This window comes from Amycolatopsis panacis (genome assembly GCF_003600245.1).
Lineage (GTDB): Bacteria > Actinomycetota > Actinomycetes > Mycobacteriales > Pseudonocardiaceae > Amycolatopsis > Amycolatopsis sulphurea.
The window spans coordinates 1-42,520 of the sequence record NZ_QZFV01000108.1; the positions used below are offsets into that span (position 1 = coordinate 1).

Sequence of the window (42,520 nt, forward strand, 5' to 3'; positions counted from 1 at the left end):
CGGCGCATCGGGCAACAACGGATACGCCAGCAGCCACAACGGCTCCGGACACCACTTCTCCACATCGCTCATCGTTGATCAACGATATCGCCTACTTGGCAACACAACCAAATGAGACACGGTCTAAGCGGATCGCATGAGGTGCAGGCAGCGGACGGACCGCTCGCGTGTCGCCCGGTCTTCGCCGTTCTGGCCCAGGAATGCGCCCGCATGGCGCCGGACATCGCAGAGCCCATCACGGGCGTGCCCGCGGCGCAGGCCGAGGCCGCGGCCCGGACCCTGTGGGAGTCGCGCCCGGTCGCCTTTTACACCTGGAGCGGGCTGGAGCAGCACAGCAACGCAACCCAGGCCGTGCGCGCGATCGACGTGCTGTACGCACTGACAGGCTGCCTCGACGCGCCGGGCGGCAACGTCCTGTTCGCGTCCGTGCCAGCCAATCCGGCAGCACCGATGGTCGCTCCAGAGGGCGACGCCGGCACCATCGGAGCCGCCGACCGCCCGTTGGGGCCGGCCCGATTCGGCTTCGTGACCGGCTCGGATCTCTACCGCGCAGCACTCGCCGGGCAGGTTCACGCCCTGGTGACGTTCGGCGCGAACCTCGTGATGGCGCACGGTGACAGCGCCCGTGGCCGGGACGCCCTGGCCGCCATCGACTTCGTCGTCCACGCGGACCTGTTCATGAACCCGACCGCCGAACTCGCCGACATCGTCCTACCGGTGACCAGCGCGTTCGAGGCCGAAGCACTGCGGATCGGGTTCGAGACCAGCCAGGACGCCCAGTCGCTGGTCCAGTTGCGCACCCCGGTCGCGGCACCACGCGGCGAAGCCCGGTCCGATCTGCAGATCATCTTCGCGCTGGCCGAACGCCTCGGACTCGGCGAGCAGTTCTTCGGCGGCGACATCGACGCCGCGTTCCGCCACCAGCTCGAACCGAGCGGTATCACCCTGGAGCAGCTGCGCGACAACCCGGCAGGGGTCCGTGTCCCGCTGATCACCGGCTACCGCAAGTACCGCGAAACCGGTGGGTTCCGGGCCCCGACCCGCAAAATCGAGTTGTACTCCGAAACCCTCCACGCCGCCGGCCAGCCACCGTTGCCGGCCTTCGCCGAGCCGGAGACCAGCCCGCGATCCCGTCCCGACCTCGCCGGGCGATTCCCGCTCATTCTCACCTGCGCGAAGTCGCTGTGGTTCTGCGAGTCCCAGGATCGCGGCATCGCCGGCCTCCGCAAATCCGCCCCGGACCCACAGGTCGAGATCCATCCGGACACCGCACTCGCCCGCAGCATCGCCGCAGGCGAGTGGGTCAGCATCGCGACGCCGACCGGCGCCGTCCGCGCCCGGGCCAAACTCAACGCCAACCTGGACCCGTCGGTGGTATGCGGCCAGCACGGCTGGTGGCAGGCCTGCCCCGAACTCGGCCTGGCCGGATACCCGCCCTACGGGCCCGGCAGCGCCAACCTCAACCTCGTCCTGCCCCAGGAACCCAGCGACCCGATCAGCGGTAGCTCGCCGCTGCGGGCGTCAGTCTGCGAAGTAACGCTCCTGCATGGTGAGTAAGTGAAGGGGGCGCGGCCATGGCACCACCGAAGGCAGCCGGCACGCACACCACGCCCACGGAAACGCATCCCTGGAGCGTGTTCGTCGCCGATCATCCCCAACGCGCGGACTCACGGTGGTTCACCGCCGCCAAGCGCACCGCGAAGAAGATCCTCGCCACGTTCCCCGCCGACGGACTCCCGTACGGTCCGGCGCCGTGGGAGATGCACCACGGCGGCAGCCTGTGGGTGCGCGGCCACGACGGCTGGCGGATATTCCTGGCGCGCGCCGGAATCGAGTGGAGCATGCAATTCTGCGCGGATCCGGTGAAGGTCGACCGTCTCCGGCAGGACGCCGCGACGTTGGTGCGGGCGTTCCCTGACACGCTGCCCGCGCTGGAGAAACTGGGCTACGCCGACGCGCCGGACATCCTGTCCACCCCGATCAAGACCGCCGACGATGTCGCCCGGTACACCGACTCACTGTTCAACAGCTGCGTGCCGTTGAGCCGGACCGACCACCAAGGCATCCTGCCCGCGGCCGCGGGCGAGCATCACTACCCGCTACCGGTCAAGGCCGGCGACTTCATCCGCTACGACGACTTTCCGTTGTGGGTCACGCTCGATGACGGCACGCACGTCGCGGTGACGCCCGTTTCACCCCGGGGGCAGGGAGACGGCCGCGTTCGGATGGTCTTCGCGCGGCACGGCACCTCGGCCGGCGACGCCGTCGCACTCGCCCAAGAGGAACACAAAGCGGTCATCCTCCCGGACGACCACCCGGTTGCCCGCGAAGCCTTCAAGCAGCAGACGACGCAGGCGCCTGACGCTGCACCGCGCTGAAGCCCGAGGCCCGGATCAAGTGGTGGGTATGGAGATTCGGCAGATCCGGTGCACGGAGTCGCGTCCTGCGCACGCACTGATGCCCGGGTGGCACCGCCACCCGGGCATCAGTGTCGAGACTCCTCAGGACCAGAGGATGAGCCGGTTCTCCGCAGTAACCCCCATGAAGAAGCCGAGCGCGACGCGGCGGCCGGCGGTGTTGGCGCCGATGCGGTGGTAGTTGCGGGAGTCGAAGAAGATGCCCTCCCCCACCTCCGGGTGCAGGGTGACGTGTGGTTCGCCGGCGACCACGCGTGGCGCCCAGCCATAGCCGTCGCGGTGGTCTTCGTCGCGGGGGAGCCAGCGCCGGCGGTGCACCGTGAGTTCGCCGCCGGATTCGGGCACCGCGAGGTAGCAGTTGAAGCCGAACTGCACGATCGGCGGGGTGTCGAACAGGTAGGGGTAATCGCGGGCGATCTCGTCGTAGTGGATGCGGGAACCGCCGGTCAGCTGGCGGACGACGCCGACGAAACACTCCTGTCCGTCGATCGTGGCGCGGCTGACCGGGCCGTCCCAGCTCCGGGCGAGCTGGTCGAGGACGGCCTGCACCGGATCGTCGTCAGTGAACAGGGCCTGCCAGTTCTTGGCGGCCTGTTCGGCCTCGGCCCAGTATTCCTGGCGCAGCCCGTCCGCGCTGTAGAAATCCGAGATGCCGATGCCGAACTTGGCCACCGGCGGGAAGACCTGGGCGGGGTCGTAATGGTCGAACTCGCAGTTGGCCAGCTCGACCATCACCTCGGTGCATCGCTGCGGGCTCAGCATGCCGGGGATCCGGATCGCGGCGAGCGTGCCCGCGGCGAGCCGGAGGATGTCCGAACGGGGCGGGGCGGGCGAGGACACGATGTCGAACATGACCTCGTCCTCGCCCGCAGCGGACCGGTCGAGCGTGGAAGTGACGTCTTGCATGAAAAAAAGCTCCTGTAATCGGGGAAAACGACTGAGGGCAGGTAGTGGCCGCAGGGGCAGGCCGGCCGTCGCCGGATACGGTCTTGCACGGCCGGAATCGCGGTTCGCGGAAGGTCGTTCCTAGCGCCCGCTCACAACTCGACGATCACTTTGCCACGGCTGCCGGATCTGTCCGTGTAGAGGCTGCGGTACGCGGCGGGGAAGCTGTCGATGCCGTGGTGCACGGTCTGGTCGTAGGCGATCTCGCCGGCTCGGACCAGACCGCCGACCTCACGATGCAACGCTGCCCAGTTCTCTTCGCTGAACCACTCCAGCGAGAAGATGCCGCGGATCGTGGTGCGCGGGAACATGATGTAGGGCAGCAGCCGCGGGCCGGCGTAGTCCTGGCCGACCTGGGTCGCCAGCTGCCAGCACACCGCGACCTGGCTGTCGATGTTGAGCAGGGTGAACACTGCGTCGGTGATGTTGCCGCCCAGGTGATCCAGGTACCGGTCGACGCCCTCGGGCGCGGCCTTGCGCAGGGCATCGCCGATCGTCTCCGCGTCATCGCCGTGGCGGTAGTGCACGACTTCGTCGAAACCCAGCTCGCGCAGGCGATCGGCCTTCTCCGGGGAACCGGTCGTGCCGATCACCCGCGCGCCCGCGCGCTTGGCCAGCTGGCCGGCCAAGGTGCCCACGATGCCGGTCGCCCCGCTGATCACCATGGTGTGCCCGGGTTCCACGGTCATGAACCTGTTCAGTACGCCCCAAGCCGTCAGGCCGGGTCCGCCCATGATGCTCAGGGCCGTGGACACCGGCAGCTTCTCGTCGTAGTCGCCGGGATCGAGCCGGTGAAAAGCCGGGAACACCATCGGGAACGTGCCGGTCTGCCAGAGTTCGGCCGCCCCGGTGCCGACCAGGTGGCTGCGCCAGCCGCCGAAGCCGTGCACGAGGTCACCCGGCCGGAAGGCGGCCCGCGGCCCGGCCTCCAGCACCTCCATGACCGAAGCGCCGCCGACGTGGTCGCCGAGCGGGGTGTCCAGCGAGATCCCGTGGAGGTACATGTCGGCCGCCACATACCGGGTGCGCAGCAGCATCTGGTCATCGGCGAGATCGGTGTCGATGTCCTCGGCGACCTTCTCGTACATCCGGTCGATGTCGGGAACGCCTTCGATGTGCTCGCGCACGACCCACTTCTCGATTTTCACGATTTGTTTCCCATTTCTGCCTGAGCGTGGCTTCCGGTCAAAGCGATTCGAACGTCCTGCTGTGCTCGGGCTCGTGCCCCGGCACCGGCGCTGTGCCCACTGGGATGACGACGTGCGTGGGCGGTGGTGCCGTCTCGTCGATGCTCGCGGTGAATTCCTTGCCGTCGTCGCGGCAGACGAACTGCATGACCTGACGGCCGGAGGCGGCGGCGCGGATCAGGCCGCCGGTGGTCGCCCACACCCCGGACTGGTAGAAACCGGCCAGCCCCGGCAGCCCGGGCCCGTGTTTCTTGACCAGTTCCTCCAGCTTTTCCCCGCTTTCCACGAACGGCTGCCAGCCCAGCACGGTGCCGTCGTGGTTGCCGGTGTAGCGGACCTGGGTCAGCGGGGTGGAGGTGTCGCGGACCACCACGGCGTCCCGCAGGCCGGGGAACCGTTGTTCCAGGAAGTTCAGCATCGCCTCCCGCACCTGGCGTTTGCCCTGGGAATAGGCCCGGCCGTGCCGCACCGGCAGCGTGTGCAGCTTCTCGCCGGCGCGGACCCGGGTGACCTGCTCCGGGCCTTCGTCCAGCTCCCGCCACGGCGCGATGTCGCAGAAGTAGGTGGCGTAGACGATCGTGGTGCCCTCCGGCGACAGCTCCGGATAGTGCAGGCTGCGGAACTGCACGTTGATGCTCGGGTGCCGGATGCCGATCATCTCGGCGGCCTCGTCTTCGGTCAGCAGGTAGGTGGTGCAGGGGTCGACGCCGGGAAAGGTCTTTTTCAGGGCGAGGAAAAGGATGAAGTAGCCGGGGAACACCATGCCCGGCTCCCCGATCGTCTCGGTGTAGAGCCGTCGGTAGTCTTCGTTGAGGTAGCGGCCCTTGAGGAACTTCATCACCGTGGTCGGGCCGTCGGCCGCGGAGACCACGATGTCCGAGCGGAGCTCCTGCCCGTCGCTCAACCGCACCCCGACCGCGCGATCGTCCTCGACCAGGATCTCCTCGACCTTGGTGTTGTAGTCGATCTGCCCGCCGAGGCGCAGATAGCGTTGTTCGATCGAGCGGGACAGGCCGAGCGAACCGCCCTCCGGCACGCCCGCGGACAGGTTGGCGTGCGAGGCGAGCTGGAAGTAGAACGGCAGCACCGGGAAGTTCTTGTGCTTCTCGTACAGCACGAAGTTGAACGCCTCCCGCAGCAGTGGGTGGGTGAACCGCGCCGAATAGTCGGTCATCAGGGTGGTGATCGACTTGCGGATGACGTTGAAGTACGGCGCGAAGGAGGCCAGCATCCGCCAGCGTTCCCACCGGCCCATGAGCCCGACCGGCTTGAGGAACGGGTAAACGGCGAGCAGCTTGCGGAATTTGCGCAGCCCGTTGCAGAAGTCCCGGATCAGTTTCGCGTCGGCGGGCGAGATCTCCAGCAGGTGGGCCTGCAACCGGTCGGGATCGGAGTAGAAATAGACCGCCCGGCCGTCGCGGCCGCGCACGACGTTGAACACGTCGAAGTGCCGCATCTGCTTGCCCTGCAAGGCACCCAGCTCCAGCCAGATCTGATGCATCTCGTTGCCGGGGCCGTTGCCCAGCAGCCAGCTGATGCAGCAGTCCAGGGTGTAGTCGCCCTTGTCCCAGGCGGTGCAGCAGCCGCCCGGGATCTCGTGCATCTCCAGGATTCGGGTCCGGTACCCGTTCATCCGCGCGTAGCAGCCGGTGGACAGCCCGCCCAGCCCGCCGCCGATGATGATCATCGACTTCCGGTCGTCGTTCATTCGGCACTCCCCAGGCGCACGGGCCGCGCGTCCAGCTGGGGCAGGTAGCCCAGCCGGTCGCGATGCCAGGGCTCGGTTCCCCCGCTCTCCCACGCCCGGAACCGCACGCCCAGCTCCTGGCACAGGAACTGGGCGAGAAACCGGCCGGAGGAGGCGGCCCGGATCAGCCCGCCCATCGACACCCATTGCCCGGCCATGGAGAAGCCGGAGAGGCCGGGCAGCTGCATCCGGTCCTTGTTGGTCAGTTTGGTCACCACGTCTTCGGCGTCGGAGAACGCTTTCCAGGCCAGGATGCTGCCGTTGAAGTTGCCGGTGTAGCGCTTCGTCGTCGCCGGGGTGGCCACGTCCACCAGTTCGATCCGCTCGCCGATTCCCGGGTAGCGCCGCTCCAGGAACCTCCGCACGAACTCGCCCGCCGCGTGTTTGCGGCTCCGGTAATCCTTGCGATCGGCGGCCCGCAGCTTCTGCCAGTACTCGAAATCGCTGAAGTACGTGCAGTGCAACACCGATTTGCCCGGCGGGGCGAACCCGTCGGAGTACTGCGAGCGCAGCTGCACCACCAGGCTGTTCTGCAAGGCGCCCGGCAGCTCGGCGGCCTCGTCGGAGCCGAGCAGGTAGGTGGTGCTGTGCGCGCCGTCCGAGTCCAGGTCGCCGTCGATACCCACGAAGACGGAGAACACGGCGGGAAACAGATTGCCCGGCTTGGTCAGCAGATCGTCGTAGAGCTTGTCGATCGTCGGGTTGGTGTACTTCCCTTCGAGCAGCCCGTAGATCGTGGTGTAGCCGTCGCAAGCGGACACGACATGGTCGGCATAGTGCCGCTCCCCGTTGCGCATCTCGACGCCGACGGCGCGGCCGTTTTCGACCAGTACGCGTTCGGCTCGCGCCCGGTAGTTGATCACGCCGCCGAGTGAGGTGTACCGCTCTTCGATGGAGCGGGCCAGCCCGAGCGAACCGCCCTGCGGGAATCCCGCGTTGCCGTGGTAGGCGCCGGCCATGTTGAACAGGAACGGCAGCATCGGAAAGCCCTGCGGGTCCTGGAAGAAGATGTTGCGGAACGCCTTGCGCAGCAACGGATCGGTGAACCGGTCGGCGAAGGTGTGCATTTGCGTCGCGGCCGTGCGCCAGAACAGGCGGAACGCCGGCAACACGGTCCGCAGCGTGCGCAGCTTCTCCCGCAGCGGCTGCAGCGGCGGTGGCGTGAGAAACGGGTAGAGCTCGATCGCGATGAACCGCCGCAGGTCCCGGCAGAACGCCTTGATCAGCTTCGCATCCGCCGGGGAGATCTCCAGCAGGTGCCGCTGCAGCCGGTCGGGGTCGTTGTAGAAGGTCACCGACCGGCCGTCGGTGCCGACGACCTTGTTGAACATCTCGAAGTCCCGGACGGTCTTGCCGTCCAGCGCGCCCAGTTCCCGCCAGACCTGGTTGGCGTCGTTGCCGGGCGCGGTCCCGATCAGCCACTCGATGCAGTAGTCGAAAATGTAGCCTTCGCGCGACCACGCCGTGCAGCAGCCGCCGGGCAGCACGTGCTTTTCGAAGATGCGGGTGTCCATGCCGCTCATCTGCGCGTAGCAGCCGGTGGACATCCCGGACACGCCACCGCCGATGATGATGACCCTCGGTCTCCCACCAGGGCGCGGGTCGCGTGTGGTCCAGTCCGGTTCGTACTTCACCGGCATCGCCGATCCTCCAGCCACCATGTCGTTTTCGCCTGCGCTCGGCGTCCGAATGCGTTCACCACCGCACCGGCAGCCGTTCCAGCCGGCGCATGACCACTTCCGGCTCCCAGATCAGCTCCTGCTCGGGCACCGCAAGCCGCAGCCCCGGCAGGCGGGTCACCAGTGCCGTCAGCACGGCCTGCAGTTCCAGCCTGGCCAGGTGGGCACCGAGGCAGTAGTGCATCCCGTGGCTGAAGGCCAGGTGCTGCGTGGGCGTTCTGGCCAGGTCCAGCCGGTCCCCGTCCGCGGTCAGCGCCCGGTCCCGGTTGGCCGAGGCGATGGAGGCGATCACCGACTCGCCCGCACGGATCACCGTGCCGTTGACCTCCAGGTCCTCCAGCGCGATCAGCGGATTCTCGGCCGTGTTGCGGATCGGCGTGAAGCGCAGCAGTTCCTCGACCGCGTCGGGCACCCGATCCGGGTCGGCGACCAGCAGTTCGTAACGGGCCCGGTCGCTGAGCAGGAGGTAGGTGTAGTTGGCGAGCTGATTGGCGGTGGTCTCGTACCCCGCCAGCACGATGGTCACCGCCAGGTCGACCAGCTCCGGCTCGGACAGCCGGTCGTCGGCGTCCCTGGCCTGCACCATGGCGCTGAGCAGATCCCCGGCCGGCTGCTTCCGGCGCTGGGCCACGACCCCGGCCATGTAGCGGCGGAACTCCTCCCACGCGGCCCGCAGTTCCTCCATGCCATACGCCGAATTGGCCATCAGCACGCCGCCGAGCCGCTGGATGATCTCCCGGTCCGCATAGGGGATCCCGAACATCTCCCGGACCACCGTGATCGGCATCGGCCGGGCGAGGAGTTCGATGAAGTCCGCGGGCGCACCGTGCGCCACGAGGCCGTCGACGAGCTGCCAGGCGAGTTCGTCCAGCCGCGGCCGCAGTTCGGCGATCCGGCGCGGGGTGAACGTCCGCAGCGTCAGCCGGTGCAGCCGGGCGTGTTCCGGTCCATCCATTGTGGACAGAAGCCCGGCCTGGATGAGCGTCTGGTGCGGCCGGGGCACGTCGCGGCCCACCGTGGCCTCCCGGCTCAGGCGCGCATCGGAGAGCACCTTGCGCACGTCGGCGTACCGGGTGACCAGCCAGGCCCAGCCGCCGTAGGGCAGCTGCACCCGGGACACCGGTTCGTGCTCACGCAGGTAGGCGTAGGTCGCGTCCAGCTCGGGTCCCGTCCGGTCCGGGAACGGGTAGTCCCGCATCACTCGCGCGGCCGATTCGGACGAGGTCATGACGCGGTCACCTCCGAAGAACTGGTGAGCCGGGCCGTAACGGGCGTCCTCGGGGCCGGTGGTTCGCCCCGCGACGGATCCCCGGCCAGTACTGCGCGGATCAGGTTGGCGTTGTCGCCGATGTAGTCCTCGTCGAACATCTCGGCGTGTTCACCGAACCCGCGCAACACGGAGTTGCTCGTGGTGGACGAGCCGTACCAGGTGCCGCCGGCCTCCCTCCCGTACAGCGCCACCTTGTACTGGTCGGAGACGACCGTGACCGGAGCCGTGGTCACGCCGGTGTTCGGCGTACGGCTGGAGAATTCCAGGTACTCCTTGGCCTGGTTGGCCGTTTCCGTCGCGACGATCTCCGAGCCGGTGTGCCTGCGCAGGTGTTCACTGAGTTCTCGTTCGAAGGTCTCCCAGTGCTCCTTGCGGAGCACGAACCGCTCCGGCACGCGGTAGGAGTCCATGACGATCACGTGCGTCACCTCGCGTCCGCGCCGCTCCAGTTCCTTGGCTACCTCGAAGGCGAGGTTGCCGCCGAGCGAGTACCCGAGCACTGTGCAGGCACCCTCTGCTTGCAAGGACTCGACCAGATCGGCGTAGCGGGCCACCTTGTCGGCGCCGACGAGGTAGTTGAACGCCACGAAGTGCCGCTCTGGCAGGTGCGTGGCGAACTGCCGGTACACAAGGCCGTGCCCACCCGCGGGCGGGAAGCAGAACACCGTCTCCGGCCCCTCGGGGTTGAACCGCAGGTACGGCTCGGCGCTGCCGATCCGGCCCAGGACGCTGTTCTCCAGGGTCTTGGCCATGCCGTGCAGGGTGGTGACCTTGAACAGCGCGCTGACCGGGATGGTGACGTTGAATTCCTTCTGCAGGTGGTAGATCAGCTCGATCAGCTTGATCGAGCTGCCGCCCGAGGCGAAGAAGTCCTGCTGCCGCCCGGCCCGCTCCAGGCCGAGCAGCCCGCACCAGTGCTCGGCCATCCGCTGTTCGTAGAGGGTGACCGGCGGCTCGTGCGCCGGCTCGCCCGCTCCCCCGTCCGGGGTGGGCAGGGCGGCCAGGTCGACCTTGCCGTTGGGGGTCAGCGGCAGTTCGGCCAGCTCGACGAAGTGCGACGGGATCATGAAGGTCGGCAGGCTCTCGGTCAGATGACCGCGCAGCCCATGCCGGTCCAGCTCGGTCCCGGGCACCGGCACGCAGTAGGCACACAGCACGGTGTCCCCGTCGTCGATGCGCGTCGTGACCACGGCTTGCGCCAGCTGCGGCCAAGTGGCCAGCCTGGTCTCGATCTCGCCGATCTCGATGCGGTGGCCACGCACCTTGATCTGGGCATCGGCCCGGCCCAGCAGGTGAACGGCACCCTCGGAATCCCAGCGCGCCAGGTCGCCGGTGCGGTAGAGCCGCACCTGCTCGCCGTCCAGAGACCGGGTGACGAAGCGCTGCGCGGTCAGCTCCGGGTCGTCGACGTAGCCGGTGGCCACGCCGTCGCCGCCGATCCACAGCTCACCGGAGACACCCGGCGGCACGGGTTCGCCGCGCTCGTCGAGCACGTACAGCGCACTGCCCGGCAGCGGTTGCCCGATCGGCACCATCATGGCCGGGTCGAGATCCTCGGCCGTCCCCTCGAAGTAGGAGCTGTCGATGGTGGCCTCGGACAGGCCGTAGGAGTTGATCACCCTGGTCTGCTCGCCGGCCAGCGCGCGCAACCGCCGGTATTCCGCCACCTTCCACGCATCGGAGCCCACGACGAGCAGGCGCAGGAAGTCCAGGCGCTTGTCCTCACGCTCGCAGTAGCTCATCAGGCCGCGGACCACGGCCGGCACGAACTCGCCGCAGTCGACCCGCTCGTCCAGCATCGTGCGATACAGCAGCGCGGTGTTGAACAACAGCTCCCGGCCGATGAGCACCAGAGTGCCGCCGGAGCACAGCGCCCGGACCAGGTCGCCGGTGAACACGTCGAAGGAGAAGCTGGCCATCTGCAGGTGCACCCGGGCATCGGTGTCCAGCCGGTACTCCCGGCGCCACGCCTGGTAGGCCGTGGCCAGGTTGTGATGGCCGACCTCGACCGCTTTCGGCTCACCGGTGGACCCGGAGGTGTAGATGACGTACGCTGGATCAGCCGGATCCACAGTGGACGGAAGGTCGGCCGGCGGGACGTCCGAAGCGGCCAGTTCCGCCAGGGTCACCACCCGTTCGGCCAGCCCGGCCGGGGCAGGCCGGTCGGCCAGGACGATCCGGGCGCCGGCGTGGCCGGTCATGTAGGACAGCCGTTCGGCCGGGTATCCCGGATCCAGCGGCAGGTAGGCCCCGCCCGCCCGCAGCACAGCCAGCACCGCGACGACCAGATCCGGCGTCTTGTCCAGGAACAACCCCACCAGGGAGCCCGCGCCGACGCCGAGGCCACGCAGCTTCCCGGCCAGTTCCCGGGAACGCCGGTCGAGTTCGGCGTAGGTCAGCCGCCGAGCCGGTCCCGACTCTGCAGGCGCCGACACCGCGACGGCCTCCGGATGCTCGACGGCGGCCCGGCCGATCAGCTCATGCACCGGGACAGCGGTTTCGACGCCTTCGCGGGCGCCGCTCCACTGCCGCAGGATGCGCTGTCGTTCCCCTGCGGTGAGCAGCTCGGTCCGCTTGGCGGGCGCTGTGGCGTCCGCGCTGGTCAGTGCGCCGAGCAGGGTCGTGTAGTGGCCGGCGATGCGGCTCATCGTCTCGGGGAAGAACAGGTCGGTGTTGTACTTGAACACACAGCGGAAGCGCCCCGCCGCCTCGTCCTCGTACACCGACAGGGTCAGGTCGAACTGGCCCTCTTCCTCGGGCAGCTCGATGTAGTCCAGCCGGTAGCCGTACTTCTCGGTGGCCACCCGGTGGTGCAGCAGGATGAACATGGCCTGGAACACCGCCGACCGGCTGGGATCGTGCTGCAGGCCGAGCTTGTCCACCAGCAGCACGAACGGGTACTCCTGGTTGTCCAGTCCATTGAGGACAGTCGTGCGCACCTGATCCAGCAGCTCGGCCACCGTGGGATCCCCGGCCAGGTCGACCCGCAACGGCAGCGGGTTGACGAAGTAGCCGTAGACCGAGGCGAACTCCTCCTGGGTGCGCCCGGTCACCGGGCTGCCGACGATCACGTCGTCCTGGCCCGAATAACGGTGCAGCAGCAGGTAATAGGCCGCCATCAGGACCACGAACACCGTGGTGTTGTGCTCCTGTGCCATGGCGTGCACCCTGGCGCTCAGGTCGGTGTCCAGTGCGAAGAACTCCGATGCGCCGTTGTGGCTCTGCACCGCGGGCCTCGGCTTGTCCGTGGGCAGGGCCAGCATGGGCACCTCGGCCGGCAGGTGATCCCGCCAGTAGCCGAGCATCCGGTCCGCCTCCGGGGAGGCCAGGAACCTGTTCTGCCAGTTCAGGAAGTCCAGGTAGCGCGCGGTCACCGGCGGCAGCTGCACCCGGCGGCCCTGGCGCAGGCCTTCGTAGATCTCCAGCAGCTCCTCGATGAAGGTGAACGTGGAGATCGCGTCGGAGATGACATGGTGCACCGCCTTGACGATCACCCAGCGGTCCGCGCCCCGCTTGAACAGCCGGAACCGGATCAGCGGATCCCGTTCCAGGTCATACGGCGCCCGGTACTCGGCGATGATCATCCGGTAGATCTCGTCCCAGTCGCGGTCCTGCACGTCGAACAGAGCCACGTCGGCGTTGGCCTCGGCGGAGATCCGCTGGACCGGCCGTCCCCGCTCGTGCGTGAAAGTGGCCCGCAGGCTGGGATGCCGTTCGACCAGCGCGCGGTAGGCCTCGAACATCAGCTCGGGGTCGAGTTCGACCCGGACCTCCACCGCGCCGCCGATGTTGTAGGCGAAGCCGTCGGGGTGCAGCTGCTTGAGAAACCACAGCGCCTTCTGGTTCTGGGTCAGCGGGTACGCGGTCTCGTCCTCGAAGATCTCGACCGCGTTGCCACCCGTCCCCTCGCCCTCGGCCGAGACGAGGGTGGCCAGGCTGTCACAGATGTGGGCGACCAGGTCGCCGATCGGCGTGCCGCCGAGCAGTGTGACCACGGGCAGTGCGGTCTTCAGCTCGGTGTGGATGCGGGCCCGCAGTTCCATCGCCAGCAGCGAATCCAGCCCCAGGGCAAGCAGATTCTGTGCGAGATCGACCTGTTCGGCGGGTACCCGCAGCACGTCCGCGACCAGCGCGGTGAGGTGCCCGGTCACCAGTTCCCCGCGCCGTTCTTCGCCGACGGCCGCGAATTCTTCGAGCAGACTGCCGCCCTCGGCGCTTTCCGCGCTGCCTGCGGCCGCGGCCAGTTCGGTGACCAGCGTGGGCGGCTCGGGGTACCAGGCGAGGAAGACCGGCCAGTCGACGACGGTCGCGATCAGCAACTGGGCGTGATCCTGTCCGAGGACCCGCTCCAGCACCGCCATGCCCGCGTCCGGGGACAGCGAGGTCATTCCCCGGCTGTTGCGGTAATGCTCGATCAGCCCGAGTTCGGAGATCATGCCGGTGGCCCACGGCCCCCAATCCAGGCTCAGCGCGGGCAGGCCGCGGGCGCGGCGGTGGTGTGCCAGCGCGTCCAGGAAAGCGTTGCCCGCCGCGTAGTTCGCCTGGCCGGCCGTGGTGACCAGCGAGGCGATCGAGGCGAACAGGACGAAGTGGTCCAGCGGTTCCGCACTCAGGTGGTGGTGCAGCAGGTAGGCGCCGATCGCCTTGGGGTCGTGGACCGAGTCGTACACGTCGCGGTCCATCTCGGCGATCAGGGTGTCCCGGACGTGACCGGCGAGGTGGAACACGCCCCGGATCGGCGGGCAGCCCGCGCGCCGATAGCCGGCCAGCCAAGCGGTCAGGGCCGGCTCGTCGGTGATGTCCAGCGGCGCCAGGATCGGATGCGCCCCCAGCGCCTCCAGCTCCCGCACGAACGCTGCGTTGCGGCCCAGCGGGGTGTCCGGGTCAAGGCCCGGCCACTGGTCTCGCTCGGGCATCCTGCTGCGTCCCATCAGGATCAGCCTGCGGGCGCCGCGCTTGACCAGCGTGCGGCACAACAGCTTGCCGAGCGCGCCGAACGCACCGGTGACCAGGTAACTGCCGTCGGCGCGCAGCCTGGGCGGCAACGGGCGGGTCAGCTCGGTGACCTGACGCAGCCTGCTGGTGAACCGGGCATCGCCGCGCAAGGCGATCTCGTCCTCGCCGTCCTCGGCAGCGATCTCCCGCAACAGCGACCGTGCGTCGTCCCGGTGACGGCCGGTGACGGCCGGATCGAGGTCGATCAGTTTGCCGCGGTTGCCGGCCAGCTCCTGGTTCCACAGCACACGGCCGATGCCCCACGCGGGCGCGGCCAGCGGCTCGACGGCGTCCTCGGCCACCACCGCCTGGGTGCCCCGGGTGACGACGTACAGCTTGCCCGCGGCCTTGCTGTTCAAGACCGCCTGGGCCAGCGCGATCAGTGAATAGCCACCCACCGTGCCGTACTCGCCGAACCGATCCACGACGACCTCGTCGACGGTCGGCAGGTCCAGATGCCACAGGTGCACGATCGCGTCGAACCGGGTGCCTTCCGCAGCCAGGTCGGTGAGCAGCCGGCCCAGGTCCTCGGCGGAGCCTGGCACCACGGAGGACTCGCCGAGGCCGCTTCGGTAGCAGCTGCCCTGGCGCACCAGGTGGCAGGTGCCGCCCGCTTCGGTGGCCAGCGCGGCCAGTTCGTTGCCGAGCCCTTGCTCGTCGGCGAGAATCAGCAGGTTCCGGCCGACGGTCGCGGTCTCCAGCTGGGGCAGCTCGTCCCAGGTCATGCCGGCCAGCCAGCCGTCGATGGTGCCGAGTCCGACGGCCATGGACGCCTTCTCCACATCACCGACGCGGAACCCGCCGACCCGGCCCAGAGGCCGCCCATCGGCGGCGTACACCGCGATGTCGCCGGTCATTTCACTGCCGGACTTCCGGGTGAAGGTCGCATGCGCCCAGATCGGCTGGTCGCCGATGTCCTCGAAGCGGATCTCCTCGATCGTCAGCGGCAGGCGGATCCCCTCGGTCCGATCCTCGTCCAGGATCAGCGGGGTCAGCAACGACTGGAAGCAGGAGTCCATCAGGGCCGGGTGGACGTGGTGGCCCTCCGCGCCGTCGCCCAGCGCGGCAGCCGGGCTGATGCGGGCCAATGCCTCGCCAGGAGCCAGCCACACCTCGTCGATGCCCTGGAAGGCCGGGCCGTAGTGATAGCCCATCTCGGCCAGCTTCTCGTAGCAGCCGGGGCCGTCGAGATGCCGCACACCGCGGGCCTGAATTCCGTCGAGATCCAAGGCCGGTCCGAACTCGCGACGCTGCTGCGACCGAACCGCGCCCGTCGCATGCAGGGTCGGTTCCTGACCTTCGCCGGCCACCGTGGCGATGCCGAACGTGCCGTCCTGCGAGGAGAAGGACAGCTGCACCGCGCGGGTGTCGGCTTCGGGCAGCACCAACGCTTTCCGCAGCTCGATGTCCGCCAAGGACACACCGGCGCCCACGGCACCGGTCAGCGCGCGCACGGCCTGTGCGGCCATCTCCAGGTACCCGGCGGCGGGGAACACTACGGTGCCCTCGATCCGGTGATCACGCAGGTAGGGCAACGCCTCCAGATCCAAGCGGGCCTCCCACACCGGCTCGGCGCCCGCCGTGCGGCGGCCCAGCAGCGGGTGATCGAGCCGCCCGAGCCGGATCTGGGCCACCGGCTCGGGCTCCACCCAGTACCGGTCGCGCTTCCACGGATACGGGGGCAGCGGCACCTGCTCGCCTGCCGGGTACTGCGTTGTCCAGTCGATGGCGACGCCACGGTTGTGCAGCGCGGCCAGCGACATGGCCATCTGCGCGGGCTCGTCCTCCTCGCGGCGGATCGAGGGCACGGTCAGGCCGTCCGCCTCCCGCGCGGCCAGGCATTCCTTGATCGAGTACGCCAGCACGGGGTGCGGGCCGATCTCCAGGAACAGGTCGTGACCGTCGTCGGCGAGACGATCGATGGCGGCGTGGAAGTAGACGCTGTGCCGGACGTTGTCCCACCAGTACTCGGCATCCAGCTCGGTGCCGTGCGCGTTGGCCTTGCGCGCGGTGAGGTAGAGCGGCACCTGAGTCGGCCGAGCCCGCAAGCCCGCCAGCGAGGTCAGCAGCTCGTCCTTGATCATCTCCATCCGCGCGCTGTGGTAAGGCACGCCGACAGTGAGGAACTTGGCGAAGATCTGCTGCTCGGTCAGCTCCGCGGCGATCTCGGCCAGCGCGTCCCGATCCCCGGCCAGGGTGATCGCGGTCGGGCTGTTGATCGCGGCCACGGAGGCGCGGTCGCCGTAGGGCGCCACCCGGCGCAGTGCCTCCGGCTCGGACAGGCTGACCGCGAGCATCGTGCCGGTGCCGACCAGCTTCTGCTGCAACCGGCTGCGGTGGATGGCGACCTTGACCGCGTCTTCCAGGGTGTAGACCCCGGCCTCGTAGAAGGCCGCGATCTCGCCGGTGCTGTGCCCGACGATGGCGTCCGGCCGCACCCCGCGTGCCCGCCACATCGCGGCAAGCGCGATCTGCAGGGCGAAGTTGGCCGGCTGGGCCAGCCAGGTCTCGCTCATCTGCGAGCCGGCCTGCTCCGCGGTCAGCTCCTTGATCAGCGACCATCCGGCGATCTTGCCGATCTCCTGGTCACAAAGTTCGATCATCGACCGGTAGACCGGGTCGCTCTCGAAGAGCCGGCGGCCCATCGCCCACCACTGCGGCCCCATCCCGGTGAACACCCAGGCCAGCCGCTGGTAGCCGGACTGCCCGGTGAGCGCGTGCGGATGAGCTTGGCCGCGCGTGAATTCCCCGAGACGCTCGTCCAGCGACTCGGGCGTCGAGTACACAATAGACAGACGCGATTCGAGGTGCTGACGGCGCCGGGCCAGCGTGTAGCCGATGTCGCGCGCCGCCTGTGCCGTGCCGCCGGCGGCCGCGAGTTCACCCCGGATGCCTTCGGCCATCTCGGCCAGGGCCGCCGGATCGCGCGTGGTCAAGGGCAGCACGTGGTACTCGGCGGTGGCCGGGGACTCGGGCGCCGGCCGCTCGCGTGGCGGCGCCTCGGCCAGCAGGACGTGGGCGTTGGTGCCGCCGAAGCCGAAGGAGTTCACTCCGGCCAGCGCCGGCCCGTCGTGTTCGGGCCACGCCGTGAGTTCGGTAGGGATGTCGAAGGGCAGCGCGGCCAGGTCGATCGCGGGGTTGACCTGGTCGAGGTTGATGTGCGGCGGAATCTGCCGGTACTTCAGCGCCAGCGTGGTCTTGATCAGCCCGGCGATGCCCGCGGCCGATTCGGTGTGCCCGATGTTGGTCTTGACCGAGCCCACGTAGCAGCGGCTGCCCGGCTCGCGGCCGACGGCCAGCGCCTTGCCCAGCGCGTTGGCCTCCAGCGGATCCCCGACCGGCGTGGAGGTGCCGTGCGCCTCGATGTACTGCAATGCCCCGGGCCGGATACCCGCGCCGGCACAGACCTGCTCGATCAGGCGAACCTGGGCGTCGGGATTGGGAACCGTGATGCCGTTGGTGTGGCCGTCCTGGTTGACGCCGCTCCCGACGATGACCGCGTGGACCGGATCACCGTCGCGCAGGGCGTCGTCCAAACGCTTGAGCGCCACTATTCCGACACCCTCGGCACGCACATATCCGTCGGCCGACGCGTCGAAAGTACGCGATTTCCCCTCGGCCGAGAGGAAACCGCCCCGGGTCTCGGCGATGGTGTACTGCGGCGCCGAATGCAGCAGGGTGCCGCCGGCCAGCGCCAGATTCGTTTCGCCGCGTTGCAGGCTCTGGCAGGCCAGGTGCACGGCGACCAGCGAGGAACTGCAGGCCGTGTCCAGGGAAACGCTCGGCCCGCGAAAATCGAAGCAGTAGGAAATCCGGTTGGAGACCATCGTCATCATGGTCCCGGTGGCGGTGTGCGCGGCCAGCGTCCGGAAGCTCAGATCGGCGAACTGCACGATCTTGTAATCCAGGGTGAACGCGCCGACGAACACACCCACGTCCGAACCGGCCAATTCCCCCGGCTTCTGGCCGCCGTCCTCCATCGCCTCCCAGGCGACTTCGAGCAGTTTGCGCTGCTGCGGGTCCATGTGTTCGGCCTCGCGCGGACTGATGCCGAAGAAGGCCGGATCGAACTCGTCGAAACCGTCGATGTAGCCGCCGCGGCCGCCGACGAGTTTTCCGGGTTTGTCCTTGTCCCCGCTGGCCAAGGTGGCCACGTCGTACCGATCGGCCGGCGTGGCGGTGATGCAGTCCTTACCCTGTACCAGGTTGCGCCAGAAGGCCCGGTAATCCGAGGCACCGCCCGGCAGGCGGCAGCCGATACCGACAATGGCGATCGTGTCCCGAGCGGCACTGTCAACCGCATCCGTCATCGTAAAATCCCCCGTCTTGTCTCGCCCTCCCCCCGATGAGTCAGAAGGCGTTTCTGCACAACGACGCGCACGGCAGTGCGGCGGAAGTACGCAGTCGCCTCCCCAGCCGCGATTCGCCGTCTCCGTGCATCACTCGCGCATCACTACGGAAGCTTGCCCCACGGGCATTCGGTTTGGCTGAGTCCTGCGTGAGGACGGGATGACGGCGGGATGAGGCCGTCCCCCGGACGGGCGACCGGCATGCCGCTGGGTAAGATCGGCGCCCGCCGGACAGCAGAGGAAGAACGTCACAACGGTGCCGACTGCGTCAAGGTGTCCTGATCCTTACCGATCTGATGCCCGCCACCAGGTCAACCGGACCGACCACGACCGCAGGAAAGCCGAGGGCGCGAAGCAGGACTCCGTAACAATCATCTTTCGGATGGGTTCACCACGTTCGCATGCTCCCGGAGGAAACTGAGTATCTCGGCGTCATTGCGAAAGACCACGGTCCGCCCCGAGGAGATGTGCTCGGCGATACCACACAACCGTCCCTGCTCGTCCGAAAACGACCTCGGGACCCATACCCGGAGTACGTATGTCTGCATGGGTGACACGCTAGAGGGGGACATTCGGCTCGGCTGAGTGCACAGTGAGTGCTGCCGAATCGGCATCCGGGTGATCACGGACCGGGCTCGGTACTTCTGTGGGTTCGGCCTGCGAAATCTGCGTCATTCTGGAAAGGCGCACCGAGAACCGAGAGGGGGAGAAACGATCATGAACCAGACCACTCGCACGGGCTGGCCTGTGTCCGCGCCGGACTGGATCGACCGCCCCGACCTGCACGCCCGCCTGGACCTGATCACCAACCACCGGCTGGCGCTGGTGATCGCGGCGGCGGGGTACGGGAAGACGGCGGCACTGTGCGCATGGGGACGGCTCGTCCCGCGGACCTGTTATCTGGCGGTATCGGTCACGACCTCGCCACGCCAGGTGCTGGACCGGATCGCCGCGGGAATCGGGGAACACCTGCCGGAGGCGGCACGGAAGCTGGGCGAGTTCGACACCGCCCGAGGCGAGGCGGCGGCCGCGGAGCTGGTCGGCGAAGTGGTGACCGGGGACCTCACGGTGGTCCTCGACGACCTGTCGCGCGCCGGCCCGTCCCTGCGCACGCTGATCGAGGAGCTGATCTGGCGCGGCCCAGACGGGCTGCACCTGGTGCTCAGTTCCCGCGGGCGGCTGCCGATCTCGGGCACGGCCTTGCGCGGGCGAGGTGAACCGCTCGAACTGCAGGCCTCGGACCTGCGGTTCGGCGAGGCGGAGCTGAACCGCTTGGTGGCGCGCCGGATTCCCGCGCCGGAAGCCGAACAGCGCGGCGCGTCGGTGGCCGCGCTGCGGGAAGCGACCGGCGGCTGGCCCGCCCCGGTGCTGCTGGCGCTGCGTGACCTCGGGGCGCCGATCACGACCGGCGCCATCCTGTCCACCTTGGGCAGCCCAGTGCTGAGGTACACGCGCACCGAGGCGATTCCGGACGACGCGCGGGTGCGGGATCTGCTGCGGCGGTGCGCCGTGCTGCCCCGGTTCCAGGGTGGCCTGATGCGCAGGCTCGGCCTGCCGGTCAGTGACGAGCTGCTCGACGAACTGGCCACGGCCGGCCTGCTCGACCGCGAGCCGGAAAGCTGGTTCGCGCCGATTCCGCTGGTCACCGCGGCGATACAGGAGCAGGGGGTACCCAGTGCGGCCGAGCGGGCGCACGCACTCGCGGTCGCGGTCGGCTGGTTCGCCACCCGCGACCGGCCGGCCGACGCACTGGACTGTGCCCGGCGGCTGGGTGATTCCGCACTGCTGGCCGACCTGCTCGCCCGCAGCGGCCCCACGATGCTCGAACGGGGGTCGGCGACCGAGGTGGCGAGGGCCTGTGCCCAGCTCGGCACCGTGTACCGGAATCCCCGGATCGAGGTCATCGAGGCGTGGGCACGCATCAGGTCCGGCGAACCGCTGGCCGCGGCGCGCGGCCTGGAGGCGGCGATCGCCGGCAGCCGGTCCCCCGAACCCGCGCTCGTCGCCCAGCTGGCCGCCGTGTACAACCTGCTCGGCGAGCCGAACCGGATTCTGCAGGCCTGCGAGCCGATCGACCTGACCGCGCCGGGTGCCATGGCAGTGGCCGCCTGGAAGGCGATCGCCCACTGGTACCGCAACGAACCAGAGCAGGGCCGGGCGGCGATGCGGGCCGCCCAGCGCACCGGCCGGACCGGCGAGGATCCGGCGTCGATCGGCCTCTCCGCGCTCGCCGCCGGGCTGTTCGCCCTGCTCGCCGGGGATCGGGCCGAGGCCGACTGGTGGCAGGTGCGCGCCCAGCAGCAACTCGCCGAGACCGACGACCTGCTGGTGCACTACGCCGTCGCCGGCTCCGGTGCGGCGCGAGCGCTGGCCAACGGGCAGCACGAGCGTGCCGTGCAGGAGTTCACGACGATCATTCACTCGTTCGGGGATGACACCGTAATCGGGGCACAGGCCCGCTGTCATCGCGGCGACGCCCTGCTGGCGCAAGGAAAGCTCGCCGAGGCCGCGGCCGACTTCGACGCAGCGCTCACCATCCACCGGGCGGCGGGCAGCCGCGCGGTGGTCGACGCGTTGTTCGGGCTCGGCGAGGTACGACGGCTGCGCGGGCAGTTCATTCTGAGCCGCGTGGCCTACACCGAGGCCGCTCAGGTCGCCGAGCAGGCGGGCAACCTGCTGATGTGGCGGATCGCGCGGTCCGGGCTGGCCCGCGTCGTGTTCGGCGATGACCCGGAGCTGGCCAGAGCCCTGGTGTCCGATGTGGACGAAGCCGGGCTGTGGTCCGCGCAGTACGGCGCCTGGAACACGGCGGCGTGGATCGAACTGCACAACGGCCATACCGAGCGGGCGCTGGACATGGCGCGCGCGGTGCTCGGCTCCACGGGCCTGGTCGACCAGCGGGCGGATCTGGCCGAGGCGCTGGAGATCTGCGCGCTGTGCGCGGCCGACCAGGCCGAGCGGCTGTCCGGCCTCTCCGAAGCCGTGGACATCTGGCGCAGCGCGGGTTACGAACTGCGGGCCGCAATGGCCGAGATGGCCATCGCCCGGCTCAGCGCCGGCTCGTCCAGCGGGCTGGACACGGCCACCGAGCGGCTGCGCGCGTTCGGCATGCCGGCCGCCGCCGAGGAGGCGGCCGGGCTGCTTCGGCAGGTGCTGGTGCCGGGGCACCTGTCCCTGCGGGTCCGGGTGCTCGGCGGCCTCCGCGTGCTGCGCGGGGCGAAGCCGGTGGGGCCGGACGAGTGGCGTTCGAAGAAGGCCCGCGACCTGTTCGCGATCCTGATCACCCGGCGGGGACAGCCGACGGCCCGGGAACAGCTGATGGCCGCGCTGTGGCCGGACGAGGACCCCGGCCGGTGCGCGAACCGGCTGTCCGCGGCGCTGTCGATCATCCGCGCGGTGCTCGATCCGCGACGGGAACTGCCGCAGGACCATTTCCTGGTGGCCGACAAGTACTCGGTCGCGCTGCGCTCGGTCCGGGTCGATGTCGAGGAATTCCTGGCGAACGCCAATTCCGCGCTCGACCGGCACCGCGGCCACCGCGACGCACGCACCGAGCTGCTTTCCGCCGAGGCGCGCTACACCGGGGATTTCCTGGAGGAGAATCCCTATGCCGACTGGGCGGTGGGCCTGCGGGAAATGGCCAAGTCGGTGTATCTGGAAGTGGTGAGCGCACTGGCCGCGATCGGTACCGCCGAGCGGGATCTGGACATGGCGATCCGATTCCGGTTGAAGGTGCTGGAACGCGACGCCTATGACGAGAGCGCGCACCTGGGGCTGGTCGAAGCGCTGGACTCGGCCGGCCGGTTCGGCGAGGCCCGCCGCAAGTACCAGATCTACGTGGGCCGGCTCGCCGAACTGGGCCTGTCCCCTCGCCCCTACCCCGGCCGGGCCGCCCGGGGCATCCCGGCCCAGCCGATGTCCGGCGACCGCAGATCAGAACTGACGAGCTGAGGACCGCAGTGCCGCGATGTCCGCCTCCGCCCCGTCGAATTCGAGGCGGACGGCATCGCGGCCCACCGCGAACAACAGCAACTCGCCCGGCGCCCCGCTGACGACGACCGGGTCCGCGCCGGACTTCCACACCACTTCGTCGCCGGTCGCGCCGTCACGCGCGGTGACCGCGACCGGGCTCCGGCCCATCCGGCCCTTGCCCAGCGAACGCACCCCCTGCCAGACCGCCTTGTCCCGCTCCGCCTCCGCCGCCCGCGGCTCCCAGCCCGGCCTCGCCCGGCGCACGTCCTCATGGTGGACGAAGAACTCGACGGTGTTCGCCGCGTTGTCGATGAACCCGATCCCCAGCGGCGACCACCACGGCGGCCCGGAACGCACCGCGGCCACGAGCCCCGACCACGGCCGCGCCGCGATTCCACGCTGCACCCGTTCGGTGTACCCGGCGAATGCCGGGATCATGATTCCGGGCGCGGCGTCGAACCGCGTTTCCCGAAGTATCAGATGGGCCGCGAGATCCCGGGTTGTCCAGTCGCCGCACAACGTCGGTTCGTCCGGCCCCCATTCGTCGAAAAGATCACTGATCAGCTGCCGTTCCTCGCGCGCGACGCTCATGGTGGAATGCTACCGAAAAACCGTGCGACGCTCATTGTCGCCGGCCGGAGTTTCGACTCCCCGGCCGCCACCACGCCGCGACGGCAATTCGCACCATTCACGGCACACCCTGACGGCAAGCCGAGTACACCGCCGCCGACCCGATGGCCGCGATCATCGACCAGCAACCCGGCACCCAAGCTGTGAAGGGACCCTTCACGGACGCTGAGTCCGTGAAGGGTCCCTTCACAGCGTTAGGGGCGGCGGAATTCGGTGTGGAACCGCCAGGCGTCGGCGATGATCTCCGGCAGTTCGGGTTTCGCGGGCTTCCAGCCGAGCACGCTGTGCGCCTTGGCACTGGAGGCGACCGTGACGGCGGCGTCGCCGCTGCGCCGCGGGGCGAGGTCGACCGGGACGTCCTTGCCGGTCACCTCGCGGACGGCCTCGACGACCTGCTTGTTGGTGTAGCCGTTGCCATTCCCGAGGTTGAACACCTCGTGCTCGCCGGGCTTGATCGCTTCGAGCGCCAGCAGGTGCGCGTCGGCGAGGTCGGACACGTGGATGTAGTCCCGCACGCACGTGCCGTCCGGCGTCGGGTAGTCCGTGCCGTACAGCTTCAGCCGGTCGCGCTCACCGGCGGCGACCTGCAGGACGATGGGGATCAAGTGGCTTTCCGGATCGTGCCGCTCGCCGAGCGCGCCCACGGCCCCGGATGCGTTGAAGTACCGCAGGCTCACCGCACCGAGACCGAAACCCCGTGCCTCGCCGGCCAGCATCATGTCGACCATGAGCTTGCTCGCGGCGTACGGGTTGCCCGGCCGCACCCGCGCGTCCTCGGTCAGCGGCTCACCGTTTTCCGCGACATACATGGAGCCGGTCGAGGAGAAGATCATCCGCGGCGTACCGGCATTCCGGATCGCTTCGAGCAGCGCCAGCGAACCCGTGACGTTGACGTCCCAATAGAGATCGGGCCGCACGACCGACTCGGCGACCTCGATCTTCCCGGCGAAGTGCAGCACACCGTCGAAGCCCGCGCCGGGCGTGAGAACCTGCCCGACCCGGTGGATCGGCAACTGCCGGAATTCAGCGCCGTCCGGAACCGTCTCCGCGTGCCCGGTGGAAAGGTCGTCGAGGACGACCACTTCATGCCCGGCCGCCACCAGTTTGTGGGCGACCACACCGCCGATATAGCCGGCACCACCGGTCACGAGCAGTTTCATCGAACTCCCTTGGTCTGCCATTCGCCTGTCGGCGCCAGTTTCGCAGACCACCGGCACTCGGCCTCGGCAGGGGCGCGGCCGTAACCGAAAATCTCGACAGAAACCGCACCATTATCCGGGGCGTTTCCCCCCTCATTCGCGAACCGAGTGGCAGTCCTCAGGCGGGAGACGCGCTCGGGAACTGCGGAGGCCGCTTCTCCAGGAACGCCGCGACTCCTTCAAGGCCGTCCGGACCGGCGGCGCACGCCCGGACAGACATGGTTTCCCGTCGCAGCGCGGCTTCGGATGCGGGCAGCGCGGCGTCGCGCAGCAGCCGTTTCGTCGCGGACTGGGCAGCGTTCGAACCGGCGGCGAGGCGTTGTACGACCCTTTCCGCGGCGGCAGCGAGTTCGTCGTCCGGATGGACTTCGGCGACGAGGCCGAGCTGGTGGGCTTCGGCGGCGCTCAGCACGGGGTTCAGAAGTGCGAGGCGCATGGCTTGGTGAAGGCCGACGGTGGCGGTGAGCAGGGAGCTGCCGCCGTCCGGGGAGAAGCCGAGTTTCGTGTAGGCCAAGGTGAATCGCGCGGATTCGGCGGCGAGGACCAGGTCTGCCGCCGCGGCGAGGGGGAATCCGGCGCCGGCGGCGGTGCCTTGGACGACCGAGACGACGATGGCGTCCAGGCGATGCAGTTCGTTGACCGTGCGGTGCAAGGCTTCGGCCAGATCGTCGACCAGGACGCCGACGTCTTCGGCGCCGGCGAAGACGGACACGTCGCCGCCGACGCTGAAGGCCTTTCCCTCGGCGGACAGGACGACGACGTGCGCCTTGTCGCGGCGGGCCTGGCGGACGGCCGAGTGCAGGATGTCCACAGTGGACTGAGTGAGCGGGTTGCCGCGCTCGCCGGTCAGCCGGATCCGGGCGACCCGGCCGTCGAGGGTGTAGGTCACCGGGCTCATGACTGGCCCTCCAAACGAGCGATCGGTAGATCTGAACAAGACAGTGCGTACCCTTGCGGAGGCACTCGGAGCTGTCAAGCGAGGGATCGGTAGCAGTGGCGATAGCAGCGGAGGAACGCGACGCCCGCCGGGACGCGGGTGCCCGGTTGCGCGCGGCCAGGCGCGAGGCCGGGCTCACGCTGCGTCAGCTGGCGCAGGAACTCGAGGTGAGCGCCGCCACGTGGAGCGCGGTCGAGAACGGCCACACGAAGATCGACGACGCCCGGTTAGCCCAAGCGGCGGTCATCCTGGGTGCCGACGCGGCTACGCTGCGGGGCACGCCGCCGCCGGTCGCCGGAAGCTGGCGCGAGTTCGGTCCGCTCCGGCTCGAACCACCGCTGGCCGGCGCGCTCGCGGCGTTCGTCGAACTGGGGTACCACGGCGCGACCGTCCGGGACATCGCCCAGCGTGCCCGGCTTTCCGTACCGGGGGTCTACCACCACTGGCCGGCCAAGCAGGACCTGCTGGTGGCGCTGCTCGACCGGACCATGGACGAGGTGCTGACCCGGGCCCGCGCGGCGCGGGCCGAGGCGGACGGATCGGTCGCGCGGTTCGCGAATCTGGTGGAGTGCCTGGCGCTCTACCACACGCACCGGCGGGAACTCGGGTTCATCGGCGCGAGCGAGATGCGCAGCCTCGCCGAACCCGCCCGGACCCGGATCGCGGCCGCCCGCCAGGAGATACAGCACATGGTCGAGGACGAGGTGCGGGAGGGCTGCCGCCGTGGCGTGATGGCCACCGAGCTGCCGAAAGAGGCCGCGCGAGCCGTGGTCACCATGTGTACCGCGCTCCCGCAGTGGTGGTCACCCGGCGGACCTTCGGGACCGGCTGCCATCGCCCGCCACTACGTCGGGTTCGCCCTGGACACGGTGCGGTATGTCCAGGGCGAACCGACTGGTTGATCGGTTCTGTTCACCACCAGGCCGGAAAACCGGTCAGTGGTCCCTACGGACGGGGTCGGGTTCTTCAGGCCGCTTCGCGTTCGGCCAGGGCGGTCTGGATCTCCGCGAGGCGGCTGCGGGTCAGCGCCGCCACCGTCCGCGGCGGCGCTTCCCGTTCGCGTCAGAGGAAACTCACGTTCTGCGCCAGCGTCAACCGGCTCGAATAGTTGACGGTGTTGGTCGCGCGGCGCATGTAGGACCGCCAAGCGTCCGAACCGGACTCCCGGCCACCACCGGTCTCCTTCTCCCCGCCGAACGCGCCGCCGATCTCCGCGCCCGAGGTGCCGATGTTGACGTTGGAGATCCCGCAGTCCGAGCCGTCTGCCGCGAGGAACCGTTCGGCCTCCTGCTGGTCTCCGGTGAACACCGACGAGGACAACCCTTGGGGCACCGCGTTGTTCAGCGCGATGGCCTCGTCGAAGTCGCGGTAGGTCAGGACGTAGAGGATCGGGGCGAACGTCTCCGCACGCACGACCGCGGTCTGCTCCGGCATCCGGACGATCGCCGGCTCCGCATAGGCCGCCGATGGGGCGTCCTCCGCCAGCCTGCGCCCGCCGCCGACGAGGACCTTGCCACCCTCGGCTTCAGCGCGGTTCAGCGCGTCCCGCATCCGCTCCGCGGCTTCGGCCGTGATGAGCGGGCCGACCAGAGTGCCCTCGGCGAACGGGTCCCCGATCGGCAGTTTGCGATAGGCCACAACGAGCCGCTCGACAACTTCGTCGGCGATGTCGCGGTGCACGATCAGCCGGCGCAGCGTCGTGCAGCGCTGCCCGGCGGTGCCTGCGGCGGCGAATACGATGCCGGACAAGGCCAATTCGAGATCGGCCGACGGTGTGACGATCGAAGCGTTGTTGCCGCCGAGTTCCAGCAGGCTGCGCCCGAATCGCGCGGCCACCCTGGGGCCGACCTCGCGGCCCATCCGGGTCGAACCGGTGGCGCTGATCAGCGCCACGCGCGAGTCGCCGACCAGCTGCTCCCCCACTTCCCGGCCGGCGAGCAGCAGCCGGTGCACTTCGCGCGGCGCACCCACGTCCTGTGCCGCCCGATCCAGCAAACCACTGCACGCCGACGAAATCAGCGGAGTCGCCTCGGACGGCTTCCACACCACGGTGTCCCCGCAGACGAGGGCGAGGGCGGTGTTCCAGGACCAGACGGCGGCCGGGAAGTTGAACGCCGAGATCACCCCGGCCACGCCGAGTGGATGCCAGCTCTCGGCAAGCCGGTGGCCGGGACGCTCGGACGCGATGGTGCGGCCGTAGAGCTGGCGGGACAGGCCGACCGCGAAATCGCAGATGTCGATCATTTCCTGAATCTCGCCGAGCGCCTCCGAGCGGATCTTGCCCGCCTCGATGGTGACCAGATCGGCGAGTTCGCTCCGGTGCGCGCGCAGCAGCTCGCCCAGGCGGCGGACCAGGTCACCGCGCGCGGGCGCCGGAGTGGTGCGCCAAGTGCGGAACGCGCCGGCCGCGGCGGCAATGGCTTCGTCGGCCTCCGACGCGGTGGTGGCGTGCAGATCGAACAACACCTCCCCGGTGATCGGGGTGCGCGCGGTCAGGCCCTCGCCGTACTGCGGCGTGACACCGGCTGCGCCCAGGGCGGCCAGTGCTCGCTCACGGAGGGCGTCGGTGCCGGGCAGAGTCGTGCCGGTCATGCGGATTTCCTTTCCTCAGTCGGTCAATGAGTGCAGCGGGCCGGGCAGGTGGAGCGCGGCGATCGAAGCACGCTGCCGGCGTTCATAGAGCGTGAACGGATCGTGGATCTCGCGTTCGATCGCGCCGGACAGCCAGTCCTGGTCGTAGCGGACGCCTTCACGCGAGTTGTCGCGCCGGCCTTCGCCGTTGAGGTTGGATTGGAAGATCCCGGCGGCCGACCGGGGCAGAAAGTCTTCGTAGACAACCGGTTCGGCCTCGATCCAGCCCTCGGCGAGCAACCCCGCGAGGCTGGACGGCGGGCGGCCGCGGCGGGGCCGGTCCGCTCGCAAGCGGTAGGTGAAGTAGGCGAGGCCCGCTTCGGCAAGACCTTGCTCCGAACCGGGAAACCCGTCCCGCCAAGCGGCGCGCGCGGCTTCTTCCCGGCCGAGTTCGGCAGTGTCGCGGTCGGTCTCCGCCATCAGCTCGTCGTACCGGGCACGACCCTTGCGCGTCAACGCGATCCCGCGCGCCTCGACCTCGCCGAAACGCACCCGCAGCACCCCGGTCGTCACGGAGCCGTCCGGCAGCCGGAGCCGGCGCGGCTCGTCCAGCGCCCGGAACGACGTCTGGCGCAGCAACACATCCGGGCCGTCCCACCGGGGCGGGCCTTGGATCGCGTCGATCATCGCGATGCCGCGTTCGGTCATCGCCTGGTATAGCGCGTCGATGTCGAGCACGCGCGGGGTGAGGTGGTTGATGTGCGTGCTGCGAACGCCGCCGATGTCGGCCGCCACGGCGGAAACCTCCGCCAGCGTCTCGTACCACGCCTTGTCGACGGGCTCGGCGGACAGCTCGAAAGCGCCCACCGCCAGCTCCAGAAACCGCTCGCCTGCGTCCTCGGGCAGCTCCCGCTCGGCCTCGGCGCGCTCGGCCAGCTCGATCAGTTCGGGGCCGAACAGCTCGCGCCCGGCCAGGAAAGTCTCCAGCCGGGACCGCAGATCGTCGTCGAAGAACCGCGGATCGGCCGGGGTGAGCAGGGAAGTGAACACCCGGAACGGATTGCGGGCCAGCTCGGCGGGCTCGATCGGGCGGAAGGCCGTCGAGATCACCGGCACCGCGCTCGCCGCCGCTTCGCGCAGATCGTAGAAGCCGACCGGGTGCATCCCGAGCGCGCCGAAGATCCGCGCGACCTGACGCAGCTCCGCCGGCGTGCCCACCCGGATGGCGCCGTGCCGCTCCGCGGTCACCCTGGCGATCGAGCCGAACCGCTCGGCCTCCGCCCCGGAGCGTTCGAGCACCTCGGCGTTGACCTGGCGCGAGACGTCGACCAGCGTGGTGTACGCGGGGACCTCACGCCCGTACATGTCCGACAGCCGACGCGCGAACTCCGCACGCAGCTGCCACTGACTGAACGTCTTCACCGCATTCCTTTCGGCTCGTCACACGATGTGGGTTTCGGGGCGGATCAACGCGCCAGGCTCGAACCTCTGCACGCTGAGCGGGCGCACGTCGAGGAACGGCTCGCGCTCCAGGCAGAGATCCCGCACGATCTCCCCGACGGCCGGCGCCTGCAGGAACCCGTGCCCGGAGAAACCCGTGGCGTACAAGAAGTTCGACGTCTCGACCGCGCGGCCGAGCAAGGCGTTGTGGTCCGGGGTGACCTCGTACAGCCCGGCCCAGCCCGGTGTCAGCCCGACTTCGAGCAGGCTCGGCGCCCGACGGCCGATCGCGGCGCCGAGGCGGGGCAGCCATTCGTCGGAGTAGTCGAGGTGAAAACCGGGCTCCTGCTCCGGGTCGGACATCCCGAGCAGCAGGCCACGGCCCTCCGCGTGGAAGTAGAACGACGTCGCGAAGTCGATGGTGAAAGGCACCGCCGGGGGCAGGTCCGGCATCGCTTCGGTGAACATGACCTGCCTGCGCACCGGCTGGACCGGCAGATCGACGCCCGCCATCTCGCCGACCGCCGCCGACCACGCGCCCGCCGCGCAGACGACCGTGTCCGCGGAGATCGTGCCGTGCTCGGTCACCGCCGCGCGTACCCGGTCCCCCCGGCACTCCAGGCCGAGCACCTCGGTCTCGGTGCGCAGGACCGCGCCGTGCCTCCGGGCGCCGGCCGCATAGCCGAGCACCACGGATTCCGGGGTGCAATGCCCGTCGTCGGGCGAGAACGCCGCGGCGAGCACTCCTTCGGTGTCGATCAGCGGAGACCGCCGCCGTGCCTCGTCCACGCTGATCATCCGGCTGCCGATGCCGAGTTCGTTCTGCAGTGCGACATCCCGTTCGAAGGCCGTGACGTGCTCCGGGTCGGACAGCAGGAACAGATAGCCGACCTGGTGCAGGTCGATCTCCTGCCCTGGACGTTCCCCGAACCGGGTGAACCCTTCGAGGCTGCGGGCGCCCAGCGCGATGTTCAGCTCGTCGGAGAACTGGGTGCGCACCCCGCCCGCAGCGCGGCAGGTCGACCCGCCCCCGAGCGTGCCGCGTTCGAGCAGGACCACGTCGGGAACGCCGACCTCGGCGAGGTGGAAAGCGATGCTGGTGCCGATCACCCCGCCCCCGATGACGACGACGGAAGCACGCTCGGGCAACGGGTTTCGAGGCATCCGCGGGGTCCTTCCCGGATATCGGCGGGCGGAGTCCTGCCCCATCGTGAGCGGCGAAACAATTCACGTCTACTCACACTTATTAGCTTCAACCGTTTAGCATCAGTAGATGGAGTGGACGAGCGCGCAGCTGCGGTCCCTGGTCGAACTCACCCACCGGGGCACGATCACCGCGGTGGCCGAAGCCCTCGGCTACACCCCCGGCGGCGTCTCCCAGCAGCTGAACGCGCTGGAACGGTCCGCGGGCCACCCGCTGCTCAGGCGCGTAGGACGCCGGGTCGAACTCACCGACGCCGGCACGGCGCTGGCCGCGCATGCCGAGCGCATGCTGGGGATCGAGGCCGACGCGGTGGCCGCTCTCGAACGCACTTCCGACACCGTCTCCGGCACCCTGAACGTCGGCCTGTTCGCCACCGCGGCGGCCGAAATCCTGCCGACCGCGCTGTCCCGGGTCCGCGCAACACACCCGGCCCTGGTCGTGCGGAGCCACGAGCTGGTGGTCGACGACGTCCACGACGCGGTCGCCGCCGGCTCCGTCGATCTGGCGCTCGGCCTGGACTACCCGGACGTGCCGATCCCGCGTGAGCCGACGCTGCGGCTGGAACGGCTCTTCCGGGAACGGTTCTCCCTCGCGGTACCCGACGGCACGCTGCCCGGCGTCCGGAAGATCAGCCTGGCCCACACCGGGGAACTCAGCTGGATCCTGCCCGACTTGACGACCCACTACGCGCGGGCGGTGCTGACCGTCTGCCGTCGCGCGGGCGTCGAACCCCGCGTGCACCACCAGGTCACCGACACCGCCGCGTCCCTCGCGCTCGTGGAGGCGGGCGTGGGCGTCACCCCGGTCACCGACTTCATGCGGCAGCTGCGCCCTTCCCGGTTCCGGGTGCTCTCGCTGACCGAGCCGTTCGAACGGCACATCGTCGTCATCGTGCGCGCGGCGGCTCGGACACGGCCGAGCGTGGCGGCGCTGGTCGAAGTTCTCCGGGAGCTTGCCGACGACGCAGCGTCGCGATAATGCACGACGCCGCCACTGCCTGGATGGCAGTGGCGGCGTCTGTCCCCGGGGGTTGGACCCGGCCCCCGGCGCGGGAGGGGATTAGCGCGCCGGGAGCCGGTGATTCAGGCTCCGTCTCCGGAGGGTTCCGCAGCGGCGGCCTCCGCCACGCGGCGCACCCGGCCGCGGACGGCGAACCAGCCCCCGACGAGCACCAGCGCCAGGACCGGCAGGCTGTAGATCAGGATCCGGCCCGACGTCCCGCCGAACCAGCTCATGGTCAGCACCAGCAGGAGGAAGCCGAGGGTGACGTAGTTGGTGTAGGGCGCGCCGGGCAGCCGGTAGGCCGGGCGTTCCATCTCGCCACGGCCGGCCTTGCGGGTCATCGCCAGGTGGCAGATGACGATCATCGACCACATCCCGATGATGCCCAGCGCGGAGAACTCCAGCGCCACCTCGAAGGCCTCGCCGGGGACCAGGAGGTTGAGCACCACGCCGAGCGCGTAGACCGCCGAGGTCAGCAGCACACCGCCGTAGGGGACGCCGCTCTTGCTCATCAGCGCGGTGAACTTCGGCGCCGAGCCGGCCACGGAGAGCGAACGCAGGATCCGGCCGGTCGAATAGAGCCCGGAGTTCACACTGGACAGTGCCGCGGTCAGCACGATGACGTCCATGATCCCGCCCGCGGCGGGCACGCCGAGCTTGGTGAAGAAGGTGACGAACGGGCTCTCCCCGCTCTTGTACGCGGTCCAGGGCAGCACCATGACCAGCAGGATCACCGAGCCGACGTAGAAGATGCCGATCCGCCACGCGACCGAGTTGACGGCCTTCGGGATGATCTTGCGCGGGTTGGCGGTCTCGCCCGCCGTGACGCCGACCATCTCGACACCGGAGTAGGCGAACACGACGCCCTGCAGGATGAGCAGCGCGGGCAGCACGCCCATCGGGAAGATGCCGCCGTTGTCGGTGACCAGGCTCGGGCCGGGCACCACGCCGTCGATCGGGTTGCGCAGCACCAGCACCACGATCGCGACCACCATGAACACGACCAGCGCCAGCACCTTGATCGCGGCGAACCAGAACTCCAGCTCGCCGAACAGCTTCACCGACACCAGGTTGACCGCGAGGATCACGAACAACGCGATCAGCGCCGGGATCCACTGCTGCAGATCGGGCCAGAAGAACTGGGTGTACTTGGCCACCGCGGTCACGTCGGCGACCCCGGCCGTGGCCCAGTTGAGGAAGTACATCCAGCCCGCGAAGAACGCGGCCTTCTCACCGAGGAATTCCCGCGAATAGGACACGAAAGACCCCGAGGAGGGTCGGTGCATCACCAGCTCGCCCATCGCCCGGACCACGAAGAACGCGATCACCCCGGCCACCGCGTAGACCACCGCGAGCGCGGGCCCCGCGTCGTGCAGCCGCGACCCGGCACCCAGGAACAGCCCCGTGCCGATGGCCCCGCCGATGGCGATCATCTGCACTTGGCGGCCCTTGAGGCCCTTGTGGTAGCCGCTGTCCTCCTGGGCGAGCCCGCGGGGGGCCGAGGGGGGATCCCCGGCGAGACCGACCGGGTCCGAGAGCTGGGACATGCAGGTTTCCCTCATTCTCAAGCAGGAAGAATTCCGATTCCGGCGAGGAAGTCCGCGCGCTCCACCACGCCGTGGGGATTCATGATGTGCAGTTCACCTGCCGACCGCAATACTACCGGGAAGAATTTAGGGTTCATTTGATCTGCGCATTCACGCTCGCGAATTCTCTACAAAACCTCAACTCCCCCCGCATCGATCGGTCACCCCGCGCCCCGGGACGCGCACGGGTATCGTGGGGCCGCCCTTCCCCTGGCGACACACGAGCGGTGGCATGGAACTGCAGCAGATCGGCCTTCAGCACCCGGCGGCGAACCTCGTCCGTGACATCCAGCACAACCGCACGGGTATCCCGCGCCGCACCTTCGTCGCCGAGGGGCTGTTCGAGAACAACATCGTCCTCGAATCCGGGGTCGCGGTGGACACCTTCCTGTGGTGCCCCGAGGCGGCCTATTCGGACGAATCACGCACGCGTGCCGAGCAGCTCGCCGACCGGGCGAAGCGGGCGTACCGCGTCTCCGGGAAAACCCTGGCCCGGCTGGCCGAACGGCCCAATCCGGACGGGCTGGTCACCATCGCCCGGCTGCCCGACTGGGATCCGGCGGAGTTCACCTTCGGCACGGACGCGCTGGTGCTGGTCACCGACGCGCTGGAGATCCCGGGCAACCTCGGCACCCTCTTGCGCACCATGGACGCCTGCGCCGCGGACTGCCTGGTCATGACCAACCGCCGGACCCGCATGACGCACCCGAAGGTGCTGCGCAGCAGCCAGGGCATGAGCATCAAGGTGCCCTCGCTCGACTTCGACGAGGTGGACGACGCGATCGGCTGGCTGCGCCGCAACGAGTTCCGGGTCTTCCTCGCCGACACCGACGACAGCGTCAACTACCGGAAGCCGGACTACCGCGGCCGGACCGCGCTGGTCGTGGGCAGCGAGCGGTTCGGCATCTCCCGGCCCTGGTACGACGCCGGCTTCGCCCGCGTGGGCATCCCGATGCTCGGCTCGGCGGATTCGCTGAACGTGTCGGTGTCCGCCTCGGTGCTGCTCTACGAAGCCCGTGCACGCAAGAACGGCTGGTAGGAAGCCCCTCATGACCGATCTGATCACCAGCGCGGCCAACCCGCTCGCCAAGCGGGTCCGTCAGCTCGCGGACCGCAAGCATCGGCGTCGCGCGGGCGCCTTCGTCGTCGAAGGCCTTCAGCCGGTGTGGTACGCCGTTGAGGCGGGCTGGGAAATCGAGACGCTCATCGTCGCCCCGGACCTGCTGACCGGCGCTGCGGCGCTGCGGATGGTCGACGAACAGGAGAGCGCCGGCGTTGCGGTGGCCCGGCTCAGCGCGGAGCTGTTCACCCGGCTCGTCGACCGCGACGGCCCCGGCGGGCTGGCCGCCGTCGTGCGCGGCCGGACCGGCGATCTGTCCACTTTGGAGGCTCCGCCGGGGGCGATCTTCGTCGCCCTGCACCGAATCGCCAATCCGGGCAACCTCGGCACGATCATCCGCACGGTGGACGCGGTGGGCGGCGCGGGGGTGATCCTGGTCGGGGACACGGTGGACGCGTACTCACCGGCCGCGGTCAAAGCCAGTATGGGTTCGCTGTTCGCGGTGGACGTGGTGCAGGCGAGCGCGGAGGAGTTCTTCGGCTGGGCCGAGGAGCGCGGTGTCACCGTCCTGGCCACCTCCGGCACCGCGGAGGACGACCACTGGAGCGCGCCGTACGACCCCCCGCTCGCCATCCTGCTCGGCAGCGAACGGGAAGGCCTGCCGGACGAGCTGCTCGCCGGCGCGTCCCGGCGGCTGCGAATCCCGATGGTCGGCACCGTGGATTCGCTGAACATCGGCGTGGCCGCGTCGATCATGCTCTACGAAGCCCGCCGGAACGGTTCCCGACCAGTCGCCGTGGACGGAATACCCGCCCACGGCGACGTCGCTCAGGACCGCGGCAGCGAGACGCCGTACCGCTTGACCGAGATGCTGGCCGGGAAGAAGCACGAGGTCGAGCTGTCACCACCGGAAAGCGTGCCGAGGCCCTTGCCGCCGTCGTAGGCCGGGCCGCCCGAGTCGCCGCCCGCGGACTTCGCCGTGGTGCAGAACTCGTGGTAGACGGTGTAGCCCTCGGCCTCGAAGGTGTAGTCCACCTTCGTGACCTTGCCCGAGGTGACGCCCGAGGTGCGGCCGTCGCGCTTGATGGCCTCGCCCACCACGGCGTCGGCGAAGCTGGTGATCTTGGTGCCGTCCCCGACCTCGCTCGGGCCTTCCCCGGATGCGTTCTCCGCGAGCAGGTTGTCTTCGTCGGGGAACTTGAAGCCGACGGTCTTGCCGCCGTTCCAGGGGCCGCCACCGCCGAGTACCTCACAGTGGCCCGCGGACAGCAGCAGCTTCTTGCCGTCCTTCTCCACGTTGAACCCGTTGGAGCAGTAGCCTTTGCCGTTGGTGATCTCCTCGCCGCCCTTGATGAACAGGGACATCGCACCGGCATGCTTGTCGACGCGGATCAGATCGCCGTACTGCTGCGCGGTCCGGACCAGCCGGTCGCGCTCGGCCGCCGGGGTGGCGTCGTAGACGTCCACGACGACCTGGTTACGCGCGATGTCCAGGCCCCAGCCCGCGTTCGGCACGCTGCCGAGCGAGTCGAGGTGCTGCTTCACCCCGGTCAGCTCACCGAGGCTGTGCCGCACCACCTTCGCGGTCACGCCGGAACTCTGCGCGGTGGCCAGCCCGGCGTCGTTCAGGACGTTGACCACGGGTTTGCCCGCTTCGTCGAAGTAGTAGCCACCGGTGGCGGCACCGAGGCTGCTCATCACTCTGTCCGGCCCGGCAGCCGCCGAAGCCACCGGCGTGGTGGCCAGGCTGAGCGCCAGCAAGCCTGCCGAGGCAGCTCCCAGCACACCGATCTTGGCACGAGTCGTTCGCATGCAGCCCTCCCTGGTCCGATGACCCCGGGAAACGCAAACCGTTCCCTCGACGTTTCGGTCGGTAATAAACTGACTACGCAATGGTGCCCGGTCACCAACCGGGACAACACCGACGAACGTCGTGTAGCTCGGCAAATCCCCTCGGTGTGCTTGCCGTGGTGGCGGACGGTCAGCCGATCGTCACCGTCTCCAGCCGGTACCGCGCCGCGGACCAGGCCGGGCCATCGCCCTCCGGCACGATCCGGACGTCGATCGAGGACCGTCCGGCGGTGATCCGCATCGGCAGCGCGAAGGTGTCCTCAAGCCATCGATGGGTGGTGTTGTGCAACGGCTGGGTCCAGCTGCCGACCAGCTTGTCGTCGACGAAGACCGCCGCCCGCTGGTAGGCCGCATTCTGGTCCCCTGTGCGCAGAAGCCGGGCACCCGAATTGCCGGGATCCAGCGTCATGGTGAACCGCACCGGGCCGGTCGCGGCCGTGCTCACCTTCGTGACCGGGCCGGTCACCTTCGTACCTTCAAAGGCCGAAGTCAGCGTTTCCCGCGTCTCACCTTCGGCGGCGTAGCCGTGCGAGGCTCGGCCGGCATCGTCGCCGACGTCGAACGAATCGGTCTGACGCAGCCCCTGGTCGGGTTGTCCGTACCAATACGCGGTGGAGCTGTACACGGCAGGCGAGTCGTCGACCGGACCGTGTTCGATGCCGAAGGTCAGGGCGGACGAGAACGGCACGGCGTCTCCGGCCAGCAACCGAATCGCGCCCGTGCAGTCGTATCGGCAGCCGTCCCCGGCCACTTGGTAGGCCGGGTCCCCGGCCAGCGGCATCGCGAAGATCGTGCCGTCGCGGAAGTACCAGCCGGATTCGAAGAAGTCCTCGGTGCCGGTGCCGTACCACTGCGGGCTGGCCGCCCCGTCCACGTAGACGCGCTCGTCGCCTTCGAGGTAGTTCCGCTGGTTGCCGGACGAGATGAGCCCCCGCATGGTCTGGGTCTCGCCGTAGAACACCCCGCGCCCGGTGGTGTCCAGGATCGGCCAGTCGGCCCCGGTCGTGGTCGATCCCGCGTGGCTCGTCGCGGTGAAGTAGCCGAGTTCGCCACCCGGCCGCAGTCCGGTGGCCGCACCGGGATCCGCCGCCGCGGTGACTTCCACCCTGGCCCCGGTGATCGGCACGCCGCTCGCGTTGACCAGCTCCACCACCGCGCTTCGGCGATAAGGCATCGGCCACCAGGCGGTGAACGATCCGCCGTCGGTGGCGTCGATCGAGGAGAGCATCGTCCGGCTGTCGAACCGGCCGAGCCCCGAACCGAAGAACTCGCCGATCGGGGAGTCCACTGTGGTCTTTCCGTCGAACGCGATGCGCAGCCGGGCACCGCCGAGCACCGACTGGGACGCCGCGAGCCGCGCCGGATCCCGCGGGTAGCGGTAGGTCCGGTCCCCCTGCCAGGTCTGCATGGTCAGCTGGTAATCGTGCGCCTGCTCCTCGCCGGGGTGCGCCGGCCCGAGGTCGAGCACGTCGGTGCGCCGCCACTGCCCCTCCACCCGGGAATGCACGTCATAGCGGAACTCGTTGACGTCCACATCGGACGCGACGAAGGCGGTGGCGATCCGCACCGCGGACCGGCCCGCCGTCCGGCTCGGCGGAAGTTCGAGCACCTGATCGGCCCACCCGCCCGCGGCCACCGGCGCGCCGGTCGTCCACTGCCCGGCGGCCACACCGTCCACTGTGACGTCCGCGACCTGGTGCCCGATCGCGGGATCGACCCGCCGGGTGAGCCGGACGCCGGTGTTGCCCGGGTCGATCGCGATCCGCAGCGAGCTGTGCCCGCCCGCGCCGAACGCGCGCCCGTCGTCGCGGACCCGCGGCTCGGAAAGGACTTGCGGCAGGGTGACGCGGAGCTGGCTGATCGCGCCTGGCCCGTGCAACGCGGCGAACTGCCGGGTGGCGCCATCCGGGACGTCCGCGTCGGCCGACGTCGTCTTCGCCAGGCGCGCGGCCGGTTTCGGGTCGCGGATACCGAAGCCGCGCAACCGGTCCACGACGTCGAGCGCGCGATCGTCCGGATCGAACGTTCGCACGCCCGCCGCGTCCGGGAACTCGCGGTAGGTGAGGTGATAGAAGAGCGGGTTGTGCTGCACGGTGACCCGCATCGACCGCTGGTACGGCATCGGCACCTTGATCACCGAACCGCCCGAGGTGTCCGCTCCGTTGCCGACCAGCGGCCACACGAACGGCGCGCCGAGCCGTCCGTCCACAATGTCCTGGAGGGATCCGTTCAGCACGGCTTCGCCGTCCAGCTCGACGTTCAGCCGGCCGTTGCCGGTCATGGCACCCTGATCCCGGGTGAACCACATGCTCTCGATCTCGCCGGCACCGGTCTTCTCTGCGATCACGCAGCCTTCGGCGGTGACGCGCAGGCAGCTGTAGGTGCCGCGGAACCCGTCGTCGTTTCCGCCGGTGCGATCGAAACTCGAGAACTGCTTCGTCTGCGCCCCCGGGCGCAACGCCGCCATGCCGTCGAGCGAGCGGTAGACGTCCCAGCCGACCGGCCCCACCGACGCACCCCGAGGCGGCCCAGCGGTCTGCGCCTCGGCAGGCACACCGGCGGCGAACATCACCATCAGTATCGAAAGTGTTGCGAACAGTGACGATCTGCGGGCATGACGAAGTCTTCGGCGGTGCACGGGCAGCACTCCGATCAAGAGGGCGCGGACGTTCGGGGTGGGGCAGGTAAACGATTACCCGCGACCGTAAGGCCATCGCAGAGAGTGTGTCAATGGTCACATTGGGTGCGTTTACGCAGCTTACGCAGATCGGCCTAACCCCTCCCCCACTCGCCCCTCGCCCCGCCCCGGGCCGTGAAGGGACCCTTCACAGCCTCTGCGTCCGTAAAGGGTCCCTTCACAGCCCGGCCTGCCTGGGCGTGGGTCGGGCGAGCGGGGTGGCCAGCGCGTATCCCCGCGCCAACGCCAGCGGGAGGGTGATCTCCGGCAGTGGGGTGGGTGGCGAAACATCCGGCCCGACGGGCCACCGAGAAATCCACAATCCGCAATTGTGTTCGAAAAACTGCACCCGGGTCAAGACCAAAGCGATTTTTCCCACCTCAATAGGCCCGCCCTATCAACAAACAGACCAGACCTTTTTGACGCCGCTAAACACAGGCTTTACCGTGGCGCGGACTCGAACGGAGAACGCGTGAAGGACGAACCCGGCGACGACGCCCTGACCGTGACCCCGCCCAAGACCTGGGCGACCGGCCTCCCCGCGGTGCGGCACGCACTCGAGTACTCCCTGCGGGAGACCTCGCCCCGGCGGGTGCTCACCACCCTGCTGAACGTCAATCAGGGCAAGGGCATCGACTGCCCCGGCTGTGCCTGGCCGGAGGAGTCGCCGAAGAAAAGGCATATCAACGAATACTGCGAAAACGGCGCCAAGCACATCAACGACGAGGCGACCACGCGCCGGGTGGACCGGGAATTCTTTCGCCGGCATTCGGTGGCCGAGCTGAATGCCATGTCCGACTTCCTGCTCAACCAGCAGGGCAGGCTCACCGAGCCGATGGTCAAGCGGTCCGGCGCGCAGTACTACGAGCCGATCGGCTGGGACGAGGCATTCGGCCTGCTCGCCGAGGAGCTGCGCGCGCTGGCGAGCCCGAATGAGGCAGCGTTCTATACCTCCGGCCGGGTCGGCAACGAGGCCGCCTTCCTGCTCCAGCTCTTCGCCCGCGCGTACGGCACGAACAACCTGCCCGACTGCAGCAACATGTGCCACGAGTCCAGCGGCTCCGCGCTGATGGAGACCCTCGGCGTCGGCAAGGGCAGCGTCAGCCTGGACGATCTGTACGAGGCCGACCTGATCTTCGTGGTCGGCCAGAACCCGGGCACCAACCACCCGCGGATGCTCACCGCGCTGGAGGAGAACAAGCGGCGCGGCGGCCACATCATCGCGGTGAACACGCTGCCCGAAGCCGGGCTCATGCGGTTCAAGCACCCCCAGCGGCCACGCGGCATCATCGGGCGCGGCACCAAGATCGCCGACCAGTTCCTGCACATCCGCGCGGGCGGCGATCTCGCGTTGTTCCAGGCGCTCAACCGGTTGCTGCTCGAAGCCGAGGACGCGAACCCGGGCACCGTGCTCGACCGTTCCTTCATCGAGGCACACACCTCCGGATTCGACGAATTCACCGGCCACATCCGGAAAACCGGCTGGGACGACGTGCTTACCGCGACCGGCCTGACCCGTGCCGAGATCGAGCAGGTGCACGAGCGGGTGCTGGCCAGCGGCAAGGTGATCATCTGCTGGGCGATGGGCGTGACCCAGCAGCGGCACGGCGTGCCGACCATCCGCGAGATGGTGAACTTCCTGCTGCTGCGGGGAAACCTGGGCAAGCCCGGAGCCGGCGTGTGCCCGGTCCGCGGGCACAGCAACGTGCAGGGCGACCGCACGATGGGCATCTGGGAGCGCGCGCCGCAGCGGTTCCTCGACGCGCTCGAACGCGAGTTCGGCTTCACCCCGCCGGCCGAGCACGGTCTCGATTCGGTCGGCACGATCCGGGCCATGCGCGATGGGAAGGTGAAGTTCTTCCTTGGCGTGGCAGGCAATTTCGTCCGCGCCACGCCAGACAGCGAAGTGACGGAGCGGGCGCTGCGCAGCTGCCGGCTGACCGCGCACATCTCCACCAAGCTCAACCGTTCACACGGGGTCTGCGGCGACGTCGCGCTGATCCTGCCCACGCTCGGCCGCAGCGACCGCGACGTGCAGGCCAGCGGCGAACAGGTGGTGACCGTCGAGGACTCGATGAGCATGGTGCACGCCTCCCGAGGGAAGCTGCCGCCCGCCTCGCCGCGTCTGCTCAGCGAGGTGGCGATCCTCGCCCGGCTGGCCCGGCGCACGCTCGGCACGTCGCCGGACATCCCGTGGGAGGAGTTCGAGGCCGACTACGCGACGATCCGGGACCGGATCTCCCGGGTGGTCCCGGGATTCACCGACTACAACGCGCGGATCGCAGACCCCGCCGGATTCGGCCTGCGCAACCCGGTCAACGACCACGAATACCGCACCGCCACGGGCAAAGCGATGTTCACCTGCAACGCTTTCGACTTCCTCGAAGCGCCTCCGGGACACCTGGTGCTGCAATCCCTGCGCTCGCACGACCAGTGGAACACCATCCCGTACTCGGCCAACGACCGGTACCGCGGCATCCATCACGGCCGCCACATCGTGATGGTCAACCCCGAGGACATGGCCGAACTCGGGCTCACCGAGCTGCAGCGCGTCGACCTGGTGAGCATCTGGACCGACGGAGTCGAACGCCGGGCGCGGAATTTCCGGGTCGTGCCGTACCCGACGTCGCGGGGTTCGGCCGCCGCGTACTACCCCGAGACGAACGTGCTGGTACCACTCGACAGCGTCGCGGAGAAGAGCAACTGCCCCACGTCGAAGGGAGTTGTGGTACGCCTGGAACCAGTGGCGGATCCGGGTGCCGGGAGGAGTGGGGAGCATGGGACGGACGACGGTACGGCGCCAGGTGCTGCGTCTGCGCGACCAGACGAGCACGCGCCGGCCTGACACGCTCGCCGGCGAGGAGCCGATGGAGATCCGGGTCGGCGGCAAACCGCTCACGGTGACCATGCGCACGCCCGGCGCGGATTTCGATCTCGCGGCAGGGTTCCTGGTCAGCGAAGGCGTGCTGCACGACGGGGCGCAGATCGCCGGGATCCGGTACTGCCTCGGCGCGACCGCGGACGGCGGCAACACCTACAACGTGGTCGATGTCGCGCTGGCTCCGGGCACGCCCCTGCCGGACGCTTCGCTGGAGCGCAACTTCTACACCACGTCGTCCTGCGGCCTGTGCGGCAAGGCGAGTCTGGACGCGGTCCGCACGACCACGCGGTGGAGCCTCGAAGAGGACCACACCGTGATCGATCCGGAGGTCGTGTACGCCCTGCCCGACAAGCTGCGGGCCGCGCAGCGGGTGTTCGACAGCACCGGCGGGCTGCACGCCGCGGGGCTGTTCACCGCCGACGGCGAGCTGCTGGTGTTGCGCGAGGACGTGGGCCGGCACAACGCGGTGGACAAGCTGATCGGCCACGCCCTGCGCGAGGGCCGGCTGCCGCTGCGCGGGACCGTGCTGATGGTCAGCGGGCGGGCGTCGTTCGAGCTGGTGCAGAAGGCCGCGATGGCCGGAATTCCGGTGCTGGCCGCGGTTTCCGCGCCGTCGTCGCTGGCGGTCGACCTCGCCGCGGAGACCGGGCTGACGCTGATGGGCTTCCTGCGCGGCCGTTCGGTGAACGTCTACAGCCGCACGGACCGCCTGCAGGTGAGCGAACCGGTCGGCTAATTGCCGTCAGAAGGGCTGTAAAGGGAACCTTCACAGTCTGTGCGTCCAGGGTTCCGGCAAAGTCGGTGTAGAGGTCTGTGAAGGGACCCTTCACGGACTCTGAGTCTGTGAAGGGTCCCTTCACAGACCCGAAACCGGTCCGGCGCACGCCACGAGGTGGTCGCACACACCTCCGCATCGCCCAC

24 protein-coding genes are annotated in these 42,520 nt (G+C 69.3%); 9 read left to right on the plus strand and 15 right to left on the minus strand.

Annotated elements, in window-relative coordinates; genetic code table 11:
* Window positions 1–210: 210 nt before the first annotated feature.
* Window positions 211–1,557, plus strand: a complete 1,347-nt coding sequence (locus tag D5S19_RS23090; RefSeq protein WP_233574106.1) for a molybdopterin-containing oxidoreductase family protein — start codon at window positions 211–213, stop codon at window positions 1,555–1,557.
* A 17-nt stretch (window positions 1,558–1,574) separates the two neighbouring features.
* Window positions 1,575–2,378, plus strand: a complete 804-nt coding sequence (locus tag D5S19_RS23095) for a DUF6424 family protein (RefSeq protein WP_147397493.1) — start codon at window positions 1,575–1,577, stop codon at window positions 2,376–2,378.
* 123 nt (window positions 2,379–2,501) lie between these two features.
* Here the strand turns inward: D5S19_RS23095 and D5S19_RS23100 are convergent, their stop codons facing one another.
* The 6 genes from D5S19_RS23100 to D5S19_RS23125 form a co-directional block, all read right to left on the minus strand.
* Complete coding sequence (locus D5S19_RS23100) at window positions 2,502–3,323, minus strand: 2OG-Fe(II)-dependent halogenase WelO5 family protein (protein WP_120025500.1); 822 nt, start codon at window positions 3,321–3,323, stop codon at window positions 2,502–2,504.
* A 131-nt stretch (window positions 3,324–3,454) separates the two neighbouring features.
* Entirely contained in the window at window positions 3,455–4,510 is a 1,056-nt protein-coding gene (locus D5S19_RS23105) for an MDR family NADP-dependent oxidoreductase (RefSeq protein ID WP_120025501.1), read from the minus strand.
* 37 nt (window positions 4,511–4,547) lie between these two features.
* Window positions 4,548–6,257, minus strand: coding sequence for a phytoene desaturase family protein (locus tag D5S19_RS23110; RefSeq protein WP_120025502.1), 1,710 nt, complete (start codon window positions 6,255–6,257; stop codon window positions 4,548–4,550).
* Complete coding sequence (locus D5S19_RS23115; protein ID WP_120025503.1) at window positions 6,254–7,936, minus strand: phytoene desaturase family protein; 1,683 nt, start codon at window positions 7,934–7,936, stop codon at window positions 6,254–6,256. The genes D5S19_RS23110 and D5S19_RS23115 overlap by 4 nt, the downstream gene beginning before the upstream one ends.
* A 55-nt stretch (window positions 7,937–7,991) precedes the next feature.
* Entirely contained in the window at window positions 7,992–9,203 is a 1,212-nt protein-coding gene (locus D5S19_RS23120; protein ID WP_120025504.1) for a cytochrome P450, read from the minus strand.
* Window positions 9,200–18,550, minus strand: coding sequence for a non-ribosomal peptide synthetase/type I polyketide synthase (locus tag D5S19_RS23125; protein ID WP_120025505.1), 9,351 nt, complete (start codon window positions 18,548–18,550; stop codon window positions 9,200–9,202). The genes D5S19_RS23120 and D5S19_RS23125 overlap by 4 nt, the downstream gene beginning before the upstream one ends.
* 756 nt (window positions 18,551–19,306) lie before the next feature.
* Between D5S19_RS23125 and D5S19_RS23130 the strand changes: the two genes are divergently transcribed.
* The gene (locus tag D5S19_RS23130) at window positions 19,307–22,540 is read left to right on the plus strand and encodes a BTAD domain-containing putative transcriptional regulator (protein WP_120025506.1); all 3,234 of its coding nucleotides are present in this window, start codon (window positions 19,307–19,309) and stop codon (window positions 22,538–22,540) included.
* On the opposite strand, the gene D5S19_RS23135 is transcribed toward D5S19_RS23130, so the two are convergent.
* The 3 genes from D5S19_RS23135 to D5S19_RS23145 form a co-directional block, all read right to left on the minus strand.
* Window positions 22,523–23,152: a TIGR03085 family metal-binding protein gene (locus D5S19_RS23135; protein WP_120025507.1), complete on the minus strand. Its 630-nt coding sequence runs from the start codon at window positions 23,150–23,152 to the stop codon at window positions 22,523–22,525. The genes D5S19_RS23130 and D5S19_RS23135 overlap by 18 nt on opposite strands.
* Before the next feature lie 233 nt (window positions 23,153–23,385).
* Window positions 23,386–24,351 carry a UDP-glucose 4-epimerase GalE gene (gene galE / locus D5S19_RS23140; RefSeq protein WP_120025508.1) on the minus strand — a complete coding sequence of 322 codons (966 nt, stop codon included), beginning with the start codon at window positions 24,349–24,351 and terminating at the stop codon, window positions 23,386–23,388.
* A gap of 157 nt (window positions 24,352–24,508) precedes the next feature.
* A complete protein-coding gene (locus D5S19_RS23145; protein ID WP_120025509.1) occupies window positions 24,509–25,288 on the minus strand; it encodes an enoyl-CoA hydratase/isomerase family protein in 780 nt (259 codons plus the stop codon).
* Window positions 25,289–25,383: 95 nt separating this feature from the next.
* Here D5S19_RS23145 and D5S19_RS23150 point away from each other — a divergent pair, with 95 nt between their 5' ends.
* A complete protein-coding gene (locus D5S19_RS23150; RefSeq protein WP_120025510.1) occupies window positions 25,384–26,229 on the plus strand; it encodes a TetR family transcriptional regulator in 846 nt (281 codons plus the stop codon).
* A 160-nt stretch (window positions 26,230–26,389) separates the two neighbouring features.
* Here D5S19_RS23150 and amaB read toward each other — a convergent pair whose 3' ends face one another.
* Genes amaB through D5S19_RS23165 form a run of 3 tightly spaced genes read right to left on the minus strand, consistent with a single transcriptional unit; the run spans window position 26,390 to window position 30,502 of the window.
* Window positions 26,390–27,919: an L-piperidine-6-carboxylate dehydrogenase gene (gene amaB, locus D5S19_RS23155; RefSeq protein ID WP_120025511.1), complete on the minus strand. Its 1,530-nt coding sequence runs from the start codon at window positions 27,917–27,919 to the stop codon at window positions 26,390–26,392.
* 15 nt (window positions 27,920–27,934) lie between these two features.
* On the minus strand, window positions 27,935–29,320 hold the full coding sequence (gene hglS / locus D5S19_RS23160) for a 2-oxoadipate dioxygenase/decarboxylase (protein WP_120025512.1): 1,386 nt from the start codon (window positions 29,318–29,320) through the stop codon (window positions 27,935–27,937).
* Between the two features lie 18 nt (window positions 29,321–29,338).
* Entirely contained in the window at window positions 29,339–30,502 is a 1,164-nt protein-coding gene (locus tag D5S19_RS23165) for an NAD(P)/FAD-dependent oxidoreductase (RefSeq protein ID WP_199730649.1), read from the minus strand.
* Window positions 30,503–30,611: 109 nt separating this feature from the next.
* Between D5S19_RS23165 and D5S19_RS23170 the strand changes: the two genes are divergently transcribed.
* A complete protein-coding gene (locus D5S19_RS23170) occupies window positions 30,612–31,520 on the plus strand; it encodes a LysR family transcriptional regulator (protein ID WP_120025513.1) in 909 nt (302 codons plus the stop codon).
* A 104-nt stretch (window positions 31,521–31,624) separates the two neighbouring features.
* Here the strand turns inward: D5S19_RS23170 and D5S19_RS23175 are convergent, their stop codons facing one another.
* Window positions 31,625–33,091 carry an amino acid permease gene (locus D5S19_RS23175; RefSeq protein ID WP_120025514.1) on the minus strand — a complete coding sequence of 489 codons (1,467 nt, stop codon included), beginning with the start codon at window positions 33,089–33,091 and terminating at the stop codon, window positions 31,625–31,627.
* A gap of 271 nt (window positions 33,092–33,362) precedes the next feature.
* Here D5S19_RS23175 and D5S19_RS23180 point away from each other — a divergent pair, with 271 nt between their 5' ends.
* Together D5S19_RS23180 and D5S19_RS23185 are read left to right on the plus strand one after the other, a co-directional pair.
* Complete coding sequence (locus tag D5S19_RS23180; RefSeq protein ID WP_120025515.1) at window positions 33,363–34,169, plus strand: TrmH family RNA methyltransferase; 807 nt, start codon at window positions 33,363–33,365, stop codon at window positions 34,167–34,169.
* 10 nt (window positions 34,170–34,179) lie between these two features.
* Window positions 34,180–35,133 carry a TrmH family RNA methyltransferase gene (locus tag D5S19_RS23185; protein ID WP_120025516.1) on the plus strand — a complete coding sequence of 318 codons (954 nt, stop codon included), beginning with the start codon at window positions 34,180–34,182 and terminating at the stop codon, window positions 35,131–35,133.
* Here the strand turns inward: D5S19_RS23185 and D5S19_RS23190 are convergent.
* Window positions 35,019–36,002, minus strand: a complete 984-nt coding sequence (locus D5S19_RS23190) for a S1 family peptidase (RefSeq protein WP_120025517.1) — start codon at window positions 36,000–36,002, stop codon at window positions 35,019–35,021. The genes D5S19_RS23185 and D5S19_RS23190 overlap by 115 nt on opposite strands.
* Window positions 36,003–36,171: 169 nt before the next feature.
* Entirely contained in the window at window positions 36,172–38,616 is a 2,445-nt protein-coding gene (locus D5S19_RS23195) for a glycoside hydrolase family 172 protein (RefSeq protein ID WP_233574107.1), read from the minus strand.
* A 574-nt stretch (window positions 38,617–39,190) separates the two neighbouring features.
* Here D5S19_RS23195 and D5S19_RS23200 point away from each other — a divergent pair.
* Both D5S19_RS23200 and fdhD read left to right on the plus strand, forming a co-directional pair.
* Window positions 39,191–41,563, plus strand: coding sequence for an FdhF/YdeP family oxidoreductase (locus D5S19_RS23200; protein ID WP_120025518.1), 2,373 nt, complete (start codon window positions 39,191–39,193; stop codon window positions 41,561–41,563).
* On the plus strand, window positions 41,496–42,335 hold the full coding sequence (gene fdhD, locus D5S19_RS23205) for a formate dehydrogenase accessory sulfurtransferase FdhD (protein ID WP_120025519.1): 840 nt from the start codon (window positions 41,496–41,498) through the stop codon (window positions 42,333–42,335). The genes D5S19_RS23200 and fdhD overlap by 68 nt, the downstream gene beginning before the upstream one ends.
* The last annotated feature ends 185 nt before the right edge of the window (window positions 42,336–42,520 follow it).

Excerpts from the sequence above, each read along its gene's own strand:
- D5S19_RS23090 (WP_233574106.1), top strand. The coding sequence starts at position 211 with ATGGCGCCGGACATCGCAGAGCCCATCACGGGCGTGCCCGCGGCGCAG.
- D5S19_RS23095 (WP_147397493.1), top strand. The coding sequence starts at position 1,575 with ATGGCACCACCGAAGGCAGCCGGCACGCACACCACGCCCACGGAAACG.
- D5S19_RS23100 (WP_120025500.1), bottom strand. The coding sequence starts at position 3,323 with ATGCAAGACGTCACTTCCACGCTCGACCGGTCCGCTGCGGGCGAGGAC.
- D5S19_RS23110 (WP_120025502.1), bottom strand. The coding sequence starts at position 6,257 with ATGAACGACGACCGGAAGTCGATGATCATCATCGGCGGCGGGCTGGGC.
- D5S19_RS23115 (WP_120025503.1), bottom strand. The coding sequence starts at position 7,936 with ATGCCGGTGAAGTACGAACCGGACTGGACCACACGCGACCCGCGCCCT.
- D5S19_RS23120 (WP_120025504.1), bottom strand. The coding sequence starts at position 9,203 with ATGACCTCGTCCGAATCGGCCGCGCGAGTGATGCGGGACTACCCGTTC.
- D5S19_RS23125 (WP_120025505.1), bottom strand. The coding sequence starts at position 18,550 with ATGACGGATGCGGTTGACAGTGCCGCTCGGGACACGATCGCCATTGTC.
- D5S19_RS23130 (WP_120025506.1), top strand. The coding sequence starts at position 19,307 with ATGAACCAGACCACTCGCACGGGCTGGCCTGTGTCCGCGCCGGACTGG.
- D5S19_RS23135 (WP_120025507.1), bottom strand. The coding sequence starts at position 23,152 with ATGAGCGTCGCGCGCGAGGAACGGCAGCTGATCAGTGATCTTTTCGAC.
- galE (WP_120025508.1), bottom strand. The coding sequence starts at position 24,351 with ATGAAACTGCTCGTGACCGGTGGTGCCGGCTATATCGGCGGTGTGGTC.
- D5S19_RS23145 (WP_120025509.1), bottom strand. The coding sequence starts at position 25,288 with ATGAGCCCGGTGACCTACACCCTCGACGGCCGGGTCGCCCGGATCCGG.
- amaB (WP_120025511.1), bottom strand. The coding sequence starts at position 27,919 with ATGACCGGCACGACTCTGCCCGGCACCGACGCCCTCCGTGAGCGAGCA.
- D5S19_RS23165 (WP_199730649.1), bottom strand. The coding sequence starts at position 30,502 with ATGCCTCGAAACCCGTTGCCCGAGCGTGCTTCCGTCGTCGTCATCGGG.
- D5S19_RS23170 (WP_120025513.1), top strand. The coding sequence starts at position 30,612 with ATGGAGTGGACGAGCGCGCAGCTGCGGTCCCTGGTCGAACTCACCCAC.
- D5S19_RS23175 (WP_120025514.1), bottom strand. The coding sequence starts at position 33,091 with ATGTCCCAGCTCTCGGACCCGGTCGGTCTCGCCGGGGATCCCCCCTCG.
- D5S19_RS23180 (WP_120025515.1), top strand. The coding sequence starts at position 33,363 with ATGGAACTGCAGCAGATCGGCCTTCAGCACCCGGCGGCGAACCTCGTC.
- D5S19_RS23185 (WP_120025516.1), top strand. The coding sequence starts at position 34,180 with ATGACCGATCTGATCACCAGCGCGGCCAACCCGCTCGCCAAGCGGGTC.
- D5S19_RS23190 (WP_120025517.1), bottom strand. The coding sequence starts at position 36,002 with ATGCGAACGACTCGTGCCAAGATCGGTGTGCTGGGAGCTGCCTCGGCA.
- D5S19_RS23195 (WP_233574107.1), bottom strand. The coding sequence starts at position 38,616 with ATGGTGATGTTCGCCGCCGGTGTGCCTGCCGAGGCGCAGACCGCTGGG.
- fdhD (WP_120025519.1), top strand. The coding sequence starts at position 41,496 with ATGGGACGGACGACGGTACGGCGCCAGGTGCTGCGTCTGCGCGACCAG.